The organism is Bradyrhizobium sp. USDA 4501 (assembly GCF_054062115.1).
In genome coordinates, this window is the sequence record NZ_JBSSEX010000001.1 from 1469989 (window position 1) to 1526589 (window position 56601).

The window sequence follows — 56601 nt, forward strand, 5'->3', positions numbered from 1 at the left end:
CGCCGCGCCATCGCTCAGGCACTGCACCAGTTGCCGCTGCGAAAAGTGCCGCTCCGGATGCTCGGGGTCGACCTGGGTGTCGTTGCTGATGCGCAGCACGACCGGGTCGATGCCGAGCTTCTCGGCGAGTTCGTCGATCGCGATCTCGAGCGCCATCATGCCGGAGGCTTCTCCGGGCGCGCGCATCGCATTGCCCTCCGGCAGATCGAGCGCCGCAAGCCGCGTCGCCGTCATCCGGCTGGCGCCGGCATAAAGCAGCCGCGTCTGGCTCACCGCCATCTCGGGCTCGCCGTCCTTGACGTTGCCAGACCAGCTTTCGTGGCCGATCGCCGTGATCTTGCCGTCGCGCTCGGCGCCGATGCGGATGCGCTGGATCGTCGCCGGACGGTGTGTCGTGTTGTTGAACATCAGCGGACGTTGCAGCGCGATCTTGACCGGCCGGCCGGCCGCGCGGGCGCCGAGCGCGGCGAGCAGCACCTCGGCGCGCAGGAACAGCTTGCCGCCGAAGCCGCCGCCGATATAGGGCGACACCAGACGGACATTCTCCTTGGCGATGCCAAGCGTCTTCGCCATATCCTCAGCGCCCCAGGCGATCATCTGGTTGGAAGTCCAAACCGTGAGCTTGTCGCCGTCCCAGGCCGCGATCGAAGCATGCGGCTCCATCATCGCGTGGCCCTGATCGGGCGTGGTGTAGGTGGCATCGAGCTGCACGGGCGCACCAGCGAAGGCGGCGGCGAAATCGCCGACGGCGCTATCGGCCGGGCCGCCGAATGATGGGTGCGGCGTGACGCCCTTGTCCCGCTCCGCGGCGAGATCGAACTTGCCGTCGCCCTTGACGTAGTCGATCCGGACCAGTTGCGCCGCGGCCCGCGCCTGCTCGAAGGTCCCGGCGACGACGACGGCGACGGCCTGGTGATAATGCGCGATCTCCGGCCCGCCGAGCAGCGGCGCCGCATTGCGCTCTCCTTTGCCAAGCTTGCCGGCATTGTCCGCTGTGACGATGGCGAGCACGCCCGGCGCAGCCTTGGCCGCCTCGAGATCGATCGAACCGATCCGCCCCTTGCCGATCGCCGAACCGACCACGTAGCCATAGGCCTGGTTGGCCACGACGTCGTGCCGCTCATAGGCGTAAGGCGCGGTGCCGGTGGTCTTCAGCGGCCCGTCGATCCGGCTGGTCGGGTGGCCGATCACCTTGAGCTGGTCGATCGGATTGAAGGTGGCAGGATGTTCAAATCGCATGATGTCAGGCCCTCTTCTTAAGCCCTGGATCTCAAGCTCTGGCCTCGCGCAGCACCGCCGCCAGCGTTCGCTCGGCGAGCGGCAGCTTGTACGCATTGTCCTTGGTCGGCTTCGCATCGGCGAACAGGCGCGCGGTGACGGCCTTGGCGCCAGCAGGCAATTCCGCCTCCGCCGCCTCGACGCGCCACGGCTTGTGCGCCACGCCGCCGAGCGCGACGCGGCCGGTGCCGTCGCGCTGCACGATCGCGGCAACCGAGACCAGCGCAAAGGCATAAGAGGCGCGGTCGCGCACCTTGCGATAGGCCTGCGCGCCGCCGACCGGTTTCGGCAGCACCACCGCGGTGATCAGCTCGCCCGACACCAGGCTGGTTTCGATCTCGGGGCTGTCGCCGGGCAGACGATGCAGCTCGGCGATCGGGATGCTGCGCGTGGTGCCGTCGGGCCGCACCGTCTCGACGACGGCGTCGAGCGCGCGCATCGCCACCGCCATGTCGCTCGGATGGGTCGCGATGCAGGCGTCGCTCACACCGACCACCGCATGCTGGCGGCTGAAGCCGCCGATCGCGGCGCAGCCGCTGCCGGGCTTGCGCTTGTTGCAGGGCAGATTGGTGTCGTAAAAATAGGGACAGCGCGTCCGCTGCAGCAGATTGCCGGCGGTTGTCGCCTTGTTGCGCAACTGGCCGGAAGCGCCGGCGAGCAGCGCGCGCGACAACACGCCGTAGTCGCGCCGCACGCGGATATCGGCGGCGAGATCGGTGTTGCGCACCAGCGCGCCGATCCGCAAGCCGCCGTCCGCGGTCTCCTCGATGCGGTCGAGCGCCAGGTCGTTGACGTCGATCAGATGCGCCGGCGTCTCGATCTCGAGCTTCATCAGGTCGAGCAGATTGGTGCCGCCGGCGATGAACTTGGCATTCGCGGTCCCGGCGGCGGCTGCGGCCGCCGCGCCCGGCGAGGCGGCGCGCTCATAGCTGAATGATCTCATGCGCTCCTCCCGGCGACCTCGCTGATCGCCACGGCGATGTTGGAATAGGCGCCACAGCGGCAGATGTTGCCGCTCATGCGCTCGCGGAGCTCGGCATTGGTCAGTCGCAGCGGCGCATTCAGATCCGCCGTGACATGGCTCGGGATGCCGGCCTTGACCTCGGCAAGCACGGCGACCGCCGAGCAGATCTGGCCGGGCGTGCAATAGCCGCACTGATAGCCATCATGCTCGACGAATGCCGCCTGCAGCGGATGCAGCTCGTCCGGCGTGCCGAGCCCCTCGATCGTCGTGATCTCGTCGCCCTGATGCATCACGGCGAGCGTCAGGCAGGAATTGATCCGCCGGCCGTCGACAATCACCGTGCAGGCGCCGCATTGGCCGTGGTCGCAGCCCTTCTTGGTGCCGGTCAGATGCAGGTGCTCGCGCAGGGCATCGAGCAGCGTGGTCCTGGTGTCGAGCTCGAGCTGGTGGGTTTCGCCGTTCACGTCAAAGGATACTCTCGTCATCACGGGCGCTCCGGTCGGGGCAGATTGGGCGGCCGCAGGCGGAGGCGTCGCGATCGACGACGCCGCAAGCGAGGCGGCTCCAACAATCAACAGATGGCGCCGCGATAGTTCCAAACGTCCGGAGATCTGCATGCCGCCGCTCTCCTCAAGTCAGCCGCACGCGGAACCACGACAACGACGTGTCGAGGTCTGTTCGGCCTGTCAGTAAAGGGGGGAATGCCGCGAACAGCGGAATGTTTCTCGCGGGGAAGTTAAACTCGTCGCGAGCGCCACGGGCGCGGCGGGCGGGCAGCATCGGCGCCATCGTGGCGCGGGCGGAAGGCAGCATCGCCGTGCGCCTCCGCGCCTACGACCAACGTCCCCTGCCCGGAATCGCAAGATTCCGATTATCTGCATTGCGCCGTTCTCATGCTCGCCCACGGGGAAAAGCTGCCCGGAACACGCCGGAGCTCTTGGGGCTTGCACGGGATCATGTAGGATGGCGGCACGACCTCCACCGGCGACGATGCCGGCCGACCCTGGGACCGCTCGATGACCGCGCATGTCATAGTGACCGACGAAGCCGCCACGCGCGTGATCCGGCTGCGCAGGCCCGAGAAGAAGAACGCGATCACCCAGGAGATGTTTCGCGCGATCAGCGACGCGATCGACAAGGCGCAGAACAATCCGAAGATCCGCTGCCTGATCATCACCGGCGGCTCCGGCGTGTTCACCGCGGGCAACGACATCGAGGACCTGCTCGCGCAGGGCACCTCGACCGGTGAGACGCCGCCGGCCTCTGACCTCGTCAAATTCCTGTATTCGCTGGCCCACAATGTGAAGCCGATCATCGCCGCCGTCGACGGCGTCGCGATGGGCATCGGCACCACCATGCTGTTTCACTGCGACTATGTGCTCGCCAGCAAGACCGCGCTGTTCTCGACGCCGTTCTCGAATTTCGGCCTGGTGCCGGAAGGCGCCTCGAGCCTGTTGATGCCGCGCATGATGGGCCACCAGCGTGCCTTCGCGATGCTGGTGATGGGCCGCACCATGTCGGCCGACGACGCCCGCGTCGCCGGCTTCGTCAATACCGTGGTGGCGCCGGGACATGCCGAGGTGGAGGCGCACAAGGTGGCGCGCGAGATCTGCGCGCTGCCGGCCGAGGCGGTGGCGATCTCGCGGCGCCTGATCCGGCTGCCGCCGGAGGACGTCACCCGCCGCATCGAGCAGGAGAACCATCTGTTCAGCGAACGGATGCGCTCCGAGGAAGCAGTCGAGGCGTTCAAGGCATTCATGGCTCGCCCGAAGGATTGAAACGAAGCGTCGCAAAATTGTAGTGGCGCGGCGCCATGATCCCGTGCTCCATGGACAGGTCATGAGACAGTCCCGCCTTTCCCCTCTCGCCGCGCTTTGCGCGTTCGGACTGGCCGCAGCAAGCCCCTGTCCGGCGCAGGCCGCGGAGCCGGTGAGCCTGCGCATTCTCGCGATCAACGATTTCCACGGCTATCTGCGGCCGCCGCCGGGCGGCATCCGCATCACCGACGCCGCTGACGCGACCAAAAAGATCATGGAGTCCGCCGGCGGCGCCGAGCGGATGGCCACCGTCGTCAAGCAGCTGCGCGAGGGCCACAAGAACAACATCTTCGTCGCGGCCGGCGACCTGATCGGCGCGAGCCCGTTCCTGTCGGCGATGTTTCATGACGAGCCGACCATCGAGTCGCTCTCGCTGATGGGGCTTGCGATCTCCTCGGTCGGCAATCACGAATTCGACGAGGGCAAGGACGAGCTGCTGCGGATGCAGAATGGCGGTTGCCATCCGATCGACAAATGCCAGGGGCCGCACCCGTTCACAGGAGCCAAATTCCGCTATCTCGCCGCCTCTACGATCGAGAAGGCGACCGGCAAGCCGGTGTTTCCGCCCTACGAGATCAAGCAATTCGACGGCATTGCAGTGGCCTTCATCGGGCTGACGCTGAAGAACACCCCGAACCTGGTGTCGCCGGCCGGCGTCGCGAGCCTCGACTTTCGCGACGAGGCCGAGACCGTCAATGCGCTGGTCCCCGAGCTGAAGGCAAAGGGCGTCGAGGCGATCGTGGTGCTGATCCACGAAGGCGGCTTTCCGACCGGCGACTATAATGAATGTCCAGGGATCTCCGGGCCGATCGTCGACATCGTCAAGAAGTTCGATCGCGCGGTCGACGTCGTGGTCTCCGGCCACACCCACCAGGCCTATGTCTGCGAGATCGACGGACGGCTCGTCACCTCCGGCGACAAATACGGCACCCTGGTCACCGCGATCGACCTTCAGCTTGATCCGAACAGCCATGACGTGATCAGCGCCAGGGCCGCCAACACCATCGTGCGGATCGCCGGCACGGCCAAGGATCCCGAGCAGAGCGCGCTGCTGGAATCCTACGACCGGCTGGCCGCGCCGATCGCGAGCCGCGCGGCAGGCTCGGTCACCGAAACGCTGTCGCGTACACCTGCCGAAACTGGCGAGAGCCCGCTCGGCGACATCGTCGCCGATGCACAGCTGCTTGCAACCAGCGCCGAGCCGAATGGCGGCGCGGTAATCGCCTTCACCAATCCCGGCGGCGTGCGCACCGACATCGTCAAGCGCGAGGACGGCGCGGTGACCTATGCCGATATCTTTGCAAGCCAGCCGTTCCGCAACCAGCTGGTGACGATGACGCTGACCGGCAAGCAGCTCAAGGACGCGCTGGAGCAGCAATGGGCCGATCCGAAGCGGCCGCGCGCCCTCCAGGTCTCGAAGGGGTTCTCCTATGCGTGGGATGCGAGCAAGCCCGATGGCGCGCGCATCATTGCCGCACGGATGTCGCTGGACGGCAAGCCGATCGACCCGGCCGCGAGCTACCGCGTCACCGTGAACAATTATCTCGCCGAGGGCGGCGACGGCTTCACGGTGTTCAAGCAAGGAACCGCGCAGCAGTTCGGCATCTACGACGTCGATGCGCTCTATGCCTACTTCAAGGCCAACAGCCCGGTGGGCCCGACGGCAGACAAGCGGATCGAGCGGATCAATTGAGCGAGGTCTAGGGGTGGCGTACGCAGCTCCTCACGTCATTACGAACGGAGCGAACCAATCCATTGTCTCCGAGCATGCGGCGGCATGGATTGCTTCGCTCCGCTGGCAATGACGCGGAAAACACCCCGGCTTTGGAAGGACGGGAACAGGGATGATGTCGGCCCTGGGATGATGTCGGCCCTTTCCGGAACGCCGCTAACGGCCTAGATTAGGGCCTGCTCTTGCATGATCTTGGTCGGAAAACCGCTGCGCACTTTTCCGGATCATGCGTCCTCGCACGCGCATCGATTGCGCCGGGAATCTGCATGACACTGCTTCTGACGCATTCCGCCTGTCTCGACCACCTGACCCCTCCCGGACATCCCGAACGCCCCGACCGGCTGCGGGCGGTCGCCGAGGTGCTCGGCGAGGATCGCTTCAAGGCGCTGGTGCGCGATTCCGCGCCGGAAGGCGACCTCGACACCGTGCTGCTCTGTCACGGTGAGCACTATGTCGGCGAACTCCGCCACATCGCGCCGACCTCCGGCATGATCTATATCGACGGCGACACCTCGATGTCGCCGGGCACCTGGGAAGCGGTGATGCGCGGCGTCGGCGGCGCGGTGGCCGCCGCCGATGCGGTGATGGAGGGCAAGCATCAAAACGCGTTCGTCGCGGTGCGCCCGCCCGGGCACCACGCCGAGAAATCGACGCCGATGGGCTTCTGCTTCTTCGACAATGCCGCGATCGCTGCCCGCCACGCGCAGCGCAAATACGGCATCAAGCGCGCCGCAATCATCGATTTCGACGTCCATCACGGCAACGGCACGCAGGATATCTTCTGGGCCGACCCGACCGTGATGTATTGCTCGACGCACCAGATGCCGCTGTTCCCCGGCACTGGGGCCGCCGGCGAGCGTGGCGAGCACGACACTGTCGTCAACGCGCCGCTGGCGCCCGGCGACGGCGGCGCCAAGTTCCGCTCCGCTTTCGAGAACCTGATCCTGCCGCAGCTGGAGAAGTTCTCCCCCGAACTTATCGTCATTTCGGCGGGCTTCGACGCGCATCACCGCGATCCCTTGGCCTCGATCAACCTGACGGGCGAGGATTTCGGCTGGGTCACGCGCAAGCTGATGGATCTCGCCGACAAGAGCGCCGGCGGCCGCGTCGTCTCCGTCCTGGAAGGCGGCTACGACCTGCAGGGCCTGAAAGAGTCGGTGGCATCTCACGTCACCGCATTGATGGACGGGTAAATCCCCGCCACAATACGCCCGCAAAAATTCGATTGATTCTGCGCCGGGGCGAGCATGGCCTGCGACAGGTCATGTTTGGACGACAAGATCAGGTTGCGATCTGATCCACGCAATCGGGAACGCAAGAATGGCCGAGAATACCCAAGCCGACGTGAAGAAGCTCTCCTTTGAACGCGCGATCGAGGAACTCGAATCGATCGTCAAGCGGCTCGAGGACGGCAAGGTCCCGCTTGAGGAATCGGTCGCGATCTACGAGCGCGGCGAGGCGCTGAAGCGGCGCTGCGAGGAATTGCTGCGTCAGGCCGAAGCCCGCGTCGACAAGATCACCACCGACGCCTCGGGCCAGCCGACCGGCACCGAGCCGCTCGACGTGCAGTAGCGCTACCGACCACGTCGATCGTGCGGCGCGATGTCCGCCACGGCGGGCAATTGTTGCTGTGCATTTCCAGCCACCCGCAAACCTCCGGGGCTACCCGCGGGGTCGGGTACGGCTGCGAATCAGGCCGAGCCGGCCCGGCCGGCTGCCGCCAAATTAGGCAAATTGGAACCCAGCTCCCACCCGACTATTGAAAAGACTAGGTTTTTCGGCGCGCCGCATAGGAACCTTGCGGCCCCTATCGGGTTGGCTTTGGCGGCGGCTTTGGTGTAATGCTTCCAGTTCTATGGGCATTTGAGAGTGGCGGGCAGCCCGACTTTTCGGGCGGCATGCATCTCAAATGGTTCGACAAAACTGAACCGGGACGGGTGAAGAGCGACCAAGGTGATGCATATCACGTGGTCCAATCCGGAGTGAATCTAGGCTTACAACCAGGCACCGGCCTGCCGGGGCGGCACCCAGTGTCTGGCATTCGCTGCGCGGTGTGCGCGCCATCCCATCTCGCGTCGGGCGGTTCGTTCCGACAGGCAAAAATTGGAAATTCGCTGTGACCACATTTAGTAAGACGCCGCTTCTTGACACTATTCACACGCCGGATGACCTGCGCAAGCTGAAGGTCGAGCAGGTGCAGCAGGTTGCCGACGAGCTGCGCCAGGAAACCATCGACGCGGTGTCGGTGACCGGCGGCCATTTCGGCGCCGGCCTCGGCGTGGTCGAACTGACCACCGCCATCCACTACATCTTCGACACCCCGCGCGACCGCCTGATCTGGGACGTCGGCCACCAGGCCTACCCGCACAAGATCCTGACCGGACGCCGCGACCGCATCCGCACGCTACGCACCGGCGGCGGTCTCTCCGGCTTCACCAAGCGCACCGAAAGCGACTACGATCCGTTCGGCGCCGCGCACTCCTCGACCTCGATCTCGGCCGGCCTCGGCATGGCCGTGGCGCGCGATCTCTCCGGCGGCAAGAACAACGTTATCGCCGTGATCGGTGACGGCGCGATGTCGGCGGGCATGGCCTATGAGGCGATGAACAACGCCGGCGCGATGAACTCGCGCCTGATCGTGATCCTCAACGACAACGACATGTCGATCGCGCCGCCCGTCGGCGCGATGAGCGCCTATCTGTCGCGCCTCTACTCCGGCAAGACCTACCGCTCGCTGCGCGAGGCCGCCAAGCAGATCAACAAGCGCCTGCCGAAGATCCTCGCCAACCGCGCCAACCGCGTCGAGGAATATTCCCGCGGCTTCATGATGGACGGCGGCACGCTGTTCGAGGAACTCGGCTTCTACTATGTCGGCCCGATCGACGGTCACAATCTCGACCATCTGCTGCCGGTGCTGAAGAACGTCCGCGACATGGAGACCGGCCCGATCCTGGTTCACGTCGTGACCCAGAAGGGCAAGGGCTACGGCCCGGCCGAAGCCTCCGCCGACAAGTACCACGCCGTGGTCAAGTTCGACGTCGCGACCGGCACCCAGGCCAAGGCCAAGCCGAATGCGCCGGCCTACCAGAACGTGTTCGGCCAGAGCCTCGTCAAGGAAGCCGAGAAGGACGACAAGATCGTCGCCATCACCGCGGCGATGCCGTCAGGCACCGGCGTCGACATCTTCAACAAGGCGTTCCCGGACCGCACCTTCGACGTCGGCATTGCCGAGCAGCACGCGGTGACCTTCGCCGCCGGCCTCGCCACCGAAGGCTACAAGCCGTTCTGCGCGATCTACTCGACCTTCCTGCAGCGCGGCTATGACCAGGTGGTCCATGACGTCGCGATCCAGAGCCTTCCGGTCCGCTTCGCGATCGACCGCGCCGGCCTGGTCGGCGCCGACGGCGCGACGCACGCGGGTTCGTTCGACAATGCTTATCTCGGCTGTCTGCCGAACATGGTGATCATGGCCGCCGCCGACGAGGCGGAACTGGTCCACATGGTGGCGACGCAGGTTGCGATCAACGATCGTCCGAGCGCGCTGCGCTATCCGCGCGGCGAAGGCCGCGGCATCGAGATGCCGGAAGTCGGCGTTGCCCTCGAGGTCGGCAAGGGCCGCATCATCCGTGAGGGCAAGAAGGTCGCGCTGCTGTCGTTCGGCACCCGTCTCGCCGAGTGCGAGAAGGCGGCCGACGAGCTCGCCGCGCACGGCCTTTCCGCCACGATCGCCGACGCGCGCTTCATGAAGCCGCTCGACGAAGAGATGATCATGAAGCTCGCCCGCGACCATGAGATCCTGATCACGATCGAGGAAGGCTCGATCGGCGGCTTTGGCTCGCATGTCATGCAGTTCCTGTCGGACAACGCCATGCTCGACAGCGGCATGCTCAAGTTCCGCTCGATGATCCTGCCCGACGTGTTCCTCGACCACGACACGCCGGCGGCGATGTATGCCCGCGCCGGTCTCGACGCCAAGAGCATCGTTGCCAAGGTGTTCGAAACCCTCGGCAAGGACTACAAGGCCGAGACCGTCAAGCTCGCCTGATCGTGACGGGCGGCGCTCACTGGAGCATTTTCGGTTCTGATTGAATCAGAACCGAAGCTCCAGGTTGTCGCTCGAAAACGCACCAGCCCCGGCAAGTCCATGAAGATCTATCTGGCAGGTCCTGACGTGTTCCTGCCGGATGCCGTGGAGATCGGCCGCCGCAAGGCGGAGGTTTGCGCCTATCACGGGCTGACCGGGCTGTATCCGCTCGACAACAGCATCGATCCCACCGCCGCCGGCGTCTCGCTCACCATCTTCAAGAGCAACGAGGCGATGATGGAGTCTGCCGACGCCATCATCGCCAACTTGACGCCGTTTCGCGGCCCCAGTGCCGACGCAGGCACGGTTTACGAACTCGGCTACATGGCGGGACGCGGCAAACTGTGCCTCGCCTATTCCAACGATCCCACGTCCTACGCCAATCGCGTGGCGCGGCTCAGCCAGGTCGTGCCGGCATCCGACGGACGCCTGATCGATGCGGAGGGGCTGACGGTGGAAGAGTTTGGATTGCCGGACAATCTGATGATGATGCACGCGCTCGACCTGCACGGCAGCCCGCTGGTGACCCCGCGCGAGCCGTCGGCCGACCTATGGCACGACCTCACCTCCTTCGAGGCCTGCGTGCGGCTCGCTGCCGCGCAGCGCCGGCAGGCGGCGAAGTGACCAGAGCGGGCGACAACGACAACGACGCATCCGCCGGCAAACGCATCGACGTGCTGCTGGTGGAACGCGGCCTGTTCGAAAGCCGGGCGCGAGCGCGCGCCGCCATCGACGCCGGCCTCGTCACCGCCGACGGCAGGCAGATCGCGAAGGCGTCCGAGATCGTCGCACCGGGCGCGGCCCTCTCGGCCGAGCCGGCGCATCCCTATGTCTCGCGCGGCGGCGTCAAGCTCGCCGGCGCGCTCGAGCACTATCCGATCGACGTCGAGGGCCATGTGTGCCTCGATGTCGGCGCCTCGACCGGCGGCTTCACCGAAGTGCTGCTCGCCAATGGCGCGAGCCTCGTGTTCGCCATCGATGTCGGCCACGGCCAGCTGCATCCCTCGCTGCAGGGGCATCCGAAAATCGTCTCCATGGAGGCGACCGACATCAGGAGTTTCGAGGGCAAGCGCCTGCCGGCGCGGCCCGACATCGTGGTGATCGACGTCAGCTTCATCTCGCTGAAGCTGGTGCTGCCGGTTGCGCTGTCGCTGGCGGCCGCCCCGATGCATCTCTTGGCGCTGATCAAGCCGCAATTCGAGGCGGCGCGCAAACACTCCAAGCGCGGCGTGATCCGCAACGCGATGGTGCACCAGGAGATCTGCGACGACATCGCCGCCTTTGCCGCCTCGCTGGGCTGCACCGACATCCAGGTGTTCCCGTCCTCGATCCCGGGCGGCGACGGCAATATCGAATTCTTCCTCGGCGCGCGCCGTGGCTGAGCTTCTCACCATTGACCATGTCGGCCACCGCGGCGACGGCGTCGCGATCGAGGGATCGCAATCGATCTTTGTGCCTTATGCGCTGGCCGGCGAAACGGTCGAGGTCGACGACGTCCCGGGCAATCATCCCGACCGGCGGCGGCTGCTGCGGATCGCGCAGGAAAGCCCCGAGCGCATCGCGCCGTTCTGTCCGCATTTCGGCGTCTGCGGCGGCTGCGCGATCCAGCACTGGAACGATGCGCCCTACCACGCCTGGAAGCGCAACATCGTGGTCGAGACGCTGGCGCAGGCGAAGATTGCGGCGGACGTCGCAGCGCTGATCGATGCCCATGGCGCGGGCCGTCGCCGCATCACGCTGCACGGGCGCATGGGCACCCATGACGTCCTCAAGGTCGGCTACGCCGCGGCAGGTTCGCACGACATCATCCCGGTCGATCGCTGCCCGATCCTCGATCCTGCGCTCGACGGCGCGATCGAGGCGGCCTGGGCCACCGCCGAGCCGCTGATCGCGATCGGCAAGCCGCTCGACATCCAGGTCACCGCAACCGTCAACGGACTCGACATCGACGTGCGCGGTTCCGGCGCGCTGCCGACCAGCCTGATCACCACTTTGTCGCGCGTTGCGGAGAAGCACCGGCTGGCGCGGCTGACACGCCACGGCGAGCTGGTGCTGCAGCGTGCCTCTCCCGAGATTGCGATCGGAAAGGCGAAGGTCGTGCTGCCGCCCGGCTCGTTCCTGCAGGCGACCGTCAAGGGCGAGGAGACGCTGGCCGCGCTGGTTCGCGAGCATTGCGGACGCGCCAAGCATATCGCCGACCTGTTTTGCGGCGTCGGTCCGTTTGCGCTGCGCCTCGCGGAGAAGGCGCGGATCGCCGCCTTCGACAGCGACACGGGTGCGATCACCGCGCTGCAGAAGGCCGCGCAATCGACGCCGGGGCTGAAGCCACTCAAGGCCGAGGCGCGCGACCTGTTCCGCCGTCCCCTGATGCCGCAGGAGTTGCGCGACTATGACGCCGTCGTGTTCGACCCGCCCCGCCAGGGCGCGCAGGCGCAGGTCACCCAGCTGGCGGCGAGCAAGGTGCCGGTGATCGTCGCGGTGTCCTGCAACGCCGCGACGTTTGCGCGCGACGCGAAAATCCTGATCGACGGCGGCTACAAGATCGCAGCCGTCACACCGGTCGATCAGTTCCGCCACACGGCGCATGTCGAGCTGGTGGCGCGGTTCGCGCGCTGACAGGACGGAGCTGCTATCGCTGAGCGCGGGCAGTCTCGCTATAGTCTGCGCTCCATGTCCGACGATCCGCTGCTCGCACGCATCATCCCCGTTATCGCCGCCGTATCGGGCGTCGCCGCCATCGTACTCGGCGGCTCGCGGGCGCGCGGCACGGCGCATGACACCTCCGACACCGATATCGGCCTCTACTATCGGGATGGCGCCGCGCCGGATATCGATCGGCTGCGCGAAGCTGTAACGGGTCTGGTCGACGACCCCGCCGCTGCGCATGTCACGCCGGTCGGCGAATGGGGACCGTGGATCGTCGGCGGTGCCTGGCTCACGATCGGCGGCCGCAAGGTCGACCTGCTCTACCGCAGCACCGATCAGGTCTCTGCTGTCATCGATGCTTGCCGGAACGGCGAGATCAGCATGCACTACCAGCCGGGCCATCCGCACGGCTTCTGCTCGGCGATCTGGATGGGCGAGGTCGCGCTGTGCCATCAGCTGCACGATCCCGACGGCCTCGTCGCGGCGCTGAAGGCGAGGACTGTGCCCTACCCGCCGGCCCTGCGCGATGCGCTGATCCGGCGCTTTCAATGGGAAGTCCTGTTCAGCATCGAGAATGCAGAGCTTGCTCTGCCGCGCGGCGACGGCACGCATGTCGCCGGCTGCGCCTATCGCGCGCTGGCCTGCCTCGCACAGGTGCTGTTTGCGCTGAACGGGCAATATCTGATCAACGAAAAGAGCGCACTGGCGCAGGCCGCGAATTTTCCGGTGACGGTTCGCGGCCTTGCTGGCCGCGCCGCAGAGGTCTGGCGGCAGATCGGTGCGACCGAGCATGCCGCCGCGTTGCAGATGCTGCGCGCGATACAGACTGAGCTCCAGAAGATCTGTAAGGCGAGTTAGACCGTAGGATGGGTAGAGCGCAGCGAAATCCATCATTCGCGCCATAGACATGAATTGATGGGTTTCGCTGCGCTCTACCCATCCTACGAGGTCCACATGATCGCTACCGCCCCCAGCGGTCCTGCCAGATCTTCTCGCCGATCAGGCAATTGACCCGCGGCTCCTTCTCGGCGGTCCGCATGATGGGGCGCTCGGGGGTGCGGCCGGCAACTTCGAGCAGCAGCTTGGTGCGGATCGCCTCCTTGAACTTCTCACGATCCTTGATCGTCACCACGAAGGAGCCCGGTCCGCCGATCACGCAGTCCTCGTAGTAATAGTCGAGATTCTCGATATCCATCGTCGAGTAGGACGGTTCCTTCACCATGATCGGCAGACCGTTGATGACGATGCCCTTGTCGAGCGCCGCATCGCGCGCGGGCGTGATCGGCGTGCCGTTGTTGTTGGGCCCGTCGCCGGAAATATCGATCACGCGGCGCAGCCCGCGATGCGGATTCTCGTCGAACATCGGGATCGCGAAATAGATCGCGCCGGAGATCGAGGTGCGCGAGGCGCGGCGCACCGGCGTCTTCATGATCTCGGCGGCGACCGCATCGGCGGATTCAGGGCCGTCGATCACCCGCCAGGGGATGATGATCTTCTGATCGTTGGAGGCGGCCCATTCGAAATAGGTGATCGAGATCTTGCCGTTCGGACCGGCCTTCAGCGCCTGCAGGAAATCCTTGGAGACGATCGCCTGCGCATAGCCCTCGCGCTGGATCGCGAGCTCGTCCATGTCCATCGAATAGGAAACGTCGACCGCGATGATCAACTCGATGTCGACGCTCGGTGTGGATTCCTTTTCAGCCAGGCGATGGCCGGGTTGGGTTCCCGGGCCGGGCGCGGCAACACCGGCCACATCGCCGCAGGCCAACATGCCCGCGACAAGCACCGCTCCGATCGAGACATACCAGCGCATTGCGGCCCTCCCGTCGTATGAGTGTCATGGTGACACGCAATTCAGGCGGCGAAAAGCGCAGATATCAGCTGTCCTTCACATTCAGGTTAGACGTCCACACTCAAGTCAAACTTCGTTTGTCTCGAATGCGGCAACGCGCGCCGTGCCGTTGCCGCAATGACGCCGTGCAAATCGAACGGTTCCAAGGCGCGCCTGAAGACGGTATTCTTACGGGGCAATCGCGAGGGAGTGCGATGCCAGATACCGTCGTCAAGCCGAAAACCAGGACGAAGACCAAGGTCGAGCGGCCGCGCCTGCACAAGGTGATCCTGGTCAACGACGACTACACGCCGCGCGAATTCGTCGTCACCGTGCTGAAGGGTGAATTCCGCATGACCGACGACCAAGCCTACAAGGTGATGCTGACGGCGCACCAGCGCGGCGTCTGCGTCGTCGCTGTCTTCACCAGGGACGTCGCCGAGACCAAGGCGACGCGCGCCACCGACGCCGGCCGCGCCAAGGGCTATCCGCTGCTGTTCACCACCGAGCCCGAGGAATAGCGCGCCAGCGCCAGATTGCCACAGGCCTTGCCGCGAATTTTAGCGATCGCGGCGACCGGTGCTTTAGGGATCGCATGGCATGAACGCGGCATGTCCGTCGCACTGCGCCAACAGCTCTCACTGCGGAAGACCCGCCCAGAAACCTCGTTCGGGCCGTTTCGCCCCCTGCCCGCTCTGCCCTGGCTCGTCATGGCGGCGGCGCTGCGGATCGTCGGTTTCGGCAGGCCCGGCCTGACGCTGCCCGCGCTGGTGCTGGCCGACATCTGCGTGCTGCTCGCCTTCTTCGCGACAGCGCGGGACTCGATCCAGGCTGCCGGAGGCCAATCGTCGCTCGGCGAATGGACCCTGGCCGAGCAGACCAGACTGTCGGCGTCGATCCTGTGGCGGATCATGCTCGTGATGATCGTGGCATCAGTCGGCACCGCCGCGGTCGGCTTCACGTCGTTTGCTCCGCATTTGATGTGGGGCCTCGACGGCATGGCCTTCGATCAGGACTCCGATCTCGGCCGGTTCTGGAGTGCGGCGATCGCAGCGCTGGTGCTCTTGATCATCGTCAATGCGGAAGGCAATGGCGGCCGTGTCGCACTGTTTGCCGCCGTCAAGGATCTGGGCCGGCATGCGCTGTGGCTCGGCGCCGCGGTGCTGGTGCTCGGTGCGATCAACGTCGCGCTGGGCTACGGTCAGGAGCTTGTCCGCACCGCGATCTGGCACTTCTGGCAGACCGCGACGGTGGGCCAGCCGCTCAAGAACCTGGTCTACGTCGTCTTCATCTTCGGCTTCGCCATGCTGCGGCTGTGGATCACGCTGTCGATCCTGACCTTCGGCCTGAAGCAGTCTTACGCCCGCGGCGGCTAAGGCGCGATGAGATTAGGTTGAATCGTCATCGCGCGTTAGCTCTTTGTTTGAGCATGAGCTTTTCGGAAAACCGCTTCGCACTTTTCCGGATCATGCTTTAGCTCGCAGCAGCGACCGGCGCCTCGTCGTACAGGCCGTAGACCCGTTCGGCCTTGGCAAATCCAGCGATAGGAAACTCGCCGAGATCGCTCCAGCCGCCGTCGCTGATGCCGGCGAAGCGCTCCGAGGCCACCACGGTGCGGCCAAGACGGCCGGCGATCTTCTCCAGCCGCGCGGCGAGATTGACCGCCGGACCGATGCAGGTGAAGTCGAGCCGGTTGCCGCCGCCAATATTGCCGTAGAGCACGCGCCCGAGATGCAGCGCGAGGCCGAAACGGAAGCGTTCGACGGCATCGCCATTGGCGAATTGCAGCGCCTCGACGCCGGCGCGGGACGCGCGCGCGGCTTCCAGCACCCGTGAGCAGACCTGCACCTCGTCGCCGAGATATTCGTCGACCGGGAACACCGCGAGCAGGCCGTCGCCCATGAATTTGAGCACTTCGCCGCCATGGTCGCGGATCGCGGTGACCTGGCAATCGAAGTAGAGGTTGAGGATTTCCACCACCGTCTCGGCCGGCAAGCGGTCCGACAGCGCGGTGAAGCCGCGCAGGTCCGACAGCCAGATCGCGGCATCCATCGTATCGGCATGGCCGCGCCGGATCTGGCCGCCCATGATGCGCTCGCCGGCACGGTTGCCGACATAGGTGTCGAGCAAGAGCGAGGCGGTGCGGCGCAGGGTGATGATCTCGATATAGCGCGCCAATGGCACGGTGATCGACCGGATCGCATCGAGCTGCTCCTCGGTGAAGCCACCCGGCTGCCTGGTGGTCCAGCTCGAGGCATTGACGAAGCCGTCGGTATAGACCAGCGGCACGGCGATGTAGTCGGTGACGCCTTCGGCCTGCAGGTCCACGACGATCGGAAACCGGGCGCTTGCGGGATCGTCGAGCCGCGCGCGTACTTCAACACCCTGCCTGAACACGGTCGACAGCGGGCTGACGGCAAATTCCGGGGAGTCCAGGATGTTGTGATCGACGGTGCCGGTTTCGACCTCGGCGCCGGGCTTCCAGAAGAAATGGCGGCCATAGATCTCCGGATGCAGCGTGCGCACGAAGACGCCGATGCGCCACAGCGGCAGGCCGGCCCGCACCAGGCGCTCGCAGCATTCCGCCATCATCTGCGGCGGGGTCGGCGCCGACCGCGCGCCGCCGATCATCCATTCGATGATGTCCCGAAGCTCCGACGCGTTCATGGCATTCCCCCAGGGCGGTCTGGCGACCGCCACTATATAAGGGATCAGCGCCCGGTCTGCCCGCGGTCGCGCAGAAAATGATCGGCCAGCACGCAGGCCATCATGGCCTCGCCGACCGGTACCGCCCGGATGCCGACGCAGGGGTCGTGGCGGCCCTTGGTCAGGATGTCGGTATCCGCGCCCTTGCGGTCCACGGTCCGGCGCGTGGTCAGGATCGAGGACGTCGGCTTGACCGCAAAGCGCACCACCACCGGCTGCCCGGTCGAGATGCCGCCGAGGACGCCGCCGGCATGGTTGGACAGGAAACGCGTTCCGTTGTTGCCGGTCCGCATCTCGTCGGCGTTCTCCTCGCCCGACAATTCGGCGGCGCCGAAGCCGGCGCCGATCTCGACGCCCTTGACCGCGTTGATGCTCATCATCGCCGCCGCCAGGTCGCTGTCGAGTTTGGCGTAGATCGGCGCGCCGAGGCCGGCTGGCACGCCCTCGGCGACGACCTCGATGACGGCGCCGATCGAGGAGCCGCTCTTCCTGATGCCGTCGAGATAGCTTTCGAAGAACGCCGCCTTGTCCTTGTCGGGACAGAAGAACGGGTTGTTCGCAATCTCGTCCCAGTCCCACTTCTCGCGGTCGATCTTGTGCGGCCCCATCTGCACCAGCGCGCCGCGCACCTTCACCTCGGGCAGTACCTTGCGCGCGATCGCACCGGCCGCGACGCGGGTCGCGGTCTCGCGCGCGGAGGAGCGTCCGCCGCCGCGATAGTCGCGCAGGCCGTATTTCGCTTCATAGGTGAAGTCGGCATGGCCGGGCCGGAACTTGTCCTTGATCTCGGAATAATCCTTCGAGCGCTGGTCGGTGTTCTCGATCAGCAGCGCGATCGGCGTGCCGGTCGTCACCTGCGCGCCGGTTTCCGGATGCGCCATCACGCCGGACAGGATCTTGACCGCATCCGGCTCCTGGCGCTGGGTGGTGAAGCGCGACTGGCCGGGGCGGCGGCGGTCGAGGTCGTGCTGGATCTCCTCCGCGGTCAGGGGGATCAGCGGCGGGCAGCCGTCCACGACGCAGCCGATCGCGACCCCATGGCTCTCGCCGAAGGTCGTGACGCGGAACATATGACCGAAAGTATTGAAGGACATGGCGTGTCGTAACGCGCAGAGGCAGCGGGGTCAAACAGCCAAGCTGTCATTCCGGGGCGATGCGGAGCATCGAACCCGGAATCTCGAGATTCCCCGGGGCGCAATTGCGCCTCTGAGGTTCGCTTCGTGCCCCGGAATGACAGTGCGAGTTAACTATGCTTCCGCAGCCCCTGCTCACCGAATACGTAGACCGCTCCCTGCTCGATATAGAGTTCGGCGGCCGAGGCCGGCGTCTCGAAGCCGAGCGCCACCATCAGCGCCCGCGCCGTACCGCCATGGGCGACCGCGACCGTGTCCGACGTCACCGAGCGGTACCAGTCGGTCATCCGCACCTGCACGTCGACATAGCTCTCGCCGCCGGACGGCGACACCGTCCACTTCTCGGCCAGGCGGCGGGCATACAGCGCGGGGTCCGCAGCCTGCGCCTGCGCCAAGGTCGAGCCCTCCCACGTCCCGTAGCCGATCTCGCGCAGCCGCGCGTCGAGCGCGTAGTCGCCCGGCGGCAGGCCGAGCTCGGCGCGCACCAGCTCCATGGTGGCACGCGCCCGGATCAGCGGGCTTGCGACGAACGGCAGCGTCGCCTTGTCACGGCGGTCGCGCGCGAGGAGATCGCCGAGGATGCGCCCGGCATGCGCGGCCTGGGCGCGACCGCGCTCATTGAGGGCGACGTCCTGCACGCCCTGGAGCCGCCCTTCGGCGTTCCACGCGGTCTCGCCGTGGCGGATGTAATAGATCGTCGGTACCGGCATTCCCGTAACGGCTGGTCCCTGCTGCGCGAGAGGTCGGCCGCCTCAAGGCTTCCACGCTTCGAATTTTTTCGGCTCGGAGGTACACCAGCACTTCGGCTGGCGACAAGCCCAAATCGGCCGCAGCTTGGGCGGTATGCGCGCAGATCGGCGCAGACGGAATAGCCACGCCGCCAGGGTGTTATGTTGACAAGGCGGCTATCGCCGAGACCATCGAAGACTGGGATGCATGACCGCGTTTCGTCAAAGTGTCGAAGCCATGATACCGGCGCTGCGTCGCTATGCGCGCGCGCTGGCGCGTGACACGGATATCGCCGACGATCTGGTGCAGGACACGCTGGTGCGGGCGCTGCGCTCGGAGCGGCTGTTTCTCGGCGGCGACGTCAGGAGCTGGCTCTACACGATCCTGACCAATCTGAACAAGAACCGCCGGCGCTCGCTGGCGCGGCGGCCGGCGTTCGTGCCGCTGCTCGATAACAATGCCGACGCCAGCGGCACCGAGGCCGAGGGACGCGACATCGAACGCGCGCTGTCGACGCTGGTCGAGGAACAACGCTCGGTGCTGCTGCTCGTCATGCTGGAGGGCATGAGCTACCGCGAGGTCGCCGATATCCAGGGCGTGCCGATCGGCACGGTGATGTCCCGCCTCGCCCGCGCACGCGCCCATGTCCGGGCCTCGATCGAGGGCCAGCGCCCGGCGCTCCGGCGGGTGAAATGATAATGTGCGCGATGGCCGGCGTTATGCATGAACGATTTTCGAACAAGATTTGGCAGAGACGACTGATATGACCGACTCGAACATTCCCGTCACCGAAGACGAGTTGCACGCTTACGTCGACAACGAGCTGCCAGCCGAACGCCGCGGCGATGTCGAGGCGTGGCTTGCCGCGCATCCCGACGACGCGGCGCGGGTGCAGTCATGGCGTGCGATGGCCGAGACACTGCATGCACGCTACGACACCGTGCTGGACGAGGCGGTGCCGAAACGGCTCGAGCTCGAGCGGCTGGTGCGCCAGCCGCGCCGCTGGGTCTATGGCGCGGTGGCGGCGACGGTCATGGCCTTCGTCGCCGGTGGCGGCGCCGGCTGGATCGCGCGCGGAGCGGCGGCGACGCCGTCGGCATTCCAGAGCTTCACGGTCGATGCACTCGATGCGCATCGGCTCTACGTGGTCGAGGTCCGGCATCCCGTCGAGGTGCCCGGCAGCGAGCGCGACCACCTGCAGCAATGGCTGACCAAGCGCTGCGGCTGGGACGTCCGCGCGCCGGAGCTGACCGGGCTGAAGCTGGTCGGCGGCCGCCTGCTGCCCGGACCGAGCGGCCCGGCGTCGTTCCTGATGTATGAGAGCACGTCGGGTGAGCGGTTCACGGTCTATACCGCCAAGGTGAAGACCGAGGCGACCCAGATGCGCTATGCCGTGCAGGGCAGCGACGGCGCGCTGTTCTGGGCCGATCGAGGCGTCGCCTATGTCGTCAGCGGCGGCACCGATCGCACGCGCCTGACCCAGGTCGCGCAGGCCGTCTACGATCAGATGGAGAAGAGCGGCGGGTGATCTTCCGTAATTTTACGGAAGATCAGGTCGTCGAAATTGCGTCATTTCGAGCAAGTGAATCCAGCCTCACTCAGCGTCCCAATTCCGACATCGAAAACTTCGATTCGCGTCATCGACGCGTCTCATTATCGCACCGGATGCTCACGCGAAGATGATCCGCGCCCGATCCGCCGATCGGCGCACGCGGCCTCGATTGGGGTTTTGTGTACCGCGCTGGTCCCCCTCTCGAGGCCGCACTCCTTTTCCGTCATCCGGTCTGCACGCCGCAGACCTCGGACGGCCCGTCATCCTTTGTGACGCGCTCACGATGCCCGCGTCTACCCCGATAGAGTCCGGGGTAGTGCAGTTTCGCGTCTTCGCGTCTTTTGGGGCGCGTTATCGGCGGTCAGCCGAGATCGCTACGCGGATTGTAGGGTTTTTGATCCCGCCATGCCTGCATCAATGCCTCAAGCTCGGCATCGTTCCCGTCGGGAAGGATGATGCGGGTCGTGACATAGAGGTCGCCGGTCGCGCCCGCCTTCGACAGCCCCTTGGCCTTGAGGCGGAAGGTACGGCCGCTCGAGGTGTTCTTCGGGATCGACAGTTCGACCGCGCTGCCGAGCGTCGGCACGCGGACCTTGCCGCCCAGCACCGCCTCGTAGAGGGTGATGGGCAGGTCGATCCTGAGGTCGTTGCCGTCGACCTTGAAGAACGGGTGCGGCGCGACCGAGATCGTGATCAGGAGATCGCCGGGCGGATGGCCTTGCGCGGTCTCGCCCTGCCCCTTCAGCCGGATCTGCTGACCCGCAGCAACCCCGGGCGGAATCTTGACGTTGAGCTCGCGGCCGGTCGGCAGGCGGACGCGCTTGTCGGCGCCCCTGACCGATTCCTCCAGCGACACCGTCATAGCGACCGAAAGATCGAGGTCGACGCCGACCCCGCCGCCGTCAAACTCGAACGGACTGGCCCGGCCCGCGCGGCTGCCGCCTCCGCGAGCCGCATTGCCAAACATGCTGTTGAGGATGTCCTCGAAGCTGCCGCCGCCCATGCCGCCGCCGGGCCCGGAGCGGAAACTGTACTCGAAGCCGCCCGGACCGGCACGGCCGCCGGCACCGCTGCCGCCAGGGAAACCCTGGAAGCGCGGCTTGCCTTCGGCATCGATCTCGCCGCGGTCGAACTGCTTGCGCTTGTCCTCGTCGCCGACGATCTCGTTGGCCGTGTTGATCTCCGCAAAGCGGGCCGCCGCCTTCGGGTCGTTCTTGTTGTTATCAGGGTGATGCTTCTTGGCGAGCTTGCGATAGGCGCTCTTGATCGTCGCAGCGCTGGCGCTCCGCTGCACCCCCAAGACCTCATAGGGGTCGCGCATCCGTCACGTCTCCTTCACGGGAAAAATCAGTCCTGGCCGGGAACCCGTCCGGGCCCACTTTACCTTGATGTGGGGGCTCAGTGGCATTTTTGCAACTAGTCCGGCTTCGCCGGAATTCTCAGGATTTTCTCCAGGGCTTCAGGCTATGGATTTCCCACCGCCCTTGTCCAGCCTTGCATGCGGCGCCCTGCAGCCAGCTCTCGGTGGCTCCGTTGACGTAGCTGGCAAGGAAATCCCGGCACGTCTTGCCGTCCTCGCCCGAATAGGCCTGGGCCAGCGGCGTCACCGAGCCGCGCGCGCCGGTTTCAGGATTTTCCCAGGGCTGGCTGGAATCCTTGTCGCCCTTGGTCAGCACGTCGGAGGCGGCATTGCGGGCGAAGGCGAGATCGCTGTCGGTCGGCATCACCGCATTGATCTGGGTCGGCCTGATCGAGCCCGTCACATCCTTGTCGTCCAGCTTGGCGAAGGCGTCGCTGCGCGACAGGCTGCAGCCGCTTGCGCCGACGCCGATCAGGATCAATGTCACCACCGCGCCTGCGGGGTGGATCGCCGATAGGCCAACGCGCCCCCATGCCCTATATAGGGCTAGTAACGCGCTTTCAGACGCGGGCGGATGCAAATCGGGACTCCTGACATGACCGACACGACCTCCATCAAACACCCGACACCGTTAACATCGGGTGATTTCACCGCGGCGGAGGAGCCGTTCGCCCTGTTCGCCGAATGGTTTGCGGAGGCGATCAAGTCCGAGCCGAACGATCCGAACGCGATGGCGCTTGCGACCGTCGATCCCGACGGCCTGCCCGACGTGCGGATGGTGCTGATGAAGGGCTTCGATGCCGACGGCTTCGTGTTCTACAGCCACATTGCGAGCGCCAAGGGCCGCGAATTGGCCGCAAATCCCAAGGCTGCTTTACTCTTCCACTGGAAATCGCTGCGCCGCCAGGTGCGCATCCGCGGGCCGGTCACGCCGGTGACCGATGCCGAGGCCGACGCCTATTTCGCCACCAGGCCGAAGCAGGCGCAGATCGGCGCCTGGGCCAGCAAGCAGTCGCAGCCGCTGGAGAGCCGCTTCGCATTCGAGCAGGCGATCGCCAAGACCGGTGCGAAATACGTCATCGGCGAGGTGCCGCGGCCGCCGGGCTGGAGCGGCTGGCGGATCACGCCGCAGCGCTTCGAGTTCTGGCACGACCGCCCGTACCGCCTGCACGACCGCATCGAATTCCGCCGCGACGGCGCCGGCAGCGCCTGGTCGAAGGTGCGGCTCTATCCCTGAAAGCTGCGACCGTCATGGCCGGGCGAAAGCGCGAAGCGCATCTTCGTGTAAGATGACCCGGCCAGCGACGTCTTGATCCCAAGTCATCCCAAGTCGTTCGAAGGCGTGGATGCCCGGCACGCCGCCGCGCATGACGAAAACGAAAGAAACCGTCGATGCCCCACCCATCCAATGCGCCGCGGCGCACGCTGCTTCTGACCGGCGCAAGCCGCGGCATCGGCCATGCCACCGCGATCCGGTTCTCGTCCGCCGGCTGGCGCGTCATCACCCTGTCGCGGCATGCGTTTCCCGAGGTCTGCCCCTGGGGCGCCGGGCCGGAAGACCACATCGAGGTCGACCTCGGCAGCCATGACGACACCGTTCGCGCGATCTCTGAGATCCGCAGGCGGCTCGAGAACGATGAACTGCACGCGCTGGTCAACAACGCCGCGATCTCGCCGAAGGCTGCGGGCGGCGGCCGGCTCGGCACCATGGACACCGACATCGAGACTTGGACCCACGTTTTCCACGTCAACTTCTTCGCACCGATCATGATCGCGCGCGGGCTGATCGAGGAGTTGAAACACGCCAAGGGCGCGGTGGTGAACGTCACCTCGATCGCCGGCTCGCGCGTGCATCCGTTTGCCGGCGCGGCCTATGCGACGTCGAAGGCCGCGCTCGCGGCGCTGACGCGCGAGATGGCATCGGACTTCGGCCGCGTCGGCGTCCGCGTCAACGCGATTGCGCCGGGCGAGATCGATACCTCGATCCTATCGCCCGGCACCGAGAAGATCGTCGACCAGCAGATCCCGATGCATCGCCTCGGCACGCCGGACGAGGTCGCCAAGATCATCTACGTTCTCTGCACGGAGACCAGCTCTTACGTGAACGGTGCGGAGATCCACATCAACGGTGGTCAGCACGTCTGAGCTTGGGAAGAGCCGTATTTCGGGGAAGGAAGTTTTGAGGCGATCCCGGCCGCCGCCGCGGCCGTCATTGGGATTGCTTCACTTGCAGGCGTAACAACGCAAACGAGGCTTCTGCCTCCGAGGCTTCGGCCTCTAGTCTGCGTAGAACCGACGCGACTTCTTCTCGGGCTGCCGCAGCGCGACGTCGTTCAGCGCGCTGGAGCATTCGTCTTCGTCCTCGCCATCCAGCAACGCAGCGCCACAGTAACGGCAAAGTCTCGGCGAGATCGCCTGCACCTTGCCTGCTGCGCGGTCCTGTTGATAGCGCGCAAAGTCGATGACGTTACGCCGTGGCGTTATGATCTTCTCAACCATTGCTGTCCTCCGGCTTCGAGGCGGGCGTTATCGCAGACAAGTTTCGCCCAAACGTTCAGCGCAACGCTCAAATTTTAGCAGAGGAAATAAGGCAGGAAGCGCGTCCCAAAACGCGACGCGTGGAACCGGTCTACAGCCACTTCTTCCACTTGAAGATCCAGTACGGCACGACAGCCGCGATCAGCATCAGCACCAGTGCATACGGATAGCCGTGCGCCCATTCGAGTTCCGGCATCACCTTGAAATTCATGCCGTAGATCGAGGCGATCAGCGTCGGCGGCATCAAGACCACCGCCATCACCGAGAACAGCTTGATGATGTTGTTCTGTTCCAGATTGACCACGCCGAGCATGGCGTCGAGCACGAAGGTGATCTTGTTGGAGAGATAGGAGGCGTGGTCGGTCAGTGAGGCCACGTCACGCTGCATGGTCTTGAGCTGCTCGCGCATGTCCTTGGACCATTTCACGCCCTCGACCACCGCGGAGAGGAAGGTGACGAGGCGGCCGATCGAGACCAGGCTTTCGCGAACCTTCGAGGTCAGGTCGCCCTTGCGGCCGATCGCGATCAGAATCTGCGAATATTGCTTGGCGTGGCCGTGGCGCTCGCTCTCCGGCTCGAAGATGTCGTGGGACACCTGGTCGATATCGGCCCCGCAGCGCTCCAGAATGTCGGCGCAACGGTCGATCACCGCGTCCAGCAGTTCCATCAGCACCTGCTCCCCGGTGATGCTGGGGGAACAGGCGCGCGCCAGCTTGTTCTCGACCAGCGCGAACGGCTTCGGCAGGTCGTAGCGCACCGTCACCAGCCGATGACCGGTGAGGATGAAGGTCACCGCCGTGGTGCGCGGCATGTCGGTGTCGGACTGGCACATCAGCGTCGCGGTCATGTAGCGCGCGCTGTTCTCGATATAGAGGCGGCTGGAGATCTCGATCTCCTGCATGTCTTCCCGGGTCGGCACCGCGATCCCCGCGAGCTTCTCGACCGCCCGGTCCTCCTCCACGGTCGGATTCACCAGATCGACCCAGACCGCTCCCTCGGGCAGCGCGCCGAGGTCCGTCGCGGTGGCCTTCTTGAGCGAAAACTCGGACGGAACGAACACCGACAGCATCACGAACTCCACGAAACAAGGCTGGCAGGACCCGCCGACTTAGCGCGATTCTGGGGGGCGCTTCATGACCGGGGTATTAACCGGGCATCCATACTTGTGGCGGCCAGGCGGCAGCGACGTGACGCCGACTCGTCGACCGTTGCCTGTTTGCACAAAAACCAACCCGGCACCAGAACAGTTGCGGCAAAAAAGCCACAGACAGCGTCCCGCGATGCGGGAAAGGCATCTAAAGTCTGGGAATAATGGCACGTTTCGGCAATAATGCCGCTAATGGAATCGTGGCGTTTGGGGCGTAATAGTGGCGCTTTCGGGCGCGGATTTTCGATTGGAATGTAATCATGTCGTCGCTCAAAGTTACCCTCGGGATCCTGGCCGCGGGCCTGATGTTGTCGGGCTGCATGCAGGCCACAACCTATGAGGCAACCAACACCGCGAACTTCAAGCCGCGTGACAAGGAACTCCTGGCCAAGACCACCTACGTCAAGACGCCGGTCGCTGAACCGTTCCGCCGCGCCATCGTCGAGTACCACCGCAAGGAAGCCCCCGGCTCGATCGTGGTCGATTCCGACAACCATTACCTCTATTACGTGCTGAACGACGGCAAGGCGATCCGCTACGGCATCACCGTCGGCGAGGAAGCCATGGCCTGGTCCGGCATCGCCAAGGTCGGCAGCATGACCGAATGGCCGGCCTGGCACCCGACCCCCGGCGAAATCTCGCGCCTTGGCGTCCCGACCTTCGTGGCCCCGGGCCCGGACAATCCGATGGGCTCGCGCGCGATGTATCTCTATTCGGGCGGCAAGGACACGCTGTTCCGCATCCACGGCACTAACCAGCCGGAATATATCGGCGCGTCGATCTCCTCGGGCTGCATCCGCATGACCAACGAGGACGTCATCGACCTCTACAACCGCGTCAAGCTCGGTACCATCGTCGTGGTGCTGGAGCCGAAGCACGGCGACTCGCCCTACAAGCCGCAGATGGCGCTGCAGGGCGGCGGCGGCACGACCTACTGATCCAATCGCAATCGCGATCAAAAGCGCCGGCTTTGCCGGCGCTTTTTTGTTGGCTGCGGTTTGGTCTCGGCGCTGCGGTCGGGCGCGGCCGCATCATCTGATTTTGTGGCGTCCGGCTTGCCGGTGCCAGACTTGCCGTGGTCAGCTTTGGATGTGTCCGCTTTCGGCGCGTCGGATTTGGCGGCGACCTCGCGCGGCGGTGCCTCTTCGGGGCGCTCGGCCGGCAACAGCGGCGCGACCTGCGGCAGCGGGTCGTCCACGTTCCACTGGCAGATCCGGTAATTGTTGCGACGCTCGATCAGGTCGAGATGGATGTGGTCCTCGTGGTACCAGTCCGAGCCCGGACCGAGCACCGTGGAGAAGCGGGCACAGACCGAATGCAGCACGGTCTCGCGCAAGGTCCGCGGCACGCTGCGGTCGGTCAGCGAGATCGACTTGCCGTTGGCGAGACCGAGCGCGCGGACGTCGAGCGCATTGGCGCGGCCGTGCTCGGAGAGCTGCGCTCCGGCGACCCGATTGCGGCCGCGGCACTCGAACGAGTCGAAATTGTCGAGATTGCTGATCCCGCCCCCGAGGCTCTGCGCGAGCGGCGCGATATCGGTGCGGACCCAGTCGGCGACCGCAGCGGCCATCTTGCAGCGGAGGATCGCGGCGGCCTTGACCGCGACCTTGCGCTTGTCCGCTAGCACGATCGCCTCGAGCCGCACCAGATCCTCGCCGCCGCAGCCCCCGGCGCCGTGGATATCCGGAATGCTCGGGGCGATCGCGATCTCCTCGGTCAGTGCCTGCCGGCAGGCCGAAAGCTGCGGCGCGGCGGGCTCGGCCGGCTTGGCGGCATCAGCGGGCTTGGCCGTCTCGCTGGGCCTGGCCGCCTCGGCAGGCGCGGCCGGAGACTGCGTCCCGGCTGCGGGAGGTTCGGGCTCGGTTGCCGCCGGCGCGTGAGCTGCCGCCGGCGCCTCAGCCGGGCGTGGCTTCGGCAGCGGCACCGCTGAGCGGCGGGCTGCCTTATGCGGCCTTTGCGGCCGGGTGCCGAACAGATCGTCCCACGGAAAGCTGGGCGCGCGGCGGGCGGCCTCGGCGGGGCCTGCTTGCATGCCAAGGCAAAGCAGCACGGCGGCGGCGGTAACCATTGCCGCGCCCCCGCGACGAAACGCGCCAACAGGCCATTTTCGGCTTGCTTTCTCCGCGCTAAAGTTCATGTCAGTTCCATGATTTTACTGCCGGCCGTCCAAGATGCCGGCGGATCATGTGTGAGGATCGAGGAGGGATTCGCGTATGCTTGGTTTGATGCAAGATTGGCCCTTGCTGTGTCACAAGATTATTGAGCACGCCGCCAAATATCACGGCACACAGGAAGTCGTGACGCGGTCGGTCGAAGGCCCCATTCATCGCACCACCTACGCCCAGATCCACACCCGCGCACTGAAGGTCTCGCAGAGCCTGGAACGTGACGGCATCAAGCTCGGCGACCGCGTCGCCACCATAGCCTGGAACACCTGGCGCCACCTCGAGGTCTGGTACGGCATCATGGGGATCGGCGCGATCTGCCATACGGTCAATCCGCGCCTGTTTCCGGAGCAGATCGCCTGGATCGTCAACCACGCCCAGGACCGCATCGTCATCACCGACCTCACCTTCGTTCCGGTGCTGGAGAAGATCGCAGGCCAGCTGCCGAGCGTCGAGCGCTACGTGGTGCTGACCGACAAGGCGCACATGCCGCAGACCACGCTGAAGAACGCGGTCGCCTATGAGGACTGGATCGCGGCATCCGACGGCAAGTTCGAGTGGAAGACCTTCGACGAGAACACCGCGGCGGCGATGTGCTACACCTCCGGCACGACGGGCGATCCCAAGGGTGTACTTTATTCGCACCGCTCCAACGTGTTGCACGCGCTGATGGCCAATTCGAAGGACGCGCTCGGCACCTCCGCGTCGGACACAATGCTTCCGGTGGTCCCCTTGTTCCATGCCAACAGCTGGGGCATCGCCTTCTCCGCGCCGTCGATGGGCACCAAGCTCGTGATGCCGGGCCCGAAGCTCGACGGCGCCTCGGTGTACGAGTTGCTGTCGACCGAGAAGGTCACGCACACCGCCGGCGTGCCGACGGTGTGGCTGATGCTGCTGCAATACATGGCCGCCAACAACGTCAAGCTGCCGGATCTGCAGATGGTGATCTGCGGCGGGTCGGCGATGCCACGCTCGATGATCCAGGCGTTCCTCGACATGGGCAGCCAGGTGCGCCACGCCTGGGGCATGACCGAGATGAGCCCGCTCGGCACGCTGGCGACGTTGAAGCCACCGTTTACCGAGCGCACCGGCGAGGAGCGGCTCGACATCCTGCAGACCCAGGGCTATCCGCCGTTCGGCGTCGAGATGAAGATCACCGACGATGCCGGCAAGGAGCTGCCGTGGGACGGCAAGACCTTCGGCCGTCTCAAGGTTTCGGGCCCGGCGATCGCCAAGGCCTATTTCCGGGTCGACAGCAACATCCTCGACGATGCCGGCTATTTCGACACCGGCGACGTCTCGACGATGGACGAGCACGGCTACATGCGGATCACCGACCGCTCCAAGGACGTGATCAAGTCCGGCGGCGAATGGATCTCCTCGATCGATCTCGAGAACCTCGCGGTCGGCCATCCGGCGGTCGCGGAAGCCGCCGTGATCGGTGTCCATCACCCCAAATGGGATGAGCGGCCGCTGCTGATCGTGCAACTCAAGCAGGGCCAGAGTGCCACGCGCGAGGACATCCTGAAGTTCATGGACGGCAAGATCGCCAAATGGTGGATGCCCGACGACGTCGCCTTCGTCGACGGCATTCCCCACACCGCGACCGGCAAGATCCTGAAGACGGCGCTGCGCGACCAATTCAAGGATTACACGTTCCCGACCGCCGCGGCGTGAAAACAAACGCTCGTCATGCCCGGGCTTGACCCGGGCATCCACGACTTCATCGTGCGGCAAGACATGGATGGCCGGGTCATAGGCGAGCGCAAGCGACGCCGTCCTTCGGACGGCTATGCGCGGCCATGACGATTCGGGGTAAAGCCCAAATCCCTTGAATTCGCCGCAGGTCCGTGGTCTCACACGACTGATCGCGGCGGCCGAGGTCGCCAGAGGACATCTCAACCGGCAGATTTTTCGACGATGGCGCGCAGGTTTTCCGCTCCCTACCAGCAGGAGCCCGTGTCCGGTCTCGCCACCTGGTCGCGCAACCTCGCCATCTTCTCCGTCGTCGCGGTGGTGGTCTCGATCCTGATCGTCCGCTTCGGGTTCCTGGAGGTCAAGCCGGCGCTGGCGACCTTCTTCGGCGCGCTGGGCCTGGCCGGCCTGTCGATCCTGCTCGGGCTGGCCGCCTTTGCCGCGATCTGGCAGAACGGCACCCGCGGCATGGGCCGGATCCTGCTCGCGCTGCTGATCGACGCGGCGATCCTCGCCTACCCGGCCTACCTCATCTATCAGTACCGCAAGCTGCCGCGGATTTACGACGTCACCACCGACGCGATCGACCCGCCGAAATTCGAGGCGCTGGCGCGGCTGCGCACCGGGGAAGGCACCAATCCTGCCGCCTATGCCGGCCTCTATTCGGCCGAGCGGCAGCGCGCGGCCTATCCCGATATCGAAACCGTCGAGCTCGAAACCCCGGTCGACCGCGCCTATGAGCTGACGCTGCGGCTGGTGAACCGCCGCAAATGGCTCGTCATCGACGCGCGCGCGCCGCAGCCGCCGCGCCGCATCGGCCGCATCGAGGCGGTAGCGCGGACGCCGATCATGGGTTTCCGCGAGGACGTCTCGATCCGGGTCACGCCTGACGACGAGGACTCCCGCGTCGATATCCGCTCGGCGTCGCGCTATTTCGACACCGATCTCGGCAGCAACGCCGCCCGCGTCAAGAAGCTGATCGAAGACCTCAACAGCGCGGCCGAGAACGACAATGCCAAGCCGGCGAAGAAGGCGGCTCCTGTCGCGCCAAAGGCGCCGCCGGCGAAGGCGGTGAAGAAGTGACGCGGTAGCGTCATTCCGGGGCATCGCGCAGCGATGAACCCGGAATCTCGAGATTCCGGGTCTGGTGCTTGGCACCGTCCCGGAATGACGAACTAGGCCAATCGGTACGTCCCGCCGATCACGGGATCGCCGTCCGTCGCCACGACGCCGCGTGCGACCAGGTCCTCCAGATGCGCCAGCACCGAATAGCCGGCGGCATTGGCGAGCCGCGGATCGAGCCCGATATAGATCGCCCGCACCATGGTCGGGATGTCGGCCTCGCCCTTGCCGAGACGATGCAGGATCGATGCCTCGCGCGCCCGGCGATGCCGCGCCAGGAAACGGACGTAACGCGGGCCTTCCGGAATCTCCGGGCCATGGCCGGAGAAATACAGCTGCTCGGGCCGCTGCTCCAGCCGCTCCAGCGAGGCCATGTAATCGATCATCGAGCCGTCCGGCGGCGCCACGATCGAGGTCGACCAGCCCATCACATGATCGCCGACGAAATTGATGCTGCGCTCGGCCCAGGCGAACGCCAGATGGTTGGCGGTGTGGCCGGGGGTCGCGACCGCCTCCAGCGCAAAGCCTGCCCCCTCGATGACGTCGCCGTGCTTGACCTGCACATCGGGCCGGAAATCGCGGTCGGCGCCGGATTCCGGATTGTGCTTTTCGCTCTCGAAGCGCGGCCGCGAGGCGCGGTGCGGTCCCTCGGCATAAACCGGCGCGCCGGTCGCGGCCTTTATCCGCGGCGTGTTCGGCGAATGGTCGCGATGGGTATGGGTGACCAGGATATGCGTCACGGTCTCGCCCTTGACCGCATCGAGCAGCGCCTTGGCATGCGCCTCGTCGTCGGGACCGGGATCGATGATCGCGACCTTCCCCTCGCCGACGATATAGCTGACCGTGCCCGTGAAGGTGAACGGGCTCGGATTGTTGCAGAGGACACGGCGAACGCCGGGGCGGACCTGTTCGACCACGCCGGGCTTCAGCGGAAAGTCGCGGTTGAACGGGATGTCGTCGTTGTCGGCCATGGGGATTTTCTCTGCATCGTCATTCCGGGATGGCCCGCAGGGCCAGACCCGGAATCTCGAAAGAAGGGAAAGGAACGCGGCACGAGATTCCGGGTTCGCGCCGTCCAAGTCGGCTGTTGCCGACTTAGACATTTAAGATCTGCCGAACTCGGGTAAACCTGAGTTCGGTTGGCGCGCCCCGGAATGACGAGCAAGCGCCCTTACGAGAACGCCTGGATGCCGGTGATTGCGCGGCCGAGGATCAGCGCATGGACGTCGTGCGTGCCCTCATAGGTGTTGACCGTCTCGAGGTTCGCGGCGTGACGCATCACGTGATACTCGATCTGGATGCCGTTGCCGCCGTGCATGTCGCGCGCCATGCGGGCGATGTCGAGCGACTTGCCGCAATTGTTGCGCTTGACGATCGAGATCATCTCAGGGGCCATCTTGCCCTCGTCCATCAGGCGGCCGACGCGCAACGAGGCCTGCAGGCCGAGCGCGATCTCAGTCTCCATGTCGGCGAGCTTCTTCTGCACCAGCTGGGTGGCGGCGAGCGGCCGGCCAAACTGCTTGCGGTCGAGCGTGTATTGCCGCGCGCGGTGCATGCAGTCCTCGGCAGCGCCCAATGCGCCCCAGGAGATGCCGTAGCGGGCGCGGTTGAGGCAGCCGAACGGGCCCTTGAGGCCGGAGACGTTGGGCAGCAGCGCGCTTTCCGGCACCACCACATTGTCGAGCACGATCTCGCCGGTGATCGAGGCGCGCAGCGACAGCTTGCCGCCGACCTTCGGCGCCGACAGGCCCTTCATGCCCTTCTCGAGAATGAAGCCGCGGATCTGGTTGTCGTGCGCAGCCGACTTGGCCCACACCACGAACACGTCGGCGATCGGCGCGTTCGAGATCCACATCTTGGCGCCGTTGAGCTTGTAGCCGTCGGCGACCTTCTCGGCGCGGGTCTTCATGCCGCCGGGATCGGAACCGGCATCCGGCTCGGTCAGGCCGAAGCAGCCGACCCATTCGCCGGTCGCGAGCTTGGGCAGATATTTCTTGCGCTGGTTTTCGTCGCCATAGGCGTAGATCGGATACATCACCAGCGACGACTGCACCGAGTTCATCGAGCGATAGCCGCTATCGACGCGCTCGATCTCGCGCGCCACGAGGCCATAGGCCACGTAGCTCGCATTGGCGCAGCCATATTCCTCGGGCAGCGTCACGCCGATCAGGCCGAGCTCGCCCATTTCGTTGAAGATCTCGCGGTCGGTTTTCTCTTCCAGATAGGCCTTGGTGACCCGCGGCAGCAGCTTGTCCTGCGCATAGGCCCGCGCAGTGTCGCGGATCAGGCGCTCGTCTTCGGTAAGCTGGTCGTCGAGCAGGAACGGATCATCCCACTGGAAGCTGGCGGCAGCCGGCTTGTCCTTGGCCTGGGGGCGCACGCTCATGAAACATCCTTTCGCATCGTCTATCGGAAATTGGCGGATAAATTAAAGCGCTATGCTGCGAAGCGCAATTGAATTGGGACCTTCGTCATTCCGGGGCGATGCGTCAGCATCGAACCCGGAATTCTCGAGCTTCCGGGTTCGCGCTATCGCGCGCCCCGGAATGACAGTGCTAGGTCTCCAGCTTCTCGTTCGACACGATCTCGATGCCGAAACCTGACAATCCCTTGTAGTCATGCACCGACGAAGTCAGGTGCCGGATCGAGGTGACGCCGAGATCACGCAGGATCTGTGCGCCGACGCCGACCTCGCGCCACTGCCTGTGGCGATCGGCCTCCGCCGTCTTCTGCTCGCCAACCGGCTCGACCGGAACACCGGCGGCACCATCGCGCAGATATACCAGCACGCCGCGGCCGGCATCCTTGAAATGCCGCAGCACGGCTTCCATTCGCGCCGGCCCGGTGAACAGGTCTTTCACGATGTTCGGCTTGTGCAGCCGCGTCAGCACGTCTCGGCCGTCGCCGATGCCGTTATAGACGAAGGCGGCATGCATGATCTCGTCGAACGGCGAGCGATAGGCGTAGCCCTGCAGCGGGCCGATCGGGCTTTCGGTGGTGAAGGTCGCGACCCGTTCGATCAGCTTCTCGCGCGCCTGGCGATAGGCGATCATGTCCGCGATCGTGACATGCTTGAGCTTGTGGGCGGCGGCAAATTTGGCGACCTGCTCGCCCTTCATCACGGTTCCATCGTCGTTCATCAGCTCGCTGATGACGCCTACCGGCGGCAGGCCGGAGAGCCGGCACAGATCGACCGCCGCCTCGGTGTGGCCGGAGCGCAGCAGCACGCCGCCGTCGCGCGCGATCAGCGGGAAGATGTGGCCGGGACGCGCGAAATCATTGGCGCCGGCATTGGGATTGGCGAGCGCGCGGCAGCAGGAGGCGCGTTCCTCGGCCGAGATGCCGGTGCCACCATCGGGCTTGTAGTCGATCGAGACCGTGAAGGCAGTGGTGTGGTTGGACTCGTTGTGCGCCACCATCGGGTCGAGCCGCAGCCGGCGGGCATCCTCGGTGGTGATCGGCGCGCAGACGATGCCGGAGGTGTGGCGGATGATGAAAGCCATCTTCTCCGCCGTACAGAACGACGCCGCGACGATCAAATCGCCCTCGCCTTCCCGGTCGTCATCGTCGGTGACGACAACGAGTTCACCCTTCGCAAAGGCTTGCAGCACTTCCTGGATCGTATCGGCCATTGTCCTGACATCTCGCTATATGCAGGCAGTGGATTAGCCGGGTTCCGATGTCAGCGCCAGTATCATTATGCAACCCGCCATGCATCCGGCAGGGATACCAAGGAGGGGAGATTTCACCTCTCCCAAAGGGAGAGGTCGGATCGCATCGCTCGATGCGATCCGGGTGAGGGGTTCAGCCCTCTCGTGGGACTCGAGCCCCCTCACCCGCTGCGCAAATCGACCTCTCCCCGATGGGGAGAGGTGATGGACAGCCTTGAGACCGGCGTTACGGCAGCACCTCGCGCCGGTCGCTGAGCTGGGCGTCCAGTTCGGCGCGCTTGTCGTCGAGCAGACCGGCGTCGGCCGCCTCGATCACGGAATAGAGCTCGCCGGCGTCGCTGAGCCGGGTCACCGTCACGTAGTCGGCGCCGGCGCTGTAGAGGTCGTCGACGCCGGTCAACAGGTCCGCGGTGGCAACGATCCGCGCGGTCGGATTGAGGGCGCGGACGTGGCGCACCAGCTTCTCATTGTCGGCGCCGACCAAGAGGAAATCCGGCACGCTCAGGATGATGATCTCGGCCTTGCCGATGCCGGCATGAACCAGGGTGTCGACATTGCTGATGTCGCCATAGATCACATGCATGCCGCGGTCGGACAGCGTGCGGAACACCAGCGGGTTGAAATCGATGACGCTGATCTGCTCGAGCAGCGACTGGTTCTGCCGCTCGATCTGGCTGATCAGCGCGCTCGCCGCGCGGAAAAAGCCGAGGATGACGATGCGCCGGATCTCGCCATGTCCGCCCTCGTGCCCGGCCTCGCGGCCCTGGCCTTCCTGATCGAGGTCGCGCAGCCCGATCCGCTTCAACGGACCAATCAGGCCGCGCACGATCTGGTCGCTGCGTCCCATCGCGAAGGTCGAGAGCACCGCCAACACCACGAAGGCGAACGAGGCCGCACTCGCGGTTTCGGTTCCGATGTGGTTGGCGGCGACGCCGGTCTGGATCACCACCAGCGAGAACTCGGAGATCTGCGCCAGGTTGATCGCCGGCAGCAGGCTGGCGCGCAGGCCCTGCTTCATCAGATAGAGCGGCGTGAACGTCGTGATCAGGCGGCTCGCCACCGTGAAGGCCGCGATGACGAGCGCAAGCCAGATCACCGAGAGGCCCGGAATCGGGATCGTCATGCCGAGCGCGACAAAGAACAGCGTGATGAAGAAATCCCGCAGCGTCGTGACCTTGGCGGTGACGTCGAGCGCATAGGGAAAGGTCGAGATCGAGACGCCGGCGACCAGCGAGCCCATCTCGCGCGACAGATGCAGCCGCTCGGCGATCTCGCCGATCAGGAAGCACCAGGCGAGCGCGCCGAGCAGCACGAGCTCGGGCCGCCGCGCGATCTGGTGGAACAGCCGCGGCAGCACGTAGCGGCTCAGCACCAGCGCGGTCGCGACCAGCACCGCGACGCGGGCAATCGACAACAGCACGACGCTGATCTGCAGATTGTCGAGGCTCGGCTGCACCGCCAGGAACAGGATCGCGAAGATGTCCTGCAGCACCAACACGCCGAGCGTGATGCGGCCCGGCAGCGTATCCAGCTCGCGCTTCTCGTAGAGCACCTTGACGATGATCACGGTCGACGACAACGAGCAGGCGACGCAGAGATAGATCGCGTCGAACTTGCCGCCGCCGACCGCAAGCCCGATAGCGGCAAAGAACGCCACGCCGATCAGGCAGCCGCCGATCAGCTCGCCGGCTCCCGCGAACAGGATGACCTTGCCGGCACGGATGATCTTCTTGAGGTCGATTTCCAGCCCGATCATGAACAGCATGAAGATCAGGCCGAGCTCGGAGATGACGCTGATCGATTCCTGGGACTTGACCCAGCCCATGCCGAATGGACCAATGAAAAAGCCGGCGATAAGGTAGGCCAGTATCAGCGGTTGCCGGGAGAAGTGGGCGAGCAGCCCAATCCCCCAGGCAAACAGGATACAGAGCGTGATATCGGGAATCAGTTCATGCATGCGTCAAAGACTTCCTGTTGCCGCAACCTAGAGGGCCGGGCGTGAGGATCAACCGAGCAATGTGTCACATCCGCGCAGGCGGCATTTTTCTCGCAGTTTTGCTCTGCCTGCTCACCGTGCGCATGTCAGAGGCGCTAGCACAATCCTCGGCAAGTATTGAACAAAATTTCGCGAACTCGTTGACGACGGTGCCATCGGAGGGCCTCACCGCCTCCGGTGCATTCTACGTGCCGGTGTATTCCAGCGTGTCGATGAGCCAGGGCAAGCTCAGGGCCGATTTTTCGGTGACGCTCAGCGTGCACAACGCCTCCGAGACGAAGCCGCTGGTGCTGAAGCGGATCGCCTATTTCGACACATCAGGCAAGATGGTGGAGAGCTACCTTAAATCGCCGGTCGCGCTAAAACCGTTTGCGACCGTCGAGGTCGCGATCGCCACGACCGATACCCGCGGCGGCACCGGCGCGAATTTCGTGGTCGATTGGGCGGCCGCCGGCGAGATCGCGGAACCGGCGGTCGAGGCCTTGATGGTCGGCAGTGTCGGCGCAGGGCACTACGCCTTCATCAGCCAGGGCCGGCCGATCCGGCCGGTCGGCAAGAACTAACCTCATGGAAGGCCGCTTGCCGCGGCCTTCTCAACGATAACAACACGGAGCGAAACGTCCATGTCCACCTCAGCCCAGTTCGACTTTACACCGCTACTCGCGGCCGGCCTGCCTGCCCCGGCCGCACGCTGGACCGGGCTCGCCAAATACAGCTTCGTCGGCGGCAACAACGATCCCGACCAGGTCCCGGTCGACGGGCTGCTGGAGGCGGTCAACGCCGTGTTGAAGCGCGAGGGCAGGAATCTGGCGACCTACAATCTCGCGCACGGGCCGCAGGGCTATCTGCCGCTGCGCCAGTTCCTGACCGAGAAGCTGAAGCGCGACGCCGGGATTGCCTGCACGCCGGACGAGATCATGATCGTCTCCGGCTCGCTGCAGGCGCTCGATCTTGTCAATCACACCTTGCTCGCCAAGGGCGATACCGTGCTGATCGAGCAGGAAACCTATCAGGGCTCACTGAACCGGCTGACACGGCTCGGCGTCAATGCGGTCGGCATTCCCCTCGATGGCGAGGGCATCAGGATCGATGCGCTGGCTGCGGCACTCGCCGATCACAAGCGGCGCGGCATCACGCCGAAATACATCTACACCATCCCGACAGTGCAGAACCCGACCGGCTCGATCCTTCCCGAGAGCCGCCGCGCCGGGATGTTGAAGCTGTCAAGGGAATACGGCGTGCCGATCTTCGAGGACGATTGCTATGCCGATTTGATCTGGAACGGCGAACGGCCGCCCGCGATCTATGCGATGAGCAAGCATGGCGGCGTGATCCATATCGGCTCGTTCTCCAAATCGATCGCGCCTGCGCTACGGGTCGGCTTCATCGTCGCGCCCTGGGGGATCATGTCGCGAATGCTGCCGCTGAAGACCGACGCCGGCTCCGGCGCACTGGAGCAGATGGTGCTCGCGGAATATTGCGCACCGCATTTTTCGACCCATGTGCCGCGCCTGACCAAGGGCCTGCGCGCCAAGCTCGATACGCTGATGGAGGCGTTGAACGAGCAGTTCGGCACCGCGGCCGAATTCGAGGCGCCCAAGGGCGGCATCTTCCTCTGGGTCAAGCTGCCCGACAATGTCGACACGCTGAAGCTCTATCAGGCGGCGCTTGCCGCCGGCGTCTCGATCAATCCGGGACCGGAATGGTCGACCAGCAAGGCCCATTCCGGCAGCCGGCTCCGCCTCTGCTTCGCCAGCCCCTCGCACGAGCAGATCCGCGAGGGCGTTGCCGCGCTGGCCGAGGTGTGCCGCAAGGAGTTCGGCGTGCCGGCGCGCAGCAGCAATGTGGAGAAGCGCGGCTAGATCATGATGACTTTGCGCTGAAGCGAGTTGCGGACTCCGATTCACCTCGCCCCTGCGGGGAGAGGTCGGAACGCATCGTCAGATGCGTTCCGGGTGAGGGGGAGCCTCCGCAACCTCAGCTATCACCGGATATGCGGAGGCAGCCCCTCACCCCAACCCTCTCCCCGTAAGAACGGGGCGAGGGAGCGCAGCGCGCTTGCGGTCGCCATTCGATCTGATCTCATCATGCTCTACGGATCTGCGCGCCTACCTCACCGAGAACGGCGCCTGATAGGGCCGGCCGAACGGCACGCCGTTGACCACGGTCTGCACCGGCTTTAGCAGCAGATTGCCGTCGCGCTTGTTGTTGCGGGTATCGACGAAGGAGACCGGGCCTTCGACGAGATCCATGATCGCGACGTCGCCGGGCGCGCCACGCTGCAGGGTGCCGACCTTCGGGGTCCGGTTGATGATCCGCGCCGGCGCCGAGGTCGCCATCGCCACCACCTGATCCAGCGACGAGCCCATCGCCAGGAACTTGCTCATCACGTTCGGCAGGAACGGAATGCCGGGCGAGTTGCCCGAGAAGACGTGGATGTCGGAGGAGATCGTATCGGGCGCGCAGCCGGCGGGGATCGCGACTTCGGCCACCGTGAAATCGAAGCTGCCGCCGCCATGGCCGACGTCGAACAGCACGCCGCGCTGCTTGGCCGCGAGCGCCGCCGGCAACAGCTTGCCCTCCTGGACGATATTGGTGAAAGCGCCGGACATGTTCGGCGCGCCGGAATAGGCGTGGGTCAGGATATCGCCCGGCCGCAGCAGATCGAGGATGTCGGACATCAGCTCCCTGGTCTCGACGCCGCCGATATGTACCATCATCCGCGCCGGCCAGCCGCACATCTCGCAGGCCTGGATGCCGCGCTTCAGCGGCTCGAGGCCGTGCTTGAAGATGACGTTTTCCGACATCCGCACCTTGACCCCGATCAGGAAGTCGGGGTTCTCGGCCAGCGCCATCGCGCAGGCTTCGACCTGGGCGTTGTCGATGTTGTAGAGCTCGGCCACCGGGAATGCCGACAGGCCGTTGTTGGCGATGTGGACGAAGGCGTAGATCCGCGCCCGCGATTGCGCGACGATGAAGCGCCGCAGCGCCGCGAGGTTGTTGACGCCGGCGTCGCCCGCCGAGACCACCGTCGTGGTGCCCTGGAATTGCACCAGCTCGTCGGCGGGAATGCCGATCGCCGATCCGTACGGGTAGACGTGGCAGTGCAGATCGACCAGACCCGGCATCACGAGCTTGCCCGACGCGTCAATGGTCCTGGCGGCGCGAGCAGCCGGGATCTCGTCTTCGATCGCCTCGATGATGCCCCAGCGGATGCCGATGTCGCGCTTGCCGCGCAGCGACTGGCTGGGATCGATGACATCGCCGTTCTTGATCACGAGGTCGAACTTGTCGTCCGGCCCCATCGCCGCAGCGGCCGGCCTCGCGATGGCTGCGGCAGCGGCCGATCCCGTCACTTTCAAAAAATCCCGGCGTGAAAATTCGCTCATGGCAACGTCCCCCCGAACATTGATTTTTATGGCGCGATGATGCGTCGGACGCAGCGGTTAGGCAAGGCCGGGAAAGCCGCCCGTGCGCTCGCTCATCGGTTGTGCGCACCAACACGCGACGGCAGCAGCGTTCGAGTCAGTTGCTGAACAAGCGTTCAGAAAACTCCTCTGATTCCTGCGGAACGTTTCAACCTCCGTACGGTTTTCTCTTCGCTTATTTGAGGAGGATGAGATGAAAAAGATTGGCTTTGTTCTCGCGGCGGTTGGTGCGCTTGCGGTGGCCGTTCCGTCGATCGCGAGCGCCGAGACGGTCGTGATCAGACATGGCGGTCATCATCACTGGGACCGCGGCTGGGGCGCACGCGCCGAAATGCGCCATGACCGTGGCTGGCATCGCGGTTGGCATCATGGCTGGCATCACGGCCATGACCGGACGGTGATCATCAAGCGTCATCACTACTAAGGACCGACACAACGGAAAATGGCTCCTCACGGAGCCATTTTCTTTTCTGCTTCCTCAGGGCCAGCGGCCTCAATCCCACGCCGGCGCAAACCCCGGATTGACGCAGCGCATGTCCTTGGGCAGCGCGGCAATCGCCTTGCGGTCCGCGTCGTCGAGCTTGACCTTCAGTGCGTCGAGATTGGCCTTTTGGCTTTCGGCGCGCGAGGCTTTCGGAATAGCCGCCACTCCATCCTGATCGAGCAGCCATTTCAGCGCCACCTGCGCCGCGGTCGCATCATGCTTGCTGCCGATTTTCGCCAGCGTCTCGTCGGTGGCGAAGCGGCCCTGGGCGAGCGGACAATAGGCCACCAGCGGGATCGATTTCGCGGCGAGATATTTGCGCACCGGCGTCTGGTCCAGCATCGCGTGATATTCGATCTGGTTGCAGGCGATCGGCGCCTTGATGTCCTCGACCACGGTCTTGAGCAGCGCGGTGGTGAAATTGGCGACGCCGATCGCGCGAGTGCGGCCTTCCTCCCTCAGCTTCATCAGCGTCTCGAAGACGGCAGGCAGCTTCATACTCCGCGACGGCCAGTGCACCAGATAGAGATCGACGTGATCGAGCCGCAGCTTCTTCAGGCTGGCGTCGAACGCTGTCCTGATCGCATCCGGCGCCAGGTTCTCGTGCCAGACCTTGGTGGTCACGTGCAGGTCCCTGCGCGCGACATTCGAGGCAGCGATCGCCGCCCCGATCGCCTCTTCATTGCCGTACATCTCGGCGGTGTCGATATGCCGATAGCCGAGCCCAAGCGCGCTCTCGACCGCCGCGCGGCAGGTATCGCCCTGCATGCGGAAGGTGCCGAGCCCGAGCTGCGGCAGGCTGATGCCCTGTGTCTGCAGATTTTCCATGGATAGCTCCTGACGCGTGGGACGCCGATGCCATCGACGACGTCACGCCAGCAAATCGTTTCGTGGGAATGAAATTGGCAGGACTGCCGACACGCAGTCTGCCCGCAAACCGGGCCCTCGGGCAAGACGCCGGCAATCAAGATGTCGCGACGGATCAGAGACGGCGCTAGATGTGCTGCGCCATGATCTGGCCGGGCCGCGCGTCCGGCCGCGGCTCGATATCGACCGACCAGAGGTCGTGGTTGTCGACGTCCTTCAGCGTCACCGTCATCACGCCGGTCTTGCCGTCGATGTCGACGCGGCCGAAGAATTGCAGCCCGAAGCACGGCGCGAGATTGTCGCCCTGCTCGGCCGAGCAGCCCTTCTGGTACATCGCCTTCGGGCCAAAGGTGTTGTCGAGCTCGCCCGGCGACCAGGTGCCGGCATGCAGCGGACCGGAGACGAACTCCCAGAACGGCTCGAACTCCTGGAACACCGCGCGGTTCGGATCATAGTGATGCGCGGCGGTGTAGTGCATGTCGGCGGTGAGCCACACCGTGTTGCGGACCCCGGCGCGCTTCATGAAGGACAACAGATCGGCGATCTCGTGCTCGCGCCGCGCGGGCGGCCCGTCGCCGAGCGCGACCGCATCGAGGCTGACGAGGCCGATCGGCAGATCCGCCGCGATCACCTTCCAGACAGCATCCGACGCCACCAGCTCCCGCTTCAGCCAGGCGAGCTGGCTCTGGCCGAGGATGCAGGCGTGGTCCGGATCGCCATGCTTGTTCCAGCTGGAATCGCGATAGGAGCGCATGTCGATGATGAAGACGTCGAGCAGCGGCCCGTAGGGAATCTTGCGGTAGACGCGGCCATCGCGCTCCGGCATCAGCCGCATGGGCATGAATTCGTGGAAGGCGCGGCGTGCCCGTGCCACCAGGCGCGAGCTGCCGTCCGCCTCATAGCCGGTCGCATCGGTGGTGCCGAGTGGCGACCAGTCGTCGGCCACCTCGTGGTCGTCCCACTGCGCGAACATCGGCACCTCGGCGTGGAAGGCGCGGAAACTCTCGTCGAGCCAGTTGTATTTGTAGTTGCCGCGAAACTGATCGAGGCTCTGCGCGACGACGGATTTCTCCTCGGTGACGATGTTGCGCCAGATCTCACCGTTTGGGAGTTTCTGCTCCGACGGCACCGTGCAATCGGCGTAGATGTGATCGCCGGAATGGATGAAGAAGTCCGGACGCTCGTCCAGCATGGTGCGGTAGCTGCGCAAGCCGCCGCGCGCGGGGTCGATGCCCCAGCCCTGCCCGACGACGTCGCCGGACCAGACGAACGAGACGGGACGCCGGTCGGCCGGCGCGGTTCGGAAATGGCCGACCCGGCTTTCGCCTGATGTGCCCTCGCGGTCCTCGAAGCGCACGCGATAGAACAGGTCCTGGCCCGGCGGCAGGCCGTCGAGCAGCAGCTTGGCGGTGAAGTCGCGCTCGGGCAGCGCATCGGCGGACACGATGCGCAGGATGCTGGCGAAGCTTTCGACCGCGGCGCATTCGATGTGCATCCGCGCGGCGCGATCGGCGCGCGCCCAGATGACAGCGGAATCGCTTGCCACGTCGCCGGACTGGATGCCCGCAATCGCGGGCCGATCCGCGGCGCGGCTCAGATACGGTCTTGCCAGCGCGCCGAATCCCGCCAGCGCCGCGGTCGACGCCGAGCGCACCAGAAGCTGGCGCCGGGTGAGGCCTCGCCGCCTCGCGGAGTTCGCTGTCGGCATCGAATAACCTTCGTCGAATCGCAACGAAGGTTTTGCCTGCGCTCCTTGACTCCGGCCTTACGGTTTCTTGACTCTCCGCCGACGGTTTTGCGACGGCGGGATGACTCGGGGGCGGCTGCTGGGACGGCGGCCCCGGATATCGAGCGCTCAAGCACCAAACCCGTCATCCTGAGGAGGTCGCGAAGCGGCCGTCTCGAAGGATGAACGGCCCGTCCGTGGCCGATCCATCCTTCGAGGCTCGCTTCGCTCGCACCTCAGGATGACGGGTCAAGGATTGACGCACTTCGAGAAAGCAGAGGCGCGAGAGCGCCGCCTCACCGATGCCAGTTGCAGATGCCGCCGGTGCGGCACGGCCAGGTCTGGATCCGTGTGTCACGGGCCTCCGCATCGAGCGGGTTCGAGTGGCGGCGCGCGAGCTTGGCACGGGCGGGCACGCGCGCTTCCGCGCGCTTCTTCTCGTGCGGCGCGGTCACCCTGGTGGTCCGCACGGCTTTCTTCGGCGCGACTTTCGGCTCCTCGACCTGCGGCTCGACATTCGCATGCTGATCGGGGCCATGGTCGGTCTTCGCCTCGACCGGAACGGGCTCGAACTGCGCCGGCGGGCCAAGCGGCTTCGGCGACAACACTGCGCGTGAAAGATCGAGGCTGAAGAACTCGCTGGGGCGATACTCGTCAGCCAACGCCACGCCGCCCAAAGCCAGGCACGCGGTACAAACGGTTGCAACAAAAGCGTTTTTCAGGACCATCAAACGGCCTCCTGAAATCACTCGAACAGACAGCCATCATGTAGGGGCTCGGGCGTACGAATCCAGCCACCGCTTGCAGGCAGGGTTGCCGGTCAACCAGGGCGGCTGTGGAAAGTTCCCCGGCCTTACTCCGCCGCCTGCGCCAGCGGCTGGCTGATCGCGCGCTCCAGCCGAGCGCATTCGGTGCGGTAGCGGGCGACGTTGCCCTCCTTGATGTGGCCATAACCACGCACGAGCTCCGCAGCCTTCGCCAGCGCCACGAGGCGCGGCAAGTCGAGCGGCTTCTTGCCGTCGAGGTGACGCAGGATCATCGCCGAATACTCGACCGGCAATGCGCGCTCCATCTTGCGCTCGGCGGTATAGCCGAAGATGTCGAAGGCGGTGCCGCGCAGGCCCTTCAGCCTTGCGAGCATGCCGAACGCCGTGAAGATCCACGGACCGAATTCACGCTTCTGCAGCCGCCCGGTGACGGGATCGCGCTGGGCCAGCAGCGGCGGCGCCAGCAAGACCTTCAAGCCGGAATTGCCTTGGAATTGTTCCCTCAAGGCCTTGCTGAACTCGCCGTCGGAATAGAGCCGCGCGACTTCGTATTCATCCTTGTAGGCCATCAGCTTGAACAGGCCCTTTGCGAAGGCCTCCGTCAGGTCCTGCGAGCCCGGCGCGGCCGCCGCCTCGGCGGTGCGGACGCGCGCTACATCGTCGAGATAGCGCCTGGCGTAGGCCGCGTCCTGATAGTCGGTGAGGAATTTGGCGCGGAACGCGATCGCCTCATCAAGCGTCTTCTTGGCCGGCGCGGCGCCGGCGCTCTTGAAGCGTGCGGCGCTGACCACGCGTTGCAGATCATGCGCGGCGAGCCGGCCCCACAAGAACGCGGTCTTGTTCATCTCGATGGCGGCGCCGTTGAGCTCGATCGCCTTCAGGATCGCTTCCAGCGACAGCGGGATCGCGCCGCGCTGAAAGGCAAAGCCGAGCATGAAGGCGTTGGTGGCGATGCTGTCGCCCATCAGCGCGGTGGCAAGCCCGGTGGCGTCGAGGATATCGAGGTCGCCAGGCGTCACCGCGCCGTTTAGCGCATCGCGCATCGAGCTGGCTTCGAAGTCGATATCGGGATCGATCACGAAGCTCGCGGTCGGCAAGAGATCGGCGTTGACCACGGCGCGGGTGACGCCGCGCTCGGCGCGGCTCAGCGCCGGCACGCTGGTGGCGACGACGAGGTCGCAGCCGAGGATCAGGTTGGCATTGCCCGGTGCGATGCGCACCGTGGTCAGCATGTCGGAGGCGGGCGCGAGCCGGACATGGCTCATCACGGCGCCGTTCTTCTGCGACAGGCCGGTGAAGTCGAGCGTCGAACAGGCGAGCCCCTCGACATGCGCGGCCATGCCGAGCAGCGCGCCGATGGTGATCACACCGGTGCCGCCGATGCCGGTGATCAGGATGTTGTAGGGATTGCTCAACGCGGCCACAGGCGGCGTCGGCAAGTCGGCGAACAACGCCTTGGGTTCGGCGGCAGCGCGGTCCGCCTTGCGCAGCTTGGGGTCCTGCACCATCACAAAGCTCGGGCAAAAGCCCTCGATGCAGGAGAAATCCTTGTTGCAGTTCGACTGGTCGATGCGGCGCTTGCGGCCGAGTTCGGTCTCCAGCGGCTGCACCGAGACGCAGTTCGACGCCACCGAGCAGTCGCCGCAACCCTCGCAGACGCGCTCATTGATGAAGACGCGCTTGGCCGGATCGGGGAACAGCCCGCGCTTGCGGCGACGGCGCTTCTCGGCGGCGCAGGTCTGGTCGTAGATCAGGACGGTGAGGCCCTCGATCTCGCGCAGGATGCGCTGCACGGCATCGAGCTCGCGGCGATGATGAATGGTAGCGCCGGCCGGGAAATAATTGGCGGGATATTTGTCTGGATCGTCGGAGACGATCGCGAGCCGCTTGGTGCCCTCCGCCCAGACCTGGTGTGCGATCTGCGACACCGTAAAGCCGCCCTCGGCCGGCTGGCCGCCGGTCATCGCAACCGCATCGTTGTAGAGGATCTTGTAGGTGATGTTGACGCCGGCCGCGGCCGCTGCGCGCAGCGCCAGCAAGCCGGAATGGGTGTAGGTGCCGTCGCCGAGGTTCTGGAACACATGCTGTTCGCTGGTGAACGGCGCCTGCCCGATCCAGCTCACGCCCTCCGCGCCCATATGCGAGATGGTCTGGGTGTTGCGGTTCGGCACCGACAGCGCCATGCCGTGGCAGCCGATGCCAGCCATGGCGCGGCTGCCCTCGGGGATCTTGGTCGACGAGTTGTGTGGGCAGCCCGAGCAGAAATACGGCGTGCGCTGCAGCTTCGCGGTGCCCGTGCCCTCGGCGGGGCGATCGAACGCCTCGAGTTTTGCCAAACGCTGCTCCAGCAGCGGGCTGCGGTGACCGAGCCGGCGCAGCCGCGCCACCACGGCGGCGGCGACCATGGTCGGCGTCAGCTCGCCCTCGCTCGGCAGCAAGGGAGCGCCGCTCTCGTCGCGCTTGCCGACCACCGAGGGACGCTTGGAGGCGTCCATGTTGTAGAGGATGCGGACCAGCTGGTCCTCGATGAAGCCGCGCTTCTCCTCGACGACCAGCACATCCTGCAGGCCCTCGGCGAAGGCGCGCGCGCCGCGCGCTTCGAGCGGCCAGGTCAGCGCCACCTTGTAGATGCGCAGCCCGAGCGCCTGCGCATCGGCATCGGTGATGCCGAGATCGGCGAGCGCCTGGCGCAGATCGAGATAGGCCTTGCCGGTCGCCATGATGCCGAGCCGCGCCGGCTTCGAATCCAGCACGATGCGATCGAAGCGGTTGACGCGGGCGAAGGCCGCGACCGCCTCCATCTTGGGCCCGTGCAACCTGCGCTCGGCTTCGAGCGGCGGATCCGGCCAGCGGATCGAGAGCCCGTCCGGCGGCATCTCGAAATCGTCGGGCATGATGATCTTGATGCGATCGGGATCGCTGACGATCGAGGCCGAGCTTTCCACCGTCTCCGAGATCGCCTTGAAGCCGACCCAGCAGCCGGAATAGCGCGACAGCGCGAAGCCGAGGATGCCGAGGTCGAGATAATCCTGCAGCGTCGCCGGATTGACCACCGGCATCAGCGCCGAGGCGAACACCTGCTCGCTCTGATGCGCCAGGGTGGAGGATTGGCAGCCATGGTCGTCGCCGGCCAGCGCGATCACGCCGCCGTTCGGCGAGGTGCCGGCGGAATTGGCGTGCTTGAGCGCGTCGAGTGAACGGTCGACGCCGGGGCCCTTGCCGTACCAGATGCCGAACACGCCATCGACCTTGGCGCCGGGGAACATGCCCACCTGCTGGCTGCCCCACACCGCGGTCGCCGCCAGATCCTCGTTGAGGCCCGGAACGAAGGCGATGTCATGCTCCTTCAGGAAGGATTTCGCCCGCCACAGCGCGTGGTCGTACATGCCGAGCGGCGAACCGCGGTAACCGGAGATGAAACCGGCGGTGTTCAGCCCGTGCGCGCGGTCGCGTTCGCGCTGCAACATGGGCAATCGGACCAGCGCCTGGGTACCGGAGAGGAAGATTCGTTTCGTGTCCAACCGGTACTTGTCGTCCAGTCCAACTTCCATCAACGCCATCAGTTTCCCCGTCAGTCAGCCACGCCGGTCCGGACCGGTCTGATTATCTTCCGAAATGATCATGCATCAGCATGCACTGATTTTGTTATGCATGAACAGCCCCGTTCCATGGCCGCAGCACATATCACATGTTGCCCAAGCGAGGCCTTGCCGTTCTGCAAGGCCTTGCCGAACCTCGGCATGTTTGAAACGGTGGCGCGCAAAGGGAGACCAAGGATGATTACAGTCGAATCCGCATTCACGACGGAAATCGTGGAGAACGGCAATCTGCTGGTGGGTCCCTGGCGCAGCCCGAAGCAGATGCTGCAGGCCCAGACCTACGACTCCCACGCCTCGATTCACGACGATGCAACCGCGCAGAAGCTCGGCTTTCGCGGCGGCACGATCGAGGGACCGACCCATTTCAGCCAGTTCGCGCCGCTGTGCGAGCGGATCTGGGGCCGCGCCTGGTTCATCACTGGCTGCCTATCCGCGCATTACCGCAACCCGGTGTTCGAAGGCGAAGAGGTGCAGGCCCAGATCGAGAAGCCGAAGCCGGGCCAGACCGTTTGCACGATCGGGATGGTCAAGCGTGACGGCACCGAGATCCTGCGCGGCACCGCCTCGATCGATGGCGACGGCAACGAGACGGCGCTCAGCCGCCGGCTCGGCGAATTGAAGCCGCTGACCGATCCCGTCATCCTCGCCGACATCAAGGTCGGCATGAAGACGCCGCGGCAGGCGATCAAGATGGATTTCGACCAGAACATGGGCGATCTCTATCCGTTTTCGCTTGCCGACAAGCTCAGGGTGATCACCGAGCCGTCGGATTATTATTCGCTGGAGCACAATCCCTGGGGCCGCGCCATCATCCCGATGGAAATGCTGAGCGTGCTGTTCCAGTACCGCGCGCGCGAGGACCGGCTGCCGGTCCGCGGCCCCGCCGTCGGGCTGTTCGCCGACCAGGAGATCCGTCTTCTGCGCGGGCCGCTCTTCCCCGGCGAGACCTATTGGGTCGAGCGCGAGGTCGTGGCGCTTTCCGGCAGCAAGCGCACCGAGAGCATGTGGATGCGCTCGACCGTGTTCGATGCCGACAACGCGGTGGTCGCAACCATGCTGCTCAACGGCGCCAGCATGAAGGATTCCTACGCCAACTACGAAAGCGAGCACAAAGCCCTCTACGGCTGAAACAACAGCCGCCTCTTCCGCAAGCCGCCGAAACAAGGACAACAACAATGGCCCGCCTGCCCTATCTCGAAGCCGATCAGGTCGCCCCCGAATATCGTGACATGCTCAAGCGCAACACCAATCTGCACAAGCTGCTGGTGAACTCGCCGGACATGGCGCGCGCCTTCAACGGCGTCGGCGGCTATATCCGCTTCAAGAGCAAGCTCGATCCGCGCTTACGCGAACTCGCGATCCTGCAGGTCGGCTGGCTCGAGCAGTCGGAATACGAATTCACCCACCATGTGAAGATCGGCAAGGAGTTTGGCGTCACCGACGAGGATATAAAGGGCCTGATCGCGGAGACCGGTGGCCAGCCGTCGAAGCTCGAGCCGCTGGCAAAGGCGATCCTCAAGGGCGCCCGCGAGATGGTGCGCGAGCTCGCGATGTCGGATGCGACCTTCGCCGAGATCAAGCAACATCTCTCCGACGAGCACATGACCGATCTCGTGCTGACGATCGCATTCTACTGCGCCGTGGTGCGGGTGCTCGCCACCATGCAGATCGACAACGAACCTTACTACAAGGAGGTACTGCAGCAGTACCCGCTACAGGGAGTGAAGTGAGATGCGCCTGCAAGATCGCGTCGCCATCGTCGTCGGTGCAGGCCAAAGCCCCGGCGAGGGCATCGGCAACGGCCGCGCCACCGCGCTGACCTTCGCGCGCGAAGGCGCCAGGGTGCTGTGCGTCGATTACAATCTGGCTTCGGCGCAGGAGACGGTCGACCTGATCGCGGCCAAGGGCGGGACTTCAGTCGCCTTCAAGGCCGACGTCACCAAAAATGCTGACATCAAGGCGATGGTGGCGGACGCACATGGCCGCTGGGGCAGTGTCGACATCCTGCACAACAATGTCGGCGTCAGCCTCTCCGGCGGCGATGCCGAACTGCTTGATATCACCGAGGAGGCGTTCGACCGCTGCGTGGCGATCAATCTGAAGAGCTGCATCCTCGCCGCCAAGCATGTGATCCCGATCATGCGCGCGCAGCAGCGCGGCTCGATCATCAACATCTCGTCGATGGCCGCGATCACGACCTATCCCTACGTCGCCTACAAGGCGACCAAGTCGGCGATGATCGCCTTCACCGAACAGCTCGCCTACCAGAATGCGCAATATGGCATTCGCGCAAACGTGATCCTGCCGGGATTGATGAACACGCCGATGGCGGTGGACACCCGCGCCCGCGAATTCAAGAAGAGCCGCGCCGAGGTCGAGGCCGAGCGCGACAGCAAGGTGCCGCTGCGTCACAAGATGGGCACCGGCTGGGACGTCGCCAATGCCGCGCTGTTTCTCGCCTCCGATGAAGCAAACTTCGTGACCGGCGTCACGTTGCCGGTCGATGGCGGCGCAAGTGTGCGGCGCGGTTAATCGAGACGATTAACCTGTGTGACAATTTGGGATTAATCACTGTGACGAAATCACGCGTTATTGCGCCGCAATGATTCGAAAAAATTGAAGTATTCCAATGACACGGCGATGTGACGACGCGTCCACATAAATCGAAATCCTGACTCGTTGTGGTCGCACGAAATTCATCTGCGCTCTGTATCTCGCACGCCAAGAACTTCTGGAGTGTCTGGACCGATGAGCGAAGAATTCGAACTCAGACCCGATCAGTGGGATGCGCTGAAAGCGTTGCGGGCTCCCGCAGCAAACCCTTCACGGCTGAACAGGTTCGCCGTCGAAAGCCTGATCACACTCGGCTATGTCGCCGTGCGCGGCGATTCGTTTGAACTGACGCCCGCGGGCCGCAAGGTGCTGGTCCGCGGTTCGTCACAATTGCTGCTCGATATCGCAGCCTGATTCCGTTCGAAGCTGACACGAACGAGAGCTTCAGTTTTGATTGAATCAAAGCTGAAGCTCTCGTTTTTTTGTCTTGCCGCGTTTTCTTCACGCGAACCGGTATCCACTTCGCTCGAAAACGCTCTGCACACGCGGCATCATGTCGCGTGTGCTTTTCCAGGGATGGTCGTCTCGCCGTGCTGCGTCAGCGGCTTCATCCCGGTGAGGCTGCGCAGCAGCACGTAGAACACCGGCGTCAGGAACAGGCCGAACACCGTGACGCCGATCATGCCGGAGAACACCGCAACGCCCATCGCGCGCCGCATCTCCGAGCCCGCGCCGGTCGACAGCACCAGCGGCAGCACGCCCATGATGAAGGCCATCGACGTCATCAGGATCGGTCGCAGCCTTAAGCGACTCGCCTCAATCGCGGCACGGATCGGTGACCGCCCGGCGAATTCGAGCTCGCGCGCGAATTCGACGATCAGGATGGCGTTCTTGGCCGACAATCCGACCAGCACGATCAGGCCGATCTGGGTGAAGACGTTGTTGTCGCCCTTCGACAGCCAGACCCCGAACATCGCGGCCAAGAGCCCCATCGGCACGATCATGATGATCGAGAGCGGCAGCGCCAGGCTCTCATAGAGCGCGGCGAGCACCAGGAACACCAGGAGGATCGCCAGCGGAAACACCCAGATTCCGGAGTTGCCGGCGATGAACTCCTGATAGGTCAGGTCGGTCCATTCGAAAGCGAATCCGGGCGGCAGCACTTCGGCCGCGATCCGCGTCGCCGCCTCCTGGGCCTGGCCGGAGGAATAGCCCGGCGCGGCAGCCGCGTTGATGTCCGACGACAGGAAGCCGTTGTAGCGGATCGCGCGTTCCGGACCCGCGCTCTGGCGGACCTTCAGCAACGCCGACAGCGGCACCATGTCGCCCGACGACGAGCGCACCTTCAACTGCCTGATGTCGTCGGCACGCGCGCGGAACGGCGCGTCGGCCTGCACATAGACCGAGTAGGTGCGGCCGAATTTGTTGAAGTCGTTCACATAGTAGGAGCCGAGATAGATCTGCAGCGTGTTGAAGACCTCCGTGACGGGCACGCCGAGTTGCAACGCCTTGGTGCGGTCGATATCGGCGAACAGCTGCGGCACGTTGACCTGGAAGCTCGAGAACACGCCGGCAATCTCCGGCGCCTTCTGCATCGCCGCCATGAACGCCTTGGTCGCGTCGTTCAGCGCTTCATAGCCGAGGCCGGCGCGGTCCTCGATCTGCAGCTTGAAGCCGCCGATGGTGCCGAGGCCGTTGACCGGCGGCGGCGGGAACATGGCGATGAAGGCATCCTGGATGCCGGCATATTTCTTGTTGAGCGCCGCCGCGATCGCCGGACCGCTGAGCGAGGGATCCTTTCGCTCGTCGAATGGCTTCAAGGTCGAGAACACGATGCCGGCGTTGGAGGAGTTGGTGAAGCCGGAGATCGACAGGCCGGGGAACGCCACCGAGCTTTCGACGCCGGGCTGGGTCAGCGCGATGTCGCTCATCTTGCGGATCACTTCCTCGGTGCGGTCGAGCGTCGCGCCATCGGGCAGGCGGGCAAAGCCGACCAGATACTGCTTGTCCTGGCCCGGCACGAATCCGCTCGGCACCTGCTTGAACAGAACGCCGGTCAGGCCGATCAGCAGCACATAGAGGCCGATCACCACGGCCTTGCCGTAGATCACCTTGGTGACGGTGCGGCCGTAGTTCTCGGAGGACTTGGTGAAGACCTTGTTGAAGCCGCGGAAGAACCAGCCGAGCGACCTTTCCATGATCCGGGTCAGCCAGTCCTTCGGCTCGTGATGTCCCTTCAGCAGCAGAGCCGACAGCGCCGGCGACAGCGTCAACGAATTGATCGCTGATATCACGGTCGAGATCGCAATCGTCAGCGCGAACTGCTTGTAGAACTGTCCCGTGAGGCCGGAGATGAAGGCGAGCGGCACGAACACCGCGATCAGGACCAGCGCGATCGCGATGATCGGGCCGGACACTTCGCGCATCGCCTGGTTGGTGGCATCGCGCGGCGACAGGCCGGATTCGATGTTGCGCTCGACGTTCTCCACCACGACGATGGCGTCGTCGACCACGATGCCGATCGCCAGCACCAGGCCGAACAGGCTGAGCGCGTTGATTGAGAAGCCGAACACATGCATCACCGCGAAGGTGCCGACGATCGACACCGGGACCGCGATCAGCGGAATGATCGAGGCACGCCAGGTCTGCAGGAACAGGATCACCACCAGCACGACAAGCGCGATCGCCTCGAGCAACGTATGGATGACAGCCTCGATCGACGAACGCACGAATTGCGTCGGATCGTAGACGATCTGGTAGGATACGCCTTCCGGCATGTTCTTCTTGATCTCGGCCATCGTGGCGCGGACATGGTCGGAGATCTCCAGCGCATTCGACCCCGGCGCCTGGAAGATCGGGATCGCGACCGCCTGCTTGTTGTCAAGCAGCGAGCGCAGGCCGTATTCGGAGGCGCCGAGCTCGACCCGCGCGACGTCGCGCAGCCGCACCACCTCGCCAGCCGAACCTGTCTTCACCACGATGTCGCCGAACTGCTCCTCGGTCGAGAGCCGTCCCTCGGCGTTGACGGAGAGCTGGAGGTCAATGCCCTTGACGCTGGGCGAGGAGCCGACCACACCGGCGGCAGCCTCGACGTTCTGGGCCTGGATCGCGCGTACGACGTCGCTCGCGGTCAGCGAATGCTCGGCGGCTTTCTGCGGATCGACCCAGACCCGCATTGAATAGTCGCCGGCGCCATAGAGCTGGACGTCGCCGACGCCGTCGATCCGCGCCAGCCGGTCCTTGACGTTGAGTACCGCGTAGTTGCGCAGATACGTCATATCATAGCGGTTGTTCGGCGACAGCAGATGCACGACCATGGTGAGGTCGGGCGAGCTCTTCTTGGTGATGATGCCGAGCTGGCGCACCACAGCCGGCAGGCGCGGCTCGGCCTGCTGCACGCGATTCTGCACCAGTTGGGTCGCCTTGTCGGGGTCGGTGCCGAGCCGGAACGTCACCGTCAGCGTCATCGCGCCGTCGGTGGTCGCCTGGCTCGACATGTAGAGCATGCCTTCGACGCCGTTGATCTGCTCCTCGATCGGGGTCGCGACCGTCTCGGCGATCACCTTCGGATTGGCGCCGGGATAGGTCGCGCGCACCACGACCGACGGCGGCACCACGTCGGGATATTCCGAGATCGGCATCGCTAGCAGCGAGATCAGGCCGGCCAGGAAGATCAGGATCGAAAGCACGCCGGCGAAGATCGGCCGGTCGATAAAGAATTTTGAGAGATTCATGGCTCCGCCCCCGCGTGCAGCGCCTAGCGCTGCACGACGTGCTGGTTGGTTTCAGTGGACGCCTGCTGCATGCCGCGCGCGCCCATCTCGGCGACTTCCATCTTCAGGAGTGCGCCGGGACGCACGCGCTGCAGGCCGTTGACGACGATGCGGTCGCCGGATTTCAGGCCGGCGGAGACGATCCGCAGGCCATCGACCGAGCCGCCAAGCGTGATGGAGCGATAGACCGCGCGGCTGTCGTCGCCGACCAGCATGACGAACTTCTTGTCCTGGTCGGTGCCGACGGCGCGCTCGTCGATCAGCACCAGCGTCTGCTGCTTGGGCTGGCCCATGCGCACACGGGCGAATTGCCCCGGGATCAATCGGCCGTCATCGTTCTTGAACACGGCGCGGACTCGGATGGTGCCGCTCTGCCCGTTGACCTGGTTGTCGATGAGCTGGATGTGCCCCTTGGCGCTGAGGCCGCCCGACGTCACCATGTCGACCGGAATCTGGTCGAGATTGCCGCGCTTGCCGGAGGCATCCGCGATCGAGTTCAGCGCGCGCAGCACCACTTCCTCATCGGCATCGAAGCTCGCATAGATCGGATTGACCGAGACCAGCGAGGTCAGGACCGGTGACGAGGTGCCGGCGGCGACGAGATTGCCGACGGTGACCTCGATCCTGCCGACCCGGCCGTCGACCGGCGCCCGCACCTCGGTGTAGTCGAGATTGAGCTTGGCCGTCTGCAGCGCGGCTTCGGCGGCCTTGACGTTGGCGACTGCCTCGCGATTGGCGTTGTCGCGCTGGTCGAAATCGCGCTTGGTCACGATGTTGTTGCCGACCAGTTGCGCGCCGCGCTCGACTTCGCTCGTGGTGAACACGACGCGGGCCTTGGCGGCCTCGAGCTGCGCCTGGGCGCGATCGACCTCGGCGGCGTAGGGCGCGGGGTCGATCTTGAACAGGATGTCGCCGGATTTCACCAGCGCGCCCTCGGTGAAGTTGGTCGAAAGGATCGCACCGGCCACCCGCGGCCGGAGCTGAACCCGGTCGACGGCTTCGAGCCGGCCCGAGAAGTCATCGAACAGCGTGGTCGGCCGCGGCTGGATCACGGCAACGGTGACCGGGACCGCCGGCTCGGGAGCCGCGGCAGTCGCGGTCGCCTGTGCGGCATGAAAATAGTGGCCGGTCGCGATCGAACCGGCCACCGCGAGGGCGCCAAGGATCACGATACCGCCGACGACACGTCGGAAGCGGCCGGAACGGAGATTTTGAATTGACGGGGGCATTCACGCGCTCCAGATATCTGTAGTGTTCGCTACAGATGTGGAGCTGGACGCCGGTTCGCAAGATACTTATGTATCGAGCACTATGAATTTCTTATCTCATTCATGGGGAAATGGGAAGTCGCGGAAAAACATCACGTGCAACAAGAGGATAAGCCAGGGACAATCCGTCATAGAAACGGCACCCGGCTTACGGAGCAACGAAAAATGGGAATGGGACGCCCCCGCGCTTTCGACGCGGACGCCGCTTTGGACCAGGCCATGGATGTGTTCTGGCGCCATGGTTACGAGGGCGCGACGATCGCGCAGCTCACCGAGGCGATGAGCATCAATCCGCCGAGCCTCTACGCCGCCTTTGGCAGCAAGGAGGGTCTGCTGAAGGCCGCGCTCGACCGCTACACCGAGAAGCGCGACGCCTGGATGGAAAAGGTTTTGAGCGCCTCCACCGCCCGAGAGGTGGCCGAACGATTTCTGATGGAGCACGCGGACGCCCAGACCGATCCCGCCAACCCGCCCGGCTGCCTGCTGGTGCAGGGCGGCCTTGCCTGCGGCACCGGCTCGGAGAATGTTCCATTTGAACTGGCAGCGCGTCGCACCCGAACCGAGGACCAGTTGCATGAGCGTTTCGTCCGCGCGAAGGCCGAACGCGACCTGGGCGAAAACGCCGATCCCGCCACCCTTGCCCGCTATCTCTCCGCGGTGACATCAGGCATGTGCGTGATGGCCTCCTCGGGCGCCGACCGCAACGCGCTGCGCGAGATTGCAGCGGTGTCGCTGAAGGCGTTTGATGAGCAGGCGAAGGGGTAGAGCGGTTGAAGGGGTAGAGCGGTTCACGTCAAGCGCCTGCGGCCCCAACGACGTTGGGAGTGACCGGCGATGAAGCATTGGACCGGCTGGCTGCCAGGTCTCACCACGCTGCGTCGATATCAAGCGGCGTGGCTCCCACACGACATCGTCGCCGGGCTGGTGCTCGCGACCATGCTGGTCCCGGTCGGCATCGCCTATGCGGAGGCGTCCGGCCTGCCCGGCATCTACGGGCTCTATGCGACGATCATCCCGCTGCTCGTCTACGCGCTGTTCGGGCCGAGCCGCATCCTTGTCCTTGGGCCGGACTCGGCGCTTGCGGCCATCATCCTCGGCGTCGTCGTTCCGCTGTCTGGCGGCGATCCGATGCGTGCGGCAACCCTGGCCGCCATGATGGCGGTCGTCTCCGGGACGATATGCATCGTCGCGGGTATCGCGCGGCTGGGATTCCTGACCGAGCTTCTCTCCAAGCCGATCCGCTACGGCTACATGAACGGCATTGCCCTGACCGTGCTGATCAGCCAGCTGCCAAAGCTGTTCGGCTTTTCCATTGAAGGCGATGGACCTCTGCGCAGCCTCTGGGCGGTCATCGAAGCAATCGTCGACGGAAAGACGAATTGGGCGACCCTCGGGATCGGCCTTGCGACGCTGGCGGTGATCCTGCTGCTCGCCCGGAACAAGCGGTTGCCCAGCATTCTCATTGCCGTCGTCGCCGCGACGGTCGTCACCGGGGTTCTCGATCTCGGGGCCCGCTTCGGCGTGACGGTCCTGGGTTCGCTTCCCCAGGGCTTACCGGGATTTGCCATTCCCCGGATCGGCTATGGCGACATCGTGCAGGTGCTGATCGGCGGCTGCGCCGTCGCGCTGGTGTCGTTCGCCGATACCAGCGTCCTGTCGCGCGCCTATGCGGGACGATTGGGCGATCGCGTTGATCCCAACCAGGAGATGGTGGGGCTCGGCGCGGCCAATCTGGCGGCCGGCTTCTTTCAGGGCTTTCCGATCAGCAGCAGCGGATCGCGAACGCCCGTTGCGGAAGCTGCCGGAGCGCGCACGCAATTGACCAGCGTCATCGGCGCGCTGGCCATCGCCTTCCTGCTGCTGATAGCGCCGAATTTGCTGCAGCACTTGCCCAACGCCGCGTTGGCCGCCGTCGTCATCGCCGCTGCGCTCGGCCTGTTTGAGATCGGCGACCTCAGGCGAATCTACCG

At 65.1% G+C, this 56601-nt stretch carries 51 protein-coding genes (2 of these 51 cut by a window edge); 27 read left to right on the forward strand and 24 right to left on the reverse strand.

Annotated elements, in window-relative coordinates:
• The 4 genes in view from paoC to ACVWZM_RS06885 are tightly spaced (at most 31 nt apart) and all read right to left on the reverse strand, a layout consistent with a single transcriptional unit that may run on beyond the window.
• Positions 1 to 1239, reverse strand: the 5' portion of a protein-coding gene (paoC, locus tag ACVWZM_RS06870; RefSeq protein ID WP_076828974.1) for an aldehyde oxidoreductase molybdenum-binding subunit PaoC. It extends 969 nt beyond the left edge of the window; 1239 of the gene's 2208 nt are visible here — the first part of the coding sequence; its start codon is at positions 1237 to 1239; the stop codon falls past the left edge of the window.
• Positions 1240 to 1270: 31 nt separating this feature from the next.
• Entirely contained in the window at positions 1271 to 2221 is a 951-nt protein-coding gene (locus ACVWZM_RS06875) for an FAD binding domain-containing protein (protein WP_229191169.1), read from the reverse strand.
• Positions 2218 to 2859, reverse strand: coding sequence for an aldehyde dehydrogenase iron-sulfur subunit PaoA (paoA, locus tag ACVWZM_RS06880; protein WP_456815760.1), 642 nt, complete (start codon positions 2857 to 2859; stop codon positions 2218 to 2220). The genes ACVWZM_RS06875 and paoA overlap by 4 nt, the downstream gene beginning before the upstream one ends.
• Positions 2860 to 2872: 13 nt before the next feature.
• Entirely contained in the window at positions 2873 to 3055 is a 183-nt protein-coding gene (locus ACVWZM_RS06885) for a hypothetical protein (protein WP_253640447.1), read from the reverse strand.
• 203 nt (positions 3056 to 3258) lie between these two features.
• Between ACVWZM_RS06885 and ACVWZM_RS06890 the strand changes: the two genes are divergently transcribed.
• The 9 genes from ACVWZM_RS06890 (at position 3259) to ACVWZM_RS06930 (ending at position 13379) form a co-directional block, all read left to right on the forward strand.
• On the forward strand, positions 3259 to 4020 hold the full coding sequence (locus ACVWZM_RS06890) for a crotonase/enoyl-CoA hydratase family protein (RefSeq protein WP_050387826.1): 762 nt from the start codon (positions 3259 to 3261) through the stop codon (positions 4018 to 4020).
• A gap of 61 nt (positions 4021 to 4081) precedes the next feature.
• Positions 4082 to 5752, forward strand: coding sequence for a bifunctional metallophosphatase/5'-nucleotidase (locus ACVWZM_RS06895; protein WP_456852280.1), 1671 nt, complete (start codon positions 4082 to 4084; stop codon positions 5750 to 5752).
• A gap of 305 nt (positions 5753 to 6057) precedes the next feature.
• Positions 6058 to 6984, forward strand: coding sequence for a histone deacetylase family protein (locus ACVWZM_RS06900; protein WP_057015218.1), 927 nt, complete (start codon positions 6058 to 6060; stop codon positions 6982 to 6984).
• Positions 6985 to 7111: 127 nt separating this feature from the next.
• The gene (locus ACVWZM_RS06905; protein WP_028334494.1) at positions 7112 to 7363 is read left to right on the forward strand and encodes an exodeoxyribonuclease VII small subunit; all 252 of its coding nucleotides are present in this window, start codon (positions 7112 to 7114) and stop codon (positions 7361 to 7363) included.
• A 544-nt stretch (positions 7364 to 7907) separates the two neighbouring features.
• Complete coding sequence (dxs, locus tag ACVWZM_RS06910; protein WP_050387827.1) at positions 7908 to 9836, forward strand: 1-deoxy-D-xylulose-5-phosphate synthase; 1929 nt, start codon at positions 7908 to 7910, stop codon at positions 9834 to 9836.
• Between the two features lie 99 nt (positions 9837 to 9935).
• The gene (locus ACVWZM_RS06915; RefSeq protein ID WP_057015217.1) at positions 9936 to 10499 is read left to right on the forward strand and encodes a nucleoside 2-deoxyribosyltransferase; all 564 of its coding nucleotides are present in this window, start codon (positions 9936 to 9938) and stop codon (positions 10497 to 10499) included.
• Positions 10496 to 11257, forward strand: coding sequence for a TlyA family RNA methyltransferase (locus ACVWZM_RS06920; protein WP_057015216.1), 762 nt, complete (start codon positions 10496 to 10498; stop codon positions 11255 to 11257). The genes ACVWZM_RS06915 and ACVWZM_RS06920 overlap by 4 nt, the downstream gene beginning before the upstream one ends.
• Positions 11250 to 12491, forward strand: a complete 1242-nt coding sequence (locus tag ACVWZM_RS06925) for a class I SAM-dependent RNA methyltransferase (protein WP_057015215.1) — start codon at positions 11250 to 11252, stop codon at positions 12489 to 12491. The genes ACVWZM_RS06920 and ACVWZM_RS06925 overlap by 8 nt, the downstream gene beginning before the upstream one ends.
• A gap of 54 nt (positions 12492 to 12545) precedes the next feature.
• Positions 12546 to 13379 carry a nucleotidyltransferase domain-containing protein gene (locus ACVWZM_RS06930; protein WP_141340068.1) on the forward strand — a complete coding sequence of 278 codons (834 nt, stop codon included), beginning with the start codon at positions 12546 to 12548 and terminating at the stop codon, positions 13377 to 13379.
• Between the two features lie 103 nt (positions 13380 to 13482).
• Here the strand turns inward: ACVWZM_RS06930 and ACVWZM_RS06935 are convergent, their stop codons facing one another.
• Positions 13483 to 14334, reverse strand: coding sequence for a DUF1194 domain-containing protein (locus ACVWZM_RS06935; RefSeq protein ID WP_057015213.1), 852 nt, complete (start codon positions 14332 to 14334; stop codon positions 13483 to 13485).
• A gap of 233 nt (positions 14335 to 14567) precedes the next feature.
• Between ACVWZM_RS06935 and clpS the strand changes: the two genes are divergently transcribed.
• Positions 14568 to 14873, forward strand: coding sequence for an ATP-dependent Clp protease adapter ClpS (gene clpS, locus ACVWZM_RS06940; protein WP_021076758.1), 306 nt, complete (start codon positions 14568 to 14570; stop codon positions 14871 to 14873).
• 90 nt (positions 14874 to 14963) lie between these two features.
• A complete protein-coding gene (locus tag ACVWZM_RS06945) occupies positions 14964 to 15728 on the forward strand; it encodes a hypothetical protein (RefSeq protein ID WP_233475576.1) in 765 nt (254 codons plus the stop codon).
• Between the two features lie 97 nt (positions 15729 to 15825).
• Here ACVWZM_RS06945 and ACVWZM_RS06950 read toward each other — a convergent pair whose 3' ends face one another.
• The 3 genes from ACVWZM_RS06950 to ACVWZM_RS06960 all read right to left on the reverse strand — a co-directional run bounded on the left by ACVWZM_RS06950 (position 15826) and on the right by ACVWZM_RS06960 (position 18901).
• Positions 15826 to 17019, reverse strand: a complete 1194-nt coding sequence (locus tag ACVWZM_RS06950; RefSeq protein ID WP_057015212.1) for an adenylate/guanylate cyclase domain-containing protein — start codon at positions 17017 to 17019, stop codon at positions 15826 to 15828.
• 44 nt (positions 17020 to 17063) lie between these two features.
• Positions 17064 to 18152: a chorismate synthase gene (gene aroC, locus ACVWZM_RS06955; RefSeq protein ID WP_057015211.1), complete on the reverse strand. Its 1089-nt coding sequence runs from the start codon at positions 18150 to 18152 to the stop codon at positions 17064 to 17066.
• A gap of 149 nt (positions 18153 to 18301) precedes the next feature.
• Complete coding sequence (locus tag ACVWZM_RS06960; protein ID WP_076828980.1) at positions 18302 to 18901, reverse strand: histidine phosphatase family protein; 600 nt, start codon at positions 18899 to 18901, stop codon at positions 18302 to 18304.
• A 226-nt stretch (positions 18902 to 19127) separates the two neighbouring features.
• Here ACVWZM_RS06960 and ACVWZM_RS06965 point away from each other — a divergent pair, with 226 nt between their 5' ends.
• Both ACVWZM_RS06965 and ACVWZM_RS06970 read left to right on the forward strand, forming a co-directional pair.
• On the forward strand, positions 19128 to 19616 hold the full coding sequence (locus ACVWZM_RS06965; protein WP_016844579.1) for a sigma-70 family RNA polymerase sigma factor: 489 nt from the start codon (positions 19128 to 19130) through the stop codon (positions 19614 to 19616).
• A 67-nt stretch (positions 19617 to 19683) separates the two neighbouring features.
• A complete protein-coding gene (locus ACVWZM_RS06970; RefSeq protein WP_076828982.1) occupies positions 19684 to 20448 on the forward strand; it encodes an anti-sigma factor family protein in 765 nt (254 codons plus the stop codon).
• Positions 20449 to 20833: 385 nt separating this feature from the next.
• On the opposite strand, the gene ACVWZM_RS06975 is transcribed toward ACVWZM_RS06970, so the two are convergent.
• On the reverse strand, positions 20834 to 21793 hold the full coding sequence (locus ACVWZM_RS06975; RefSeq protein WP_456852282.1) for a DnaJ C-terminal domain-containing protein: 960 nt from the start codon (positions 21791 to 21793) through the stop codon (positions 20834 to 20836).
• 118 nt (positions 21794 to 21911) lie between these two features.
• The gene (locus ACVWZM_RS06980) at positions 21912 to 22319 is read right to left on the reverse strand and encodes an RT0821/Lpp0805 family surface protein (protein WP_057015270.1); all 408 of its coding nucleotides are present in this window, start codon (positions 22317 to 22319) and stop codon (positions 21912 to 21914) included.
• Between the two features lie 108 nt (positions 22320 to 22427).
• Between ACVWZM_RS06980 and pdxH the strand changes: the two genes are divergently transcribed.
• Together pdxH and ACVWZM_RS06990 are read left to right on the forward strand one after the other, a co-directional pair.
• Entirely contained in the window at positions 22428 to 23069 is a 642-nt protein-coding gene (gene pdxH, locus ACVWZM_RS06985; RefSeq protein WP_057015208.1) for a pyridoxamine 5'-phosphate oxidase, read from the forward strand.
• Between the two features lie 155 nt (positions 23070 to 23224).
• A complete protein-coding gene (locus tag ACVWZM_RS06990; protein WP_018270354.1) occupies positions 23225 to 23977 on the forward strand; it encodes an SDR family NAD(P)-dependent oxidoreductase in 753 nt (250 codons plus the stop codon).
• A gap of 132 nt (positions 23978 to 24109) precedes the next feature.
• Here ACVWZM_RS06990 and ACVWZM_RS06995 read toward each other — a convergent pair whose 3' ends face one another.
• Positions 24110 to 24331 carry a hypothetical protein gene (locus ACVWZM_RS06995; protein ID WP_063709281.1) on the reverse strand — a complete coding sequence of 74 codons (222 nt, stop codon included), beginning with the start codon at positions 24329 to 24331 and terminating at the stop codon, positions 24110 to 24112.
• 130 nt (positions 24332 to 24461) lie between these two features.
• Entirely contained in the window at positions 24462 to 25439 is a 978-nt protein-coding gene (locus ACVWZM_RS07000) for a magnesium transporter CorA family protein (protein ID WP_168857199.1), read from the reverse strand.
• Between the two features lie 338 nt (positions 25440 to 25777).
• On the opposite strand from ACVWZM_RS07000, the gene ACVWZM_RS07005 reads away from it, so the two are divergent.
• Positions 25778 to 26455: a L,D-transpeptidase gene (locus ACVWZM_RS07005; protein ID WP_057015206.1), complete on the forward strand. Its 678-nt coding sequence runs from the start codon at positions 25778 to 25780 to the stop codon at positions 26453 to 26455.
• A gap of 17 nt (positions 26456 to 26472) precedes the next feature.
• On the opposite strand, the gene ACVWZM_RS07010 is transcribed toward ACVWZM_RS07005, so the two are convergent.
• Positions 26473 to 27654, reverse strand: a complete 1182-nt coding sequence (locus tag ACVWZM_RS07010; protein WP_456852284.1) for an extensin family protein — start codon at positions 27652 to 27654, stop codon at positions 26473 to 26475.
• Positions 27655 to 27730: 76 nt separating this feature from the next.
• Between ACVWZM_RS07010 and ACVWZM_RS07015 the strand changes: the two genes are divergently transcribed.
• Together ACVWZM_RS07015 and ACVWZM_RS07020 are read left to right on the forward strand one after the other, a co-directional pair.
• Positions 27731 to 29359 (forward strand): fatty-acid--CoA ligase, encoded by a 1629-nt coding sequence (locus ACVWZM_RS07015; protein WP_057015204.1) that lies wholly within the window; start codon positions 27731 to 27733, stop codon positions 29357 to 29359.
• 243 nt (positions 29360 to 29602) lie between these two features.
• Positions 29603 to 30460: a DUF1499 domain-containing protein gene (locus tag ACVWZM_RS07020; protein WP_168857201.1), complete on the forward strand. Its 858-nt coding sequence runs from the start codon at positions 29603 to 29605 to the stop codon at positions 30458 to 30460.
• Positions 30461 to 30552: 92 nt separating this feature from the next.
• On the opposite strand, the gene ACVWZM_RS07025 is transcribed toward ACVWZM_RS07020, so the two are convergent.
• The 4 genes from ACVWZM_RS07025 to ACVWZM_RS07040 all read right to left on the reverse strand — a co-directional run bounded on the left by ACVWZM_RS07025 (position 30553) and on the right by ACVWZM_RS07040 (position 36127).
• Entirely contained in the window at positions 30553 to 31470 is a 918-nt protein-coding gene (locus tag ACVWZM_RS07025) for an MBL fold metallo-hydrolase (protein WP_057015202.1), read from the reverse strand.
• A 200-nt stretch (positions 31471 to 31670) separates the two neighbouring features.
• Positions 31671 to 32885, reverse strand: coding sequence for an acyl-CoA dehydrogenase (locus ACVWZM_RS07030; protein WP_028334515.1), 1215 nt, complete (start codon positions 32883 to 32885; stop codon positions 31671 to 31673).
• A 169-nt stretch (positions 32886 to 33054) separates the two neighbouring features.
• Positions 33055 to 34131, reverse strand: coding sequence for a 3,4-dihydroxy-2-butanone-4-phosphate synthase (gene ribB / locus ACVWZM_RS07035; RefSeq protein WP_028334516.1), 1077 nt, complete (start codon positions 34129 to 34131; stop codon positions 33055 to 33057).
• A gap of 265 nt (positions 34132 to 34396) precedes the next feature.
• Entirely contained in the window at positions 34397 to 36127 is a 1731-nt protein-coding gene (locus ACVWZM_RS07040; RefSeq protein ID WP_168857203.1) for a cation:proton antiporter, read from the reverse strand.
• A gap of 59 nt (positions 36128 to 36186) precedes the next feature.
• On the opposite strand from ACVWZM_RS07040, the gene ACVWZM_RS07045 reads away from it, so the two are divergent.
• Entirely contained in the window at positions 36187 to 36729 is a 543-nt protein-coding gene (locus ACVWZM_RS07045; RefSeq protein WP_375162624.1) for a DUF3124 domain-containing protein, read from the forward strand.
• A gap of 60 nt (positions 36730 to 36789) precedes the next feature.
• Positions 36790 to 38028, forward strand: coding sequence for an aminotransferase-like domain-containing protein (locus ACVWZM_RS07050; RefSeq protein WP_168857204.1), 1239 nt, complete (start codon positions 36790 to 36792; stop codon positions 38026 to 38028).
• A gap of 246 nt (positions 38029 to 38274) precedes the next feature.
• Here ACVWZM_RS07050 and ACVWZM_RS07055 read toward each other — a convergent pair whose 3' ends face one another.
• Positions 38275 to 39555, reverse strand: a complete 1281-nt coding sequence (locus ACVWZM_RS07055) for an amidohydrolase family protein (RefSeq protein ID WP_253587669.1) — start codon at positions 39553 to 39555, stop codon at positions 38275 to 38277.
• 232 nt (positions 39556 to 39787) lie between these two features.
• Between ACVWZM_RS07055 and ACVWZM_RS07060 the strand changes: the two genes are divergently transcribed.
• Entirely contained in the window at positions 39788 to 40018 is a 231-nt protein-coding gene (locus ACVWZM_RS07060) for a hypothetical protein (protein WP_050387960.1), read from the forward strand.
• 69 nt (positions 40019 to 40087) lie between these two features.
• Here the strand turns inward: ACVWZM_RS07060 and ACVWZM_RS07065 are convergent, their stop codons facing one another.
• From ACVWZM_RS07065 to ACVWZM_RS07080, 4 genes are all read right to left on the reverse strand, one after another.
• Positions 40088 to 40906 (reverse strand): aldo/keto reductase, encoded by an 819-nt coding sequence (locus tag ACVWZM_RS07065; RefSeq protein WP_057015422.1) that lies wholly within the window; start codon positions 40904 to 40906, stop codon positions 40088 to 40090.
• Between the two features lie 166 nt (positions 40907 to 41072).
• Positions 41073 to 42653, reverse strand: a complete 1581-nt coding sequence (locus ACVWZM_RS07070) for an alkaline phosphatase D family protein (protein ID WP_168857206.1) — start codon at positions 42651 to 42653, stop codon at positions 41073 to 41075.
• A gap of 314 nt (positions 42654 to 42967) precedes the next feature.
• Positions 42968 to 43399 (reverse strand): hypothetical protein, encoded by a 432-nt coding sequence (locus ACVWZM_RS07075; RefSeq protein ID WP_200844543.1) that lies wholly within the window; start codon positions 43397 to 43399, stop codon positions 42968 to 42970.
• 125 nt (positions 43400 to 43524) lie between these two features.
• Entirely contained in the window at positions 43525 to 46998 is a 3474-nt protein-coding gene (locus tag ACVWZM_RS07080; RefSeq protein ID WP_456852287.1) for an indolepyruvate ferredoxin oxidoreductase family protein, read from the reverse strand.
• Between the two features lie 216 nt (positions 46999 to 47214).
• On the opposite strand from ACVWZM_RS07080, the gene ACVWZM_RS07085 reads away from it, so the two are divergent.
• The 4 genes from ACVWZM_RS07085 (at position 47215) to ACVWZM_RS07100 (ending at position 50004) form a co-directional block, all read left to right on the forward strand.
• Positions 47215 to 48165: a hypothetical protein gene (locus ACVWZM_RS07085; RefSeq protein WP_456852289.1), complete on the forward strand. Its 951-nt coding sequence runs from the start codon at positions 47215 to 47217 to the stop codon at positions 48163 to 48165.
• Positions 48166 to 48212: 47 nt separating this feature from the next.
• Positions 48213 to 48767, forward strand: a complete 555-nt coding sequence (locus ACVWZM_RS07090; protein WP_456852291.1) for a carboxymuconolactone decarboxylase family protein — start codon at positions 48213 to 48215, stop codon at positions 48765 to 48767.
• A gap of 1 nt (position 48768) precedes the next feature.
• Positions 48769 to 49569, forward strand: a complete 801-nt coding sequence (locus tag ACVWZM_RS07095) for an SDR family NAD(P)-dependent oxidoreductase (protein ID WP_057015428.1) — start codon at positions 48769 to 48771, stop codon at positions 49567 to 49569.
• Between the two features lie 216 nt (positions 49570 to 49785).
• Positions 49786 to 50004 (forward strand): hypothetical protein, encoded by a 219-nt coding sequence (locus ACVWZM_RS07100; RefSeq protein ID WP_076828992.1) that lies wholly within the window; start codon positions 49786 to 49788, stop codon positions 50002 to 50004.
• Between the two features lie 137 nt (positions 50005 to 50141).
• Here the strand turns inward: ACVWZM_RS07100 and ACVWZM_RS07105 are convergent, their stop codons facing one another.
• A complete protein-coding gene (locus ACVWZM_RS07105) occupies positions 50142 to 53324 on the reverse strand; it encodes an efflux RND transporter permease subunit (RefSeq protein ID WP_456814082.1) in 3183 nt (1060 codons plus the stop codon).
• Positions 53325 to 53347: 23 nt separating this feature from the next.
• On the reverse strand, positions 53348 to 54592 hold the full coding sequence (locus ACVWZM_RS07110; protein ID WP_456852293.1) for an efflux RND transporter periplasmic adaptor subunit: 1245 nt from the start codon (positions 54590 to 54592) through the stop codon (positions 53348 to 53350).
• Between the two features lie 204 nt (positions 54593 to 54796).
• Here ACVWZM_RS07110 and ACVWZM_RS07115 point away from each other — a divergent pair, with 204 nt between their 5' ends.
• Together ACVWZM_RS07115 and ACVWZM_RS07120 are read left to right on the forward strand one after the other, a co-directional pair.
• Positions 54797 to 55396 (forward strand): TetR/AcrR family transcriptional regulator, encoded by a 600-nt coding sequence (locus ACVWZM_RS07115; RefSeq protein WP_168857211.1) that lies wholly within the window; start codon positions 54797 to 54799, stop codon positions 55394 to 55396.
• A 69-nt stretch (positions 55397 to 55465) separates the two neighbouring features.
• Positions 55466 to 56601, forward strand: the 5' portion of a protein-coding gene (locus ACVWZM_RS07120) for a SulP family inorganic anion transporter (RefSeq protein WP_168857212.1). It continues 589 nt past the right edge of the window; only the first 1136 of its 1725 coding nucleotides appear in the window; its start codon is at positions 55466 to 55468; the stop codon falls past the right edge of the window.

Coding starts and splice junctions, on each gene's coding strand:
- ACVWZM_RS06895 (WP_456852280.1), top strand. CDS start 4,082: ATGAGACAGTCCCGCCTTTCCCCTCTCGCCGCGCTTTGCGCGTTCGGA.
- ACVWZM_RS06975 (WP_456852282.1), bottom strand. CDS start 21,793: ATGCGCGACCCCTATGAGGTCTTGGGGGTGCAGCGGAGCGCCAGCGCT.
- ACVWZM_RS07050 (WP_168857204.1), top strand. CDS start 36,790: ATGTCCACCTCAGCCCAGTTCGACTTTACACCGCTACTCGCGGCCGGC.
- ACVWZM_RS06995 (WP_063709281.1), bottom strand. CDS start 24,331: ATGGTTGAGAAGATCATAACGCCACGGCGTAACGTCATCGACTTTGCG.
- ACVWZM_RS07010 (WP_456852284.1), bottom strand. CDS start 27,654: ATGAACTTTAGCGCGGAGAAAGCAAGCCGAAAATGGCCTGTTGGCGCG.
- aroC (WP_057015211.1), bottom strand. CDS start 18,152: ATGTCCTTCAATACTTTCGGTCATATGTTCCGCGTCACGACCTTCGGC.
- ACVWZM_RS07040 (WP_168857203.1), bottom strand. CDS start 36,127: ATGCATGAACTGATTCCCGATATCACGCTCTGTATCCTGTTTGCCTGG.
- ACVWZM_RS07025 (WP_057015202.1), bottom strand. CDS start 31,470: ATGGCCGACAACGACGACATCCCGTTCAACCGCGACTTTCCGCTGAAG.
- ACVWZM_RS06970 (WP_076828982.1), top strand. CDS start 19,684: ATGACCGACTCGAACATTCCCGTCACCGAAGACGAGTTGCACGCTTAC.
- ACVWZM_RS07100 (WP_076828992.1), top strand. CDS start 49,786: ATGAGCGAAGAATTCGAACTCAGACCCGATCAGTGGGATGCGCTGAAA.
- ACVWZM_RS07085 (WP_456852289.1), top strand. CDS start 47,215: ATGATTACAGTCGAATCCGCATTCACGACGGAAATCGTGGAGAACGGC.
- ACVWZM_RS06890 (WP_050387826.1), top strand. CDS start 3,259: ATGACCGCGCATGTCATAGTGACCGACGAAGCCGCCACGCGCGTGATC.
- ACVWZM_RS06990 (WP_018270354.1), top strand. CDS start 23,225: ATGCCCCACCCATCCAATGCGCCGCGGCGCACGCTGCTTCTGACCGGC.
- ACVWZM_RS07005 (WP_057015206.1), top strand. CDS start 25,778: ATGTCGTCGCTCAAAGTTACCCTCGGGATCCTGGCCGCGGGCCTGATG.
- ACVWZM_RS07090 (WP_456852291.1), top strand. CDS start 48,213: ATGGCCCGCCTGCCCTATCTCGAAGCCGATCAGGTCGCCCCCGAATAT.
- ACVWZM_RS07075 (WP_200844543.1), bottom strand. CDS start 43,399: ATGGTCCTGAAAAACGCTTTTGTTGCAACCGTTTGTACCGCGTGCCTG.
- paoA (WP_456815760.1), bottom strand. CDS start 2,859: ATGCAGATCTCCGGACGTTTGGAACTATCGCGGCGCCATCTGTTGATT.
- ACVWZM_RS06960 (WP_076828980.1), bottom strand. CDS start 18,901: ATGCCGGTACCGACGATCTATTACATCCGCCACGGCGAGACCGCGTGG.
- ACVWZM_RS07055 (WP_253587669.1), bottom strand. CDS start 39,555: ATGAGCGAATTTTCACGCCGGGATTTTTTGAAAGTGACGGGATCGGCC.
- ACVWZM_RS07105 (WP_456814082.1), bottom strand. CDS start 53,324: ATGAATCTCTCAAAATTCTTTATCGACCGGCCGATCTTCGCCGGCGTG.
- ACVWZM_RS07115 (WP_168857211.1), top strand. CDS start 54,797: ATGGGAATGGGACGCCCCCGCGCTTTCGACGCGGACGCCGCTTTGGAC.
- ACVWZM_RS06900 (WP_057015218.1), top strand. CDS start 6,058: ATGACACTGCTTCTGACGCATTCCGCCTGTCTCGACCACCTGACCCCT.
- ACVWZM_RS07045 (WP_375162624.1), top strand. CDS start 36,187: ATGTGTCACATCCGCGCAGGCGGCATTTTTCTCGCAGTTTTGCTCTGC.
- ACVWZM_RS06885 (WP_253640447.1), bottom strand. CDS start 3,055: ATGCTGCCTTCCGCCCGCGCCACGATGGCGCCGATGCTGCCCGCCCGC.
- ACVWZM_RS06945 (WP_233475576.1), top strand. CDS start 14,964: ATGTCCGTCGCACTGCGCCAACAGCTCTCACTGCGGAAGACCCGCCCA.
- ACVWZM_RS07060 (WP_050387960.1), top strand. CDS start 39,788: ATGAAAAAGATTGGCTTTGTTCTCGCGGCGGTTGGTGCGCTTGCGGTG.
- ACVWZM_RS07065 (WP_057015422.1), bottom strand. CDS start 40,906: ATGGAAAATCTGCAGACACAGGGCATCAGCCTGCCGCAGCTCGGGCTC.
- ACVWZM_RS07030 (WP_028334515.1), bottom strand. CDS start 32,885: ATGAGCGTGCGCCCCCAGGCCAAGGACAAGCCGGCTGCCGCCAGCTTC.
- ACVWZM_RS06930 (WP_141340068.1), top strand. CDS start 12,546: ATGTCCGACGATCCGCTGCTCGCACGCATCATCCCCGTTATCGCCGCC.
- ACVWZM_RS07000 (WP_168857199.1), bottom strand. CDS start 25,439: ATGCTGTCGGTGTTCGTTCCGTCCGAGTTTTCGCTCAAGAAGGCCACC.
- ACVWZM_RS06915 (WP_057015217.1), top strand. CDS start 9,936: ATGAAGATCTATCTGGCAGGTCCTGACGTGTTCCTGCCGGATGCCGTG.
- ACVWZM_RS06950 (WP_057015212.1), bottom strand. CDS start 17,019: ATGAACGCGTCGGAGCTTCGGGACATCATCGAATGGATGATCGGCGGC.
- pdxH (WP_057015208.1), top strand. CDS start 22,428: ATGACCGACACGACCTCCATCAAACACCCGACACCGTTAACATCGGGT.
- ACVWZM_RS07020 (WP_168857201.1), top strand. CDS start 29,603: ATGGCGCGCAGGTTTTCCGCTCCCTACCAGCAGGAGCCCGTGTCCGGT.
- ACVWZM_RS07080 (WP_456852287.1), bottom strand. CDS start 46,998: ATGGCGTTGATGGAAGTTGGACTGGACGACAAGTACCGGTTGGACACG.
- ACVWZM_RS06935 (WP_057015213.1), bottom strand. CDS start 14,334: ATGCGCTGGTATGTCTCGATCGGAGCGGTGCTTGTCGCGGGCATGTTG.
- ACVWZM_RS06905 (WP_028334494.1), top strand. CDS start 7,112: ATGGCCGAGAATACCCAAGCCGACGTGAAGAAGCTCTCCTTTGAACGC.
- clpS (WP_021076758.1), top strand. CDS start 14,568: ATGCCAGATACCGTCGTCAAGCCGAAAACCAGGACGAAGACCAAGGTC.
- ACVWZM_RS07095 (WP_057015428.1), top strand. CDS start 48,769: ATGCGCCTGCAAGATCGCGTCGCCATCGTCGTCGGTGCAGGCCAAAGC.
- ACVWZM_RS06875 (WP_229191169.1), bottom strand. CDS start 2,221: ATGAGATCATTCAGCTATGAGCGCGCCGCCTCGCCGGGCGCGGCGGCC.
- ACVWZM_RS06965 (WP_016844579.1), top strand. CDS start 19,128: ATGACCGCGTTTCGTCAAAGTGTCGAAGCCATGATACCGGCGCTGCGT.
- ACVWZM_RS07015 (WP_057015204.1), top strand. CDS start 27,731: ATGCTTGGTTTGATGCAAGATTGGCCCTTGCTGTGTCACAAGATTATT.
- ACVWZM_RS07110 (WP_456852293.1), bottom strand. CDS start 54,592: ATGCCCCCGTCAATTCAAAATCTCCGTTCCGGCCGCTTCCGACGTGTC.
- ribB (WP_028334516.1), bottom strand. CDS start 34,131: ATGGCCGATACGATCCAGGAAGTGCTGCAAGCCTTTGCGAAGGGTGAA.
- ACVWZM_RS07070 (WP_168857206.1), bottom strand. CDS start 42,653: ATGCCGACAGCGAACTCCGCGAGGCGGCGAGGCCTCACCCGGCGCCAG.